This is a genomic window from Streptomyces tateyamensis, assembly GCF_003205575.1.
GTDB classification, from domain to species: domain Bacteria; phylum Actinomycetota; class Actinomycetes; order Streptomycetales; family Streptomycetaceae; genus Kitasatospora; species Kitasatospora tateyamensis.
In genome coordinates this window covers 1-48,024 of record NZ_PYBW01000029.1, presented here as the reverse complement: position 1 = coordinate 48,024, position 48,024 = coordinate 1, and the positions used below count along the sequence as shown (strand labels likewise).

General features: G+C 72.6%; 42 protein-coding genes and 3 pseudogenes. 31 read left to right on the top strand and 14 right to left on the bottom strand.

The features are described 5' to 3' along the window. Positions 1–40 precede the first annotated feature (40 nt). Positions 41–622: a TetR family transcriptional regulator gene (locus tag C7C46_RS09385; RefSeq protein WP_110667710.1), complete on the top strand. Its 582-nt coding sequence runs from the start codon at positions 41–43 to the stop codon at positions 620–622. Between the two features lie 573 nt (positions 623–1,195). Here C7C46_RS09385 and C7C46_RS09380 read toward each other — a convergent pair. The 3 genes from C7C46_RS09380 to C7C46_RS09370 all read right to left on the bottom strand — a co-directional run bounded on the left by C7C46_RS09380 (position 1,196) and on the right by C7C46_RS09370 (position 4,790). Continuing rightward, positions 1,196–1,954, bottom strand: coding sequence for a DUF6928 family protein (locus C7C46_RS09380; protein ID WP_110667708.1), 759 nt, complete (start codon positions 1,952–1,954; stop codon positions 1,196–1,198). A 253-nt stretch (positions 1,955–2,207) separates the two neighbouring features. Next, positions 2,208–3,137 (bottom strand): ADP-ribosylglycohydrolase family protein, encoded by a 930-nt coding sequence (locus C7C46_RS09375; protein WP_110667706.1) that lies wholly within the window; start codon positions 3,135–3,137, stop codon positions 2,208–2,210. An 84-nt stretch (positions 3,138–3,221) separates the two neighbouring features. After that, entirely contained in the window at positions 3,222–4,790 is a 1,569-nt protein-coding gene (locus C7C46_RS09370) for a hypothetical protein (RefSeq protein ID WP_110667705.1), read from the bottom strand. A 275-nt stretch (positions 4,791–5,065) separates the two neighbouring features. Between C7C46_RS09370 and C7C46_RS09365 the strand changes: the two genes are divergently transcribed. The 4 genes from C7C46_RS09365 (at position 5,066) to C7C46_RS09345 (ending at position 7,829) form a co-directional block, all read left to right on the top strand. Then, positions 5,066–5,296 (top strand): hypothetical protein, encoded by a 231-nt coding sequence (locus tag C7C46_RS09365; protein ID WP_110667703.1) that lies wholly within the window; start codon positions 5,066–5,068, stop codon positions 5,294–5,296. Positions 5,297–5,398: 102 nt separating this feature from the next. Further along, complete coding sequence (locus C7C46_RS09360; protein WP_110667701.1) at positions 5,399–6,382, top strand: aldo/keto reductase; 984 nt, start codon at positions 5,399–5,401, stop codon at positions 6,380–6,382. A gap of 272 nt (positions 6,383–6,654) precedes the next feature. Next, positions 6,655–7,098, top strand: coding sequence for a GNAT family N-acetyltransferase (locus C7C46_RS09355; protein WP_110667699.1), 444 nt, complete (start codon positions 6,655–6,657; stop codon positions 7,096–7,098). A 125-nt stretch (positions 7,099–7,223) separates the two neighbouring features. Beyond that, entirely contained in the window at positions 7,224–7,829 is a 606-nt protein-coding gene (locus C7C46_RS09345; RefSeq protein ID WP_220040585.1) for a histidine phosphatase family protein, read from the top strand. A gap of 102 nt (positions 7,830–7,931) precedes the next feature. Here the strand turns inward: C7C46_RS09345 and C7C46_RS36320 are convergent. Next, positions 7,932–8,162: pseudogene (locus C7C46_RS36320) on the bottom strand (transposase); the annotation flags it as partial. A 151-nt stretch (positions 8,163–8,313) separates the two neighbouring features. On the opposite strand from C7C46_RS36320, the gene C7C46_RS09335 reads away from it, so the two are divergent. Both C7C46_RS09335 and C7C46_RS09330 read left to right on the top strand, forming a co-directional pair. Further along, a complete protein-coding gene (locus C7C46_RS09335; RefSeq protein WP_110667693.1) occupies positions 8,314–8,793 on the top strand; it encodes a ricin-type beta-trefoil lectin domain protein in 480 nt (159 codons plus the stop codon). Between the two features lie 168 nt (positions 8,794–8,961). Beyond that, positions 8,962–9,160, top strand: a pseudogene (locus C7C46_RS09330) (DoxX family protein); the annotation flags it as partial. Positions 9,161–9,212: 52 nt separating this feature from the next. Here C7C46_RS09330 and C7C46_RS09325 read toward each other — a convergent pair. The 4 genes and pseudogenes from C7C46_RS09325 to C7C46_RS09310 form a co-directional block, all read right to left on the bottom strand. Further along, positions 9,213–9,995: an NAD-dependent epimerase/dehydratase family protein gene (locus C7C46_RS09325; RefSeq protein ID WP_110667690.1), complete on the bottom strand. Its 783-nt coding sequence runs from the start codon at positions 9,993–9,995 to the stop codon at positions 9,213–9,215. 19 nt (positions 9,996–10,014) lie between these two features. Then, positions 10,015–10,410 (bottom strand): annotated as a pseudogene (locus C7C46_RS09320) (IclR family transcriptional regulator); the annotation flags it as partial. A 79-nt stretch (positions 10,411–10,489) separates the two neighbouring features. Beyond that, entirely contained in the window at positions 10,490–12,016 is a 1,527-nt protein-coding gene (locus C7C46_RS09315) for a condensation domain-containing protein (RefSeq protein WP_181442270.1), read from the bottom strand. Positions 12,017–12,427: 411 nt separating this feature from the next. After that, positions 12,428–13,378 (bottom strand): beta-ketoacyl-[acyl-carrier-protein] synthase family protein, encoded by a 951-nt coding sequence (locus tag C7C46_RS09310; protein WP_110667686.1) that lies wholly within the window; start codon positions 13,376–13,378, stop codon positions 12,428–12,430. Positions 13,379–13,784: 406 nt separating this feature from the next. On the opposite strand from C7C46_RS09310, the gene C7C46_RS34900 reads away from it, so the two are divergent. After that, positions 13,785–14,060, top strand: a complete 276-nt coding sequence (locus C7C46_RS34900; protein ID WP_181442269.1) for an acyl carrier protein — start codon at positions 13,785–13,787, stop codon at positions 14,058–14,060. A gap of 141 nt (positions 14,061–14,201) precedes the next feature. Continuing rightward, the gene (locus tag C7C46_RS09300; RefSeq protein WP_110667684.1) at positions 14,202–15,041 is read left to right on the top strand and encodes a cytochrome P450; all 840 of its coding nucleotides are present in this window, start codon (positions 14,202–14,204) and stop codon (positions 15,039–15,041) included. Positions 15,042–15,115: 74 nt separating this feature from the next. On the opposite strand, the gene C7C46_RS09295 is transcribed toward C7C46_RS09300, so the two are convergent. After that, on the bottom strand, positions 15,116–15,973 hold the full coding sequence (locus C7C46_RS09295) for a UbiA family prenyltransferase (protein WP_110667681.1): 858 nt from the start codon (positions 15,971–15,973) through the stop codon (positions 15,116–15,118). A 97-nt stretch (positions 15,974–16,070) separates the two neighbouring features. Between C7C46_RS09295 and C7C46_RS09290 the strand changes: the two genes are divergently transcribed. From C7C46_RS09290 to C7C46_RS09280, 3 genes are read left to right on the top strand one after another with little or no spacing between them, the layout of a single operon-like run. After that, positions 16,071–17,147 carry a type III polyketide synthase gene (locus C7C46_RS09290; protein ID WP_110667679.1) on the top strand — a complete coding sequence of 359 codons (1,077 nt, stop codon included), beginning with the start codon at positions 16,071–16,073 and terminating at the stop codon, positions 17,145–17,147. A 6-nt stretch (positions 17,148–17,153) separates the two neighbouring features. Continuing rightward, a complete protein-coding gene (locus C7C46_RS09285) occupies positions 17,154–17,669 on the top strand; it encodes an isoprenylcysteine carboxyl methyltransferase family protein (protein ID WP_110667676.1) in 516 nt (171 codons plus the stop codon). Then, positions 17,666–18,679, top strand: a complete 1,014-nt coding sequence (locus tag C7C46_RS09280) for an NAD(P)/FAD-dependent oxidoreductase (RefSeq protein ID WP_110667675.1) — start codon at positions 17,666–17,668, stop codon at positions 18,677–18,679. The genes C7C46_RS09285 and C7C46_RS09280 overlap by 4 nt, the downstream gene beginning before the upstream one ends. Positions 18,680–18,814: 135 nt before the next feature. On the opposite strand, the gene C7C46_RS09275 is transcribed toward C7C46_RS09280, so the two are convergent. Beyond that, positions 18,815–19,270 carry a GNAT family N-acetyltransferase gene (locus C7C46_RS09275; RefSeq protein ID WP_110667673.1) on the bottom strand — a complete coding sequence of 152 codons (456 nt, stop codon included), beginning with the start codon at positions 19,268–19,270 and terminating at the stop codon, positions 18,815–18,817. Positions 19,271–20,427: 1,157 nt separating this feature from the next. On the opposite strand from C7C46_RS09275, the gene C7C46_RS09270 reads away from it, so the two are divergent. The 12 genes from C7C46_RS09270 (at position 20,428) to C7C46_RS09215 (ending at position 37,140) form a co-directional block, all read left to right on the top strand. Beyond that, on the top strand, positions 20,428–21,018 hold the full coding sequence (locus C7C46_RS09270) for a cysteine hydrolase family protein (protein WP_110667671.1): 591 nt from the start codon (positions 20,428–20,430) through the stop codon (positions 21,016–21,018). A gap of 179 nt (positions 21,019–21,197) precedes the next feature. Next, positions 21,198–22,223: a hydrogenase expression/formation protein HypE gene (hypE, locus tag C7C46_RS09265; protein ID WP_110667669.1), complete on the top strand. Its 1,026-nt coding sequence runs from the start codon at positions 21,198–21,200 to the stop codon at positions 22,221–22,223. A gap of 91 nt (positions 22,224–22,314) precedes the next feature. Continuing rightward, the gene (gene hypF, locus C7C46_RS09260; protein ID WP_110667667.1) at positions 22,315–24,687 is read left to right on the top strand and encodes a carbamoyltransferase HypF; all 2,373 of its coding nucleotides are present in this window, start codon (positions 22,315–22,317) and stop codon (positions 24,685–24,687) included. After that, positions 24,684–25,913 carry an ATP-grasp domain-containing protein gene (locus tag C7C46_RS09255; RefSeq protein WP_110667665.1) on the top strand — a complete coding sequence of 410 codons (1,230 nt, stop codon included), beginning with the start codon at positions 24,684–24,686 and terminating at the stop codon, positions 25,911–25,913. Before hypF ends, C7C46_RS09255 begins: the two co-directional genes overlap by 4 nt. 88 nt (positions 25,914–26,001) lie before the next feature. After that, positions 26,002–28,623 carry an ATP-grasp domain-containing protein gene (locus C7C46_RS09250; protein ID WP_110667663.1) on the top strand — a complete coding sequence of 874 codons (2,622 nt, stop codon included), beginning with the start codon at positions 26,002–26,004 and terminating at the stop codon, positions 28,621–28,623. Further along, positions 28,620–29,918 carry an MFS transporter gene (locus tag C7C46_RS34895; protein ID WP_181442268.1) on the top strand — a complete coding sequence of 433 codons (1,299 nt, stop codon included), beginning with the start codon at positions 28,620–28,622 and terminating at the stop codon, positions 29,916–29,918. The genes C7C46_RS09250 and C7C46_RS34895 overlap by 4 nt, the downstream gene beginning before the upstream one ends. Before the next feature lie 94 nt (positions 29,919–30,012). Further along, complete coding sequence (locus C7C46_RS09240; protein ID WP_220040583.1) at positions 30,013–31,533, top strand: pyridoxal phosphate-dependent decarboxylase family protein; 1,521 nt, start codon at positions 30,013–30,015, stop codon at positions 31,531–31,533. A gap of 42 nt (positions 31,534–31,575) precedes the next feature. After that, positions 31,576–32,793: a fatty acid desaturase gene (locus C7C46_RS09235; RefSeq protein ID WP_245984315.1), complete on the top strand. Its 1,218-nt coding sequence runs from the start codon at positions 31,576–31,578 to the stop codon at positions 32,791–32,793. Positions 32,794–32,845: 52 nt separating this feature from the next. Continuing rightward, entirely contained in the window at positions 32,846–33,289 is a 444-nt protein-coding gene (locus tag C7C46_RS09230) for a cobalamin-dependent protein (protein ID WP_110667657.1), read from the top strand. Further along, positions 33,282–34,691: a methylaspartate mutase gene (locus C7C46_RS09225; RefSeq protein WP_110667654.1), complete on the top strand. Its 1,410-nt coding sequence runs from the start codon at positions 33,282–33,284 to the stop codon at positions 34,689–34,691. Before C7C46_RS09230 ends, C7C46_RS09225 begins: the two co-directional genes overlap by 8 nt. Next, positions 34,691–36,079, top strand: coding sequence for an aspartate aminotransferase family protein (locus C7C46_RS09220; protein ID WP_110667652.1), 1,389 nt, complete (start codon positions 34,691–34,693; stop codon positions 36,077–36,079). Before C7C46_RS09225 ends, C7C46_RS09220 begins: the two co-directional genes overlap by 1 nt. A 68-nt stretch (positions 36,080–36,147) precedes the next feature. Then, positions 36,148–37,140, top strand: coding sequence for a quinone oxidoreductase family protein (locus C7C46_RS09215; RefSeq protein ID WP_110667650.1), 993 nt, complete (start codon positions 36,148–36,150; stop codon positions 37,138–37,140). 58 nt (positions 37,141–37,198) lie between these two features. On the opposite strand, the gene C7C46_RS09210 is transcribed toward C7C46_RS09215, so the two are convergent. Together C7C46_RS09210 and C7C46_RS09205 are read right to left on the bottom strand one after the other, a co-directional pair. Then, positions 37,199–38,830: an amidohydrolase gene (locus tag C7C46_RS09210; RefSeq protein ID WP_110667648.1), complete on the bottom strand. Its 1,632-nt coding sequence runs from the start codon at positions 38,828–38,830 to the stop codon at positions 37,199–37,201. 62 nt (positions 38,831–38,892) lie between these two features. Next, a complete protein-coding gene (locus C7C46_RS09205) occupies positions 38,893–39,327 on the bottom strand; it encodes a RidA family protein (protein ID WP_110667645.1) in 435 nt (144 codons plus the stop codon). 115 nt (positions 39,328–39,442) lie between these two features. Between C7C46_RS09205 and C7C46_RS09200 the strand changes: the two genes are divergently transcribed. Genes C7C46_RS09200 through C7C46_RS09175 form a run of 6 tightly spaced genes read left to right on the top strand, consistent with a single transcriptional unit; the run spans position 39,443 to position 46,641 of the window. Then, positions 39,443–40,258: a fumarylacetoacetate hydrolase family protein gene (locus C7C46_RS09200; RefSeq protein WP_110667643.1), complete on the top strand. Its 816-nt coding sequence runs from the start codon at positions 39,443–39,445 to the stop codon at positions 40,256–40,258. 30 nt (positions 40,259–40,288) lie between these two features. After that, on the top strand, positions 40,289–40,774 hold the full coding sequence (locus C7C46_RS09195) for a cupin domain-containing protein (protein WP_110667642.1): 486 nt from the start codon (positions 40,289–40,291) through the stop codon (positions 40,772–40,774). Next, positions 40,774–41,691 (top strand): acyl-CoA thioesterase, encoded by a 918-nt coding sequence (locus tag C7C46_RS09190; protein ID WP_110667641.1) that lies wholly within the window; start codon positions 40,774–40,776, stop codon positions 41,689–41,691. Before C7C46_RS09195 ends, C7C46_RS09190 begins: the two co-directional genes overlap by 1 nt. Beyond that, positions 41,688–43,340, top strand: coding sequence for an AMP-binding protein (locus C7C46_RS09185; protein ID WP_110667640.1), 1,653 nt, complete (start codon positions 41,688–41,690; stop codon positions 43,338–43,340). Before C7C46_RS09190 ends, C7C46_RS09185 begins: the two co-directional genes overlap by 4 nt. Next, positions 43,337–45,712 carry a bifunctional salicylyl-CoA 5-hydroxylase/oxidoreductase gene (locus C7C46_RS09180; RefSeq protein ID WP_110667638.1) on the top strand — a complete coding sequence of 792 codons (2,376 nt, stop codon included), beginning with the start codon at positions 43,337–43,339 and terminating at the stop codon, positions 45,710–45,712. Before C7C46_RS09185 ends, C7C46_RS09180 begins: the two co-directional genes overlap by 4 nt. 47 nt (positions 45,713–45,759) lie before the next feature. Further along, on the top strand, positions 45,760–46,641 hold the full coding sequence (locus C7C46_RS09175; RefSeq protein ID WP_245984314.1) for a PaaX family transcriptional regulator: 882 nt from the start codon (positions 45,760–45,762) through the stop codon (positions 46,639–46,641). A gap of 30 nt (positions 46,642–46,671) precedes the next feature. On the opposite strand, the gene C7C46_RS09170 is transcribed toward C7C46_RS09175, so the two are convergent. Continuing rightward, entirely contained in the window at positions 46,672–46,899 is a 228-nt protein-coding gene (locus C7C46_RS09170; protein ID WP_110667636.1) for a hypothetical protein, read from the bottom strand. A gap of 372 nt (positions 46,900–47,271) precedes the next feature. On the opposite strand from C7C46_RS09170, the gene C7C46_RS09165 reads away from it, so the two are divergent. Then, positions 47,272–47,475, top strand: coding sequence for a cold-shock protein (locus C7C46_RS09165; protein WP_110667634.1), 204 nt, complete (start codon positions 47,272–47,274; stop codon positions 47,473–47,475). 104 nt (positions 47,476–47,579) lie between these two features. Here C7C46_RS09165 and C7C46_RS34890 read toward each other — a convergent pair. After that, positions 47,580–48,024: hypothetical protein (locus tag C7C46_RS34890; protein ID WP_110667632.1), on the bottom strand; the 445-nt coding region annotated here is incomplete at its 5' end.

The window sequence follows — 48,024 nt, the reverse complement described above, 5'->3', positions numbered from 1 at the left end:
TATGGGCAAGCGCCCATACTGGCAATGGAGGAGGAGCCGAATGTCTCCGCGAGGTGTGGCGATCGCCGGAGTGCGGGAGCGGCTTTTCGACGCGGCCGAACGCATCCTGGGCCGCGACGGCCCCGGGGCTCTCACCAGCCGGGCCGTCACCAGTGAGGCCGGCTGCGCGAAGGGCATCCTGCACAGCCACTTCACCGACCTGGACGACTTCGTGGCCCAGTTGGTGCTGCGCCGCTTCCAGCAGCTCGGGGAAGCGGTCGCCGCTCTGCCGGCCCTGGCCGGGGAGGGCGTCGTCGGTGAGCACCTGACTGCCGCCGCCCTGCTGCTGCTCGACTCCCCCGGGCCCGCACTGGCCGCCCTCGCCCTGACCCGCCCCGCGGCCTCGGCGCGGATCCGCGAAGCCTGGGAGCGGGGAGCGCCGAGCTTCGACACCTTCGAGGACTCCCTCGCCGCGTACCTGCGGGCCGAACAGCAGCTCGGGCGGGTGCCCGCCGCGCGCGACTGCGGTGCCCTGGCGCTCGCCGTGGCCGGCACCACTCACCACCTGCTCATGACCGCGTGGCCCGGTGGCCCCGAGCCGCGCGAGCGCATCCGCCAGGTCGTCGCGGCACTCATGGTCTGACCGCCCTGCGGAATGATCGTGGCGGCAGGCCTGAGGGCGGACGGCAGCCCGATGCCGTGACGCAGCCCCTGAGGACGAGGTCACCAAAGCCGAAGGGGCTCGCATGTCCCGCCAGGGCAGAGGCCGTGCGGCCCTTGGCCAGTGACGGCGTCAGGGGCATCTCAAGCGGACGAGGGTGGGAGACGGCTGTGACTGGCGGGCTGACGGGGCGGGTGAGTCCGGCCCGGTTCGTCGCGATGCACAGGGCCTGGCCAGAGCCGATCACGTCGCGTCAGGTGTCAGGCATCCGGGCCGGACAGCAGCGGAGCGAGACAGGCGTCGATGCGGCGCCACGATGAGGCTACGGGGGCGATGACGGGGTTGATGTAGTTCCGAGGCGGATCGATCACGAGCGGATCACCGCAGACCGCCCTGACTGTCGACGCTTCCTGACTACCGACCCCCAGACCGGTCCACGGCCCAACAACGATCCCCTGTGCCTCCACGCATGCCGCTGTCCCGCGAACATCGGGATCGAGGAGCACGCTGAGCGGCTGCGTGCCCGTGCACCTCGGTCACCGTGAAGCTCACGAGCTACAAGACCTCCCGCCTGGTCAACGTGCCGTCGGGGCCGAGCACATAGGTACGCGGCGGACCCATGGCCGCCACGGCTGCCCGGAGCGCGGCCTCCCTCACGGCGGGATCCGGAGCGTTCGGATCCCGGACGAGGAAGCCATGAAGGTCGATGGCTTCGGCGTCGACGTCACTGGGATCCGGGCGGCCCTCCGCAACGAACCCGCAGAGAGCGCGCAGCGCATCTTCGCCCATCACCAGCGGATGGAAGGGCAGCGGGTACGGCTTCTCCTCCACATCCGGCCACGGAATGATCTGGGCCGGGCGCTCCCCCTTCCAGTAGGGCAGCTCGAAGGGAAGCGGCTCGCCGATGTTCTCGACGATCCCGCTGTCCGGGGACAGGCTCAGCGACCGGAGGAGACGTCCGTCCTCCCAGACGGCGAAGGACAGCCAGTCGACCACGCTGTGCATGGCATGCAGAACCAGCCGCCGCCCCGCGCTCGCCGCCACCAGCTCCTCAGGAAGTTGCGAGGGACGATCGACCATCACACGTCGATCGCAGAGCAGCTCCACACCCGGCCAACTTCCCGCATAAGCCCGACCGACCGGAGGGTAGACCGCCTCCCACAGGTTCGAGCCAACAGCCGCTTCGACCGCCCAGCCCGGATACAGGCGTCGCATCATCGCGGCCGTCCGTTCCACGTCCGCGACGCCGACCTGCTTCAACAGGCCCGGCACCTCCCCGTCGGCGTACACGAGCAGACCGGTCTTGGCTCCCAAGGATCCTCCCTACAGCGGAAGCTCACATTGCGCCGCACCGTACTCGCCGACCCTGACAGAGCCTCGCGAGTGAACGACCCACGCCGGGTCTGCTCTGCCTGGCCGGATGCCGGGTCGACGTCCCGTTCGCCATGCTCCGCGACGGGACCTTCTACGAGTCCCGGCCAGCCCCAACGGTCACCTGAAGTTCGGGTCCGCCATCAGCACCACACTGTGGCACTGGGGTCGAGCCTCCGGATTGGAGCACGGCTGTTCAGGCAGTGAGACGGCGCGTGAGGTCGAGCATCTCCGGCAGGCGCAGGACGCGCCCGGCGTGGCCGGGTAGCGGAATGTGGAGGGGCTCGGTCCAGCGGGTGGGGATGGCGTCGAGTCCGTGGATCGCGCCGGCCAGGCCGCCGGTGACGGCAGCGACCGTGTCGGTGTCGCCGCCGAGGTCGACTGCCGCCCGCACCGCCGCCTCGAACGAGGTCGTGGTGCGTACCGCCCAGACGGCGGAGCCCAGGCAGGGCCAGACCGCGCCGTTGAACTCGGTGGCGTCGTCGGGATGCCAGGTGGGCGCGAGGACGGCTTCGTAGCGCTCGCGGTGGTGCGCGTCGACGTGGGTGAGGATCTCCGGGAGGGCGGCCAGCGGGTCGTCGCCGGCCAGGGCGAGGCGGACCAGCTCGTGGAAGATGACGGTGCCTTCCCAGGCCGCGCCATCGCCGTGGGTCAAGGCCGAGATCCGGCGGGCGGCATCCATCGTCGCCTGCCTGCCGTCGCGGGCGAAGTACACCGCCGAGGTCGCGGCCCTCATCAGCGAACCGTTGCCGGCGGCGCGCAGGTTGACCTGGAAGTGGACGGCCGAGGCGAGGTCCCACGGCATGCCGTTGGTCAGGACGTCCTCCGTCTGCACCCCGATGTCCTTGGGCTCGGACGCCGCCCAGCGCTGGAAGCGCGCGAAGATGTCCGGCAGGTCCAACCCGCCGCGCTCCAGCAGCGACTCGGCGACCATGACGGCCATCTGCGTGTCGTCCGTAGCCTCGCCAGCATCCCAGCCACCGCCCCCACACATCTCGCCGCCGGGCGCCGACACAGCGAAGCGGCTCGAGAACGCCCCGGCAGGGCCGAACTCGAACGGGGCTCCCAACGCGTCCCCCACGGCAGAGCCGACCACGGCTCCGGCCGCACGCTGATCGTCAATCATATCGTCAGGCTACCGGGCTCCTTGCTGGCTCTCAGCCGTCCAACTTCCCAGGGCGCCCCGCACCTGGCTCGCCCGAAGGAGCCGTCAGCCACCCGCGCTGTCGCGCTGATCGGCAATGGGCGATAGAGCGCCGTCCAGCATCTGCGTTGTCTCCCGGGCCAGCTGGTGCAGCGCCTCTGTCGGACGGGGCAGCTCGAGCAGCAACGCGGTCCCAGCCGCGAGCGAGGCCCGCGCGACGGCATGCAGGCCGACCGTCGTGGCTTCCTGGGCGATGCGGAAGTGCTCCTCGGTGACGCTCAGGCCGAGACCCAGTGTGCGCCAAGCGAGAGTAGTGGGCTGTGGTTCCGGGAGGTTGAGGTCGAGTGCCAGTTGGTCTGTGGCCGCCGCTGGTTGCGGGCCGTCGAGGACTGCGACGGCCCGCTGTACGGAGCGCCCGGCTGCCTCGACGTCGCCTGCGCGCCGCTGCAGCGAGGCAAGATCGGTCAGGGCCGCACCGCGCCGCGTTGGGTCGTCCTGGAGGGACGCGTACAAGTGTCGGGCGCGAGCGGCTTGGGTGAAGTCCCCGAGCTGCGTGAGTTCGTCGGCAAGGCCTGCGAGCAGGGCGGCATCACGCGGTCCGGCGTCGTCGAGCAGGCGCAGCAGCGCGGCTCTGGCCAACTCGGTCCGCCCCTGACGGCGTGCCAGCTCGGCCCAGGTGAACTCAGGCTCGTCCTCCGGGTCCGCACCGTGGTTGGACTCGTCGAACTCGGCCGCCCACGTGCTCAACTCCGCTGCGATGTCGGGGAAACCGCCGAGGTGGCAGAGGACGTCGTAGCTCGCCGCGCGGAGCGAGTGCAGGAGCTGATGGTCCTGCTGCTGCCCGTGCAGGCCCACGAGCACGGCGGCCAGGCGCAGCTCCTCCGTGGCGCCGTGCTGGGCCTCGTGCTGGAGCAGAACGCGCAGGAACGACAGGTCAGTGTCGCGCCGGTCGTACTGGGCCGCGCGCAGGGCCGTCGCCCGTCGCGCCGCGTCGGCCGCCACCTCGGGCCAGCGGGTTCGATCGGCGCGCAGCAGGGCCAGATCCGCCTGACCGGGCTCGAGGACGGTCTGCCACAGCGGCGGGCGCGGCAGCCGGTCCAGCAGCGTGTACGCGCACCCCTCCTCGGCGTTGAGGAGCAGGAAGTCCGGCTCGGTGCGCAGCAGCGCCCGGTGCAGACGCCGGATCAGCTGAGGTTGCGGGACCTCGCGCAGGCCCAGTGCGGTCAACAGGGCACTGCGGTCGGCGTCGAGATCCGGGCCGTAGTACTCACGGAGGTTCCCCTCGGTCTCAGCCACCGCGGCCGCCAGTGCGGTGTCGTCGACGTCGGGGGCTAGGCCGGTGTAGTCGTGCCAGCCCGGAAGGCCGATAAGCACTTCCAGGGCCTCGTCCACACTGTCGGCGATCAGCCCAGCCTCGCCTTCCGAGCTCGCGTACAAAACCTGCCCACCCGCGCACACGAAGAACGTCCCCCCGGTGTCGTCCCCCGCCACCGCCTCCAGCGCCGCACCGGAGGCCAGGCGGACGGCCTCGCCGTGCTCGGCGCGCGCGAGGTCGACGTCGAACGGGTATGCCGCGCAGTCCGCCAGATCGGGGCGTCGGCGCAGGAGCTGGAGGGCACGGTCGCGGCCTGTCATGGCGGGGACGCTAGCAGCAGGCTCGGCGGCACGCGGCTACAGGAACGGGGGAAGGAAGCCACGAAGCGCGAAATGGACTCGCGTCGACCGACCAGGCTCGGGCAGAAAGCACGCCAGGCCCGCGGCAGCCGACCTCATCCTCGCCACCGTTCCGCACTACCTGGGCGACGACGTGTTCGGCCCGTACGCCTGCGCGCTGCTGACTGACCTGGCCCGGCAGCCGCCCCGCTTTGCCCGCCCTGCGTGAGGTGATTGACCGTCAGGTGCGGTTGCCGATGTACATCGGCGACGAGGACCGCGAGCTGCGCGTCGACGAACAGGTCACCGAAGCCGCCCGCCAGGCCTACGCGCACATCACCGCACCCGCGCCGGGCCCGGTAGTCCTCCAGCACGGCTTCACAAGGATGGCTGACCTGGTCCTTGTCGTAGACCGCAAGCACTGGGTCCTGGCCCGCCGCAGCATCACCGATCCCACGAAGATCGCCTCCTGTCCCCGGCCGGGCTGAGGACGGGCCTTGACTGACCGTCCGAGGCGGCGGCGTGGATCGGACACACGCGAGTGGCGGGCCTGGTCTGCGCCCGGCTGGCTGAGGTGGGACGATCGGGGTATGGAACAGCGCGTACTCGGCCGTACTGGCCGTCCGGTCTCCGTCGTCGGCCTGGGCACCTGGCAGCTCGGTGCCGACTGGGGAGATGTCCGCGAGAGCGACGCCCTCGCCGTCCTTGAGGCCTCGGTGGAGGCCGGGGTCACCTTTTTCGACACAGCCGACGTGTACGGCGACGGCCGGAGCGAGCGGTTGATCGGGCGTTTCCTGAAGGAACGTCCGGACAGCGGCGTGTTCGTCGCCACCAAGTTCGGCCGCCGGGTCGAGCAGCGGCCGGCGAACTACACCCTCGACAACTTCCGCCTCTGGGCCGACCGTTCCCGCGAGAACCTCGGAACGGACCAACTCGATCTGGTGCAGCTGCACTGCCCGCCCACCCCGGTCTACTCCTCCGACGAGGTCTTCGACGCGCTCGACACCCTGGTCGCCGAGGAGCGGATCGGCGCCTACGGAGTCAGCGTGGAGACCTGCTCGGAAGCCCTGACCGCCATCGCGCGTCCAGGTGTGGCGAGCGTGCAGATCATCCTGAACGCGTTCCGGCTGAAGCCGTTGGAGCAGGTGCTGCCCGCGGCACTGCAGGCCGGGGTGGGCATCATCGCCCGGGTCCCGCTCGCCTCCGGCCTGCTCAGCGGCCGGTACACCGCGCAGACGCGGTTCGCGCCCGAGGACCACCGCACCTACAACCGGCAGGGCGAGGCCTTCGACCAGGGCGAGACCTTCTCCGGGGTGGACTACGCCACCGGAGTCGAGGCAGCCGCCGAATTCGGCGGCCTGGCCCCGGAAGGCGCCACCGCGGCTCAGACCGCACTGCGCTGGATCATCCAACAGCCTGGCGTCAGCACGGTGATCCCTGGCGCCCGCAACCCCGCCCAGGCCCGCGACAACGCGCGGGCGGCCGATCTGGCCCCGCTGCCCGCGAGCACACTGGCGGCCGTCAGGGAGCTGTACGACACCCGGCTGCGGGAGCAGGTCCACCCCCGCTGGTGACAGTGCGCGGACCGTCACCAGCGAGGGTGGGGAGCCGGGCATGCGGGCCGGGCCCGAGCGGCGCGACGGAAGTGCGGAGCCCAGTGCTCCGCAGGCAGCGGCCGGCAGAGTCGGTCACGCGCGGCTGGAAGCCGAACCTGAGGCGACCGCTCAGCTCTGGCAGTGGCGGCGGTCTGCCTCTGGCGCTAGATGAGTGATGCCAAGGGATCCCCGGCGCGCGTGACTGGGTTATCCGGTTGACGGCTCGCGGGGTGAGCGGTTCTCCTACTGCGATGACCAAGCTCAGCTTCGCAGAGCCGGTAGGCGATGCCATGCTCGCCGACTGGCAACACGTCCATAACGTGATCATCGCGACCGACACCCTGTCACTTGACGAGGTGCGCGAGCGGGCCGGGCGTAACTGCTTGGAGGTCGCGTACCTCGAAGGCGAGCCGGTGGGCTGCACGACCGTACGCCCGCCGGCCAGCGACAGCCCGTCCACCGCCACCGTGATTGCCCGGGTCCTCCCCGCCCTCCGTCACCAGGGCTTCGGCGAGCAGCTCTACCAGCGCGCACTGGAGCGTGCCCGCGCATTGGGCGCCACCACCATCGAGACCGTCGTCCTGGCCTCCAACGAGGACGGCCTGCGGTTCGCCGAGACCCACGGCTTCGTCGAGATCGACCGCTACGTCCTCCCGGGCGACACCATCGCCTACGTCGACCTGCGCCTCGCCTGACCAGAGCTCGTCGGGTCCGATCAGGCCCGCTGGCGCGCGATCACCGGGGCCCACCTGGTTCCCCTGGTCCGGGCCGGCGCGAAGTTCGAGAACGGCGTCCTGGTCGAGCGAGGGGAACTGGTGGCATGAGCGAACGGGTTCGGGTGTGGTGCCTGCGACACGGCGAGTCGCAGAACGTCACCGACAACATCGCCGGGTCCGTGCCGAGCGCTGCGCTGACCGAGCGAGGCCACGAGCAGGCTGCTCTCGCGGCCCGGACCCTGGTCGGCGAGCGGATCGGCGCGGTCTACTCCAGCACGGCCTTGCGCGCACGGCAGACGGCCCAAATGCTGGCCACCGCTGCCGGCGTCGAGGTCCACGCCCTGCCCGACCTCGTGGAGGTCGGCATCGGCAGGCACGAGGGAAGCAACGACCCAGCCGTCCGACGGCAGACCGCCGACGTGCTCCGCTCCTGGGTGGTCGACAACGACCTGGCGCAGCAGGTCGCGGACGGCGAGACGGGCTTCGCGGTCACAGCACGCATGGGCAGAGTGTTCCAGGTCATCGCCGAGCAGCACCGGGGCGAGACCGTCGCCGTCGTCGGCCACGTCGCCAGCCTCACCGTCGCACTCGGCCAGCTCTGCACCCTCGGAGCCGCCGTCTGGGGAACACCCCTGCCCCACGCTCAGCCCTTCCTCATCGAATGGGACGGCTCCACCTGGCGCTGCCCCTCATGGCCGGAAGCGAACTGACGCACCGCAGCCCAGACACCCCCCATCAACAAGTCTTGACGATTGCTCGGGGCTTTGAGGTCCTAACAAACGGGTTGGACGTGTCGGTAGGTGGTCAGGCAGGTGGAGCCGGTCCCACACGCCGGCCTCGTTCCAGGCCGCAAGGCGCCGCGAGCAGGTCATGCCCGAGCCGAAGCCGAGCTCCTGCGGCAGGTACTCCCACTGGATGCCCGTGTGCAGCACGAACAGGATCCCGCACAGCGCCTGACGGTCCGGCACACGAGGCCGCCCCGGCCTGAGCTTCGGCCCCGACTCGGGCAGAAGCGGCGGCACTGGTGGCGGTTGGATCATCATCTTTGGCTGGCCCGTTGGGGTGAACGAGTCCAGCGGAGATGTTCGTTGACAAACTATTACTGCTACCAATGGCCCTGCGCGCCCCTTCCGTACCGGGAGGGCGCTTCCTGATCGTGCGCGCAGCCGCACGTCTACCGCAAGGACGGGTTCCATGGCAGTCGCGTTCCGTAAGACGCTGGCCGTTGCCGCACTGGCTCTGACCGCTTCCTTCCTGCCGGGCGCAGGGGCGGGGGCCACGGACGCCGGTGCCCGGTCCCTGCGCACGCCGGGCCTGTACTGCCTGGCCAACGCCTGGAGCACTCCGAGCACCTCCACGAAGCCCTGCGACGCCAAGGACCAGGGCCAGCACTGGACCCTCTCGGGCCAGCAGGTCTCCCTCACCAACGCGCGGGCCTATTGCCTGGCCAACACGTGGAACGCCCAGGACATCTCCACCAAGCCCTGCGACGCCAAGGACCAGGGCCAGTACTGGACGGTCACGGGCCAGCAGATCTCCCTCGCCTTCGGCCCTGCGTACTGCCTGGCCAACGCCTGGGGCACCCCGAACATCTCGACCAAGCCGTGCGATGTCAAGGACCCGGGTCAGCACTGGGTGGTCTTCAACGACCAGATCAGCCTCGCCAACGGCTGACCGGACCCCTGGCACTGCCCGCCCCGCCACCAGGCGGCGGCGGGCAGTCGTCCGGACGCTGGTTGAGATTCATCTCAACCAGCCCTTTCATGTCGATCAGCGGTACCATGGCCAACTGCCGCAGGCAGGTCGTGTCCCTGCGGGGCCAGGCCAACCGTACTGTTCCAACTCGGCGCGACCGGCTTGATCCTGCCGCCACTGACCGGGCTCGCCCCCCTCCCTGGCGCCGGCCACGGCCATCGGCTTCGTGCTCCTGCAGACTGGTGCGATCGCCGTCCACCTGACCGGCGAAGACCGCCGGATCACACTCACCGTCGGGCTCACCGCCACCGCGGCCGTGACCGTCTGGCCGGCCACCGGGCTGTGATCGCGCGCACTCCCCGACCGGTGCCGCCATCCACGTGCTGCTCGCCGAGGCATCAAGGCTCGTGCGTGGTGAACGCCCCTCCCAGGTAACGGTATTCAGGATCGGACTCGTCCAGTGGGCCGCAGGCCATGAGTACATCCGCAGCAAACGCCTCCGCGTCGTCCTGCGGGTCGTATCCGAGCTTGCGGGCCGGTGCCAGGTCCCACCAGGCGCGAGAGTTCGCCGAGATTCCGTAGACGACCTCATAGCGCAGGCCCGGCGTGGTCAGGCACGCCCGGAACAGATCCACGGCGTCGGCCGGGCTCAACCAGCTCTCCAACATCCGGACCGTGCGCGGGACTGGGAAGCACGAGCCGATCCGTACTGCGACGACTTCCAGGCCGTACTTGTCGGCGTACAGGCTGCCGATCCCCTCTCCGAAGACTTTGGAAAGCCCGTAGTAGGTGTCGGGACGTTGCCGGGTGTCGACGCCGGCCAGTTCCGTTCGCGGCGTGAACCCCACCGCGTGGTTGGAGCTGGCGTAGACGACTCGCCGGACGCCGCAGCGCCGGGCTGCTTCGAAGACCTGGTAGGTGCCGTCGATATTGGTGGACAGGATGTCGGCGAAGGGGGCCTCGACCGGGATGCCGGCCAGGTGGATGATCGCGTCCACACCGTCGCACGCGGCGTCCAGGGCTTCCGCGTCGCGGATGTCGCCGACGTGCCAGTCCTCGGTAGCGAGGCCCTCGCCAGGCACCCGGTCGAAGCCGCGGATCTGCCAGCCCAGGCCGGGCAGACCCGCCCGCAGATAGCCCCCGACAGCTCCGGCGGCTCCGGTGATCAGAACTCTTGCCATGATGTGCCTTTCGTGAATGTCAGCGGCGGCTGGTGGACGCCTCGAGCCGTTCGCGCGCGGCGAGCAGGGCGTGGACGATTGTGGCCTCGCCAACCTCGGTCAGCCGGGCAATCGGTAGGGAGCAGCTCAGTGCGTCGCGGGCCGGGAACTCGGTGCGGATCGCCACTCCGAAGCAGCGCAGGCCCAGCGTGTTCTCTTCGTGGTCGACGGCATATCCGCGCTCTCGTGTGCGGGCCAGGTCGGCTGTGAGCGCGTCGTAGTCGGTCAGGGTGTGTTCGGTCAGCGCGGTGAGCGGGGCGCCGAGCAGCTTGTGGACCTCGGCTTCGGTCCGTTCGGCCAGGAGCGCCTTGCCCAGGGAGGTGGCGTGCGCGGGTAGACGGCGGCCGATCCGGGATATCGGTCGCAGGTAGTGCCGGCGGCGAGAACATCCCCGGAGACCGGCCTTGACGGCTCTCGCGCGGGTGGTCGGGCCGCACCGGGCGCGCCCGGGCCCCTCACCCGGGCAAGGTCGCCCGGGTGTCGCCCTTTGCGTGGTTGCCGCTGGTGGTGAGGGGTTCACCGGGCTGCGGGATGCGCACTGGACCGGGTCGGGACCGCGACATGTCGTCCGCCACCGCGGTGGCGCGCGCGGCCACGCCTTCCCGCGCCACCGAGACGATGAGTTCCCGCAGCCGCTCGACATACAGCCGCATGTTCTTTGCCGCGACGCCGGTGTCCGGATAGCGGCTGGCGAACTGCAGGCCCTCGTGGAGCCTTGTGATCCACGCGCACACCTGGTCGCCGTACGAGACCCGCAGCAGCGCGTACGCTCTGAGGTCCTGCCAGCGCTCCGCGCCCGGGATGCCGCGCGTGTCGACGAACGACACGATCGAGTACAGGTCCGGAGACGTGGGCCGGAAGTCGGAGCCCAGCAGCTGGAGCACACGAGCGATGGGCATCCTCGACAGCGGCCGACTCTCCCGCAGTTCCGCGCGCACCATCTCCAATGCGCTGTCGAAATCCGGCGCACGCGCCACGGGAATCTCGATCGGCGCACCGCCCACGTACCAGCCCACCGAGTCCGCCCACTGGGAATGCGCCCTGGTGTGGAACGGCACGACGGTGCGGTACACGTGCTGCCCGCTGCCCTCACCGACGATGAGAGCGGTGGCCGCGAGGATGCCGGTCAGGCTCCCGCCGTACGGGCGGCAGTACGCCTCGAAAGCCGCCGCGTCCGAAGCGTCCACGAGCATCTCGCACATGAACTTCTGGGTCGGCAGCGGCCCTTCGGGATCGAGACCGAGGTCGACGGGGAAGTTCGGCAGCTTCCCGTCGCACCGGTTGATGAACTCCCGCCAGCGAGCGACGATCGCGTGCGTGTCGTCGATCTGATCAGCACTCCCGCGCTCGGTCGCGCAGAAATCGACATAACTGGCGGCTGGCGCCCTGTCCAGCGCGCGGCCGTCAAGACCCGCCGCATAGAGTTCGTGGATCTCCGCGGCGATGCGCTGGATCGAGTACGCGTCGACATTGGTGTGGTCGAACGCCATGTAGACACTTGTGCTGTCATCCCTGACGACAGCGGTGAAAATGAAGTTCGGCCAGGCGAGCGCGTCCGCCGCGAGATCGAAGCGGTCCTGCAGGTACCGGGTCAATGTCGCCGCGTCGGGAAAATCGCCGATGTCCTCGCGGTGCAGCACGACCCGATCGGCATCCAGCGTGAAGCGTCGCAACTCGTCGCCGACCCAGCGCAATCCGCTGCGCAACGTCTCGTGTCGAAGCGTCCAGTCCCGCAGCGCGCCTTCGAGGACGCCGAGATCGACCCGTCCCGGCACGTCGAACGCGGTGCCGAGCCAGGTCGGCACGAACAAGCCGCCTTGGCGTACCGCCCGCGCCGTTCGCACGTGCGCCTCCTGCACGTACGCGGGCGGGCGGGCATCGTCCGGCAGACCACTCGCGGCCTCGACGGCCGTCGGATGCAGCGTCCACTCGACGAGACGTCCGGGCCGGATCTCGCAACGCTGGATGTCGGTCACTCGCACGAAGTCTCCGTTCGCATGCCCCCAGGACTCAGACAGGGCGGGGGCGGACAAGTTTGAGCGCCAGGTGGCGGCCGTCGGCTACGCCGGGAGGTACCGCCGCCACACAGGGTGTCGTCGGTCCATGCCCACAGGGCATCGCTCAACGACACAACCAGACCAACGATCCGATGATCTCGGAGAAACGCCGTTGACCAATGTGGGCTAACGGCAGGCGAAAGCCACGGCCTCGCGCTCACCACGATCATGGCGAGCCGCAGCGTCGGCTCCCACGTGACCGTCCAGTGGACCGACGGCGCGGCGCACCACCGTCACCTTGGTCAGCGGACCGGCCGGCTGACCCCCACGCAGCCGCCTCCGCCAGAAAGCCGTGCGGCCACGACTCGTTGGGGTGCTGGCCGGTCAGTGCGACGACTACGGTCCGCCGACCGGAGGGATTGCCACCGTCAGGATGCCGTGCGCGTTGACGTGGCCGATGTCGCGCGGGGTGAGGCCGGCATTGGTGAGTGCGGCTCGCAGGGCCTCCTCCGCGCCGGTGCCCTCGGGATGGGGAGCGACGGGGTGGTAGGCATCGCTGGTACTGGCGTAGCCGCGCAGGCGGGCGCGAACATGGGCGCCCCGGCGGAGCGCGTGGTCGGGATGCTCGAGCACCAGGACGGCAGCGCCCTCGGACAGAACGAACCCGTCTCGGTCCGCGTCGAACGGGCGGGAGGCGCGGTGCGGGGCGTCGGTGCAGCGGGACAGGGCCTGGAGCTGGGTCAAGCAGGTGGCGTTCATCCGGGCGCAGCCGGACTCACTGCCGCCCGCGAGGACGATGTCGCAAGCTCCGGCAGCGATCAGGTCGCGGCCGATGCCAAGAGCGGTGGCGCCCGAGGCGCAGGCGTTGACGATGCTGAAGCTGGGACCTCGGACTCCCAGGTCAATGGCGATCTCCGCAGCGGCCGTGCTGGGAAGGCTGCGCGGCAGCGCCAGCGGAGAGACGAGCGTGGAACGGCCCTGATCGAGGAGGGCGAACTGCCGGGCGTAGGTGTCCAGGCTGTTGCTGCTGACACCGAGAACGACGCCGACGCGACTGGACGGCCAGCTCGTGGGGTCGAGCTTGGCGTCGACGACCGCCAGGCGGGCCGCGCTCAGCGCGAGGTGGCAGAACCGGTCCATTCGGCGTGCCAGCCGCGGTCCGTGAGCAGCAACGGCGTCGAAGTCCTTGACGCGGCAGGCGATGTCGACGGGAAGGCCGGCCAGCTCCGGATCCTTCTGCGCGAGGCTTCGACCGGCGCACATGGTGGCCCAGACCGCATCAAGGTCCTGGCCCGCCGGGGTGATCAGTCCGATGCCGGTGATCGCGGCTTGGGAGAGTTGCGGCACGACAGGTGCCCTCCAAAGGCTGGGGGTAGCAGCGGGAACGCCCGGTGGCGCGCTGTTCCGTCATGGAGCGGCTTCGTACACCGAGCAGGCCGTGTGCCCAATGAGCGACAACCCGGCCGTCGCTCGAAGCGAAGGCCGGCCAGGCCAGTTGACGCACCGCCATGGAAGCACTTCCGTGCACATGACGCCCACGACACGCCAAGCGGCGATCACGATGTCCCCTGTGAAGGCCATACCTCGATCGCCGGACCCGTCAACCGGGATCCACCGTCCCGTCCGACATCCACCAGGAAGAGTGAAGCGAGCGCGTGTCATCCACTCGCGCCCTTCCCGACCGTCAAAGGTACATAGCGGGCGCCTCGGCACACTGACCCGTGAGGCAGCCACCGCTACCGGAGAAGGAAAGATGATCTCAACATCCCAAGAGCCGATCAGCCGGGAACGCCTGGTGGAGATCCTCGCGGAAATCACCACCGTCTCCGCGGCGGACATCGACGACACAGTCACCTTCGAATCCTTGGAGCTGGACTCTCTCGCCCTGGCGGAACTGCTGGTCGCCGTCGAGAACGAGACCGGCGGCCACATCGGCTTCGGGCTGGACTTCACTCCGGCCACCACCATCGTCGAGGCGCACCGCACCCTGAACTCCGCGCTCACCGCAGCCCAGGCTTCGGCCGGCTAGTCCCGTGGAGAGCACGCTCCCTCCCCCTGCACTCGCCAACCGCACGCCTCCAGCCCCGGCCAGTGCCACGCCGGTGGACGTGCCCCTCTGATCAGCCGGCACCTGGACGCACTGCTCGACACGGCTTGCCGAGGTGGGCAGGTGGACGTCGTCACCGACATCGCCCAGCCCCTGGCCATGGGGGTCATCAGCCACCTGCTGGGGATCCCCACCGAGGAGCAGGAGCGGTTCCGGCAGTCCGCCGGCGTGGTCATCAACGGCATGGATCCCAACAGCCTGGTCGATGACCAGCAGCGGCGCCACGCCGCCCAAGCTCGCATCACGCTGGTGCAACTCCTGCGCCTGCACCTGCGCCAAGCCGACGGGAACGGCTCCGCGGTCGCCTCCACGGTGCTGGCCAGGCTGGCGGAACCCGTCTCACCGGACACGGACCCGATCCCTGTCACCGAGGCCATCGCCACCGCGGCCCAGCTCCTGGCCGCCGGATACGAGACCACTGTCGGACTGATCAGCAACGGACTGTACGCCCTCCTGACGCACCCCTCCCAGCTCAACCGCCTCGCCGCCGCCGGCCCCGAGGATCAGGCCATGCACCGGGCCGTGGAGGAAATCCTGCGCTACGAGCCTCCTGTCCAGATGACCGTGCGCATTGCGCTCGCCCCCACCACCGTGGGTGGACGACCGGTGCCCGAAGGCACCGTCACCGTCCTGGCGTTCGGCGCGGCCAACCGCGATCCCGACGTCTACGATCGCCCGCACGACCTGGACGTCACCCGCGACACTCCGCACCTCTCCTTCGGCTTGGGGTCGCACTTCTGCCTGGGCGCACCACTCGCCCGCTTGGAAGCCCGACTCGCGCTCGCCGCCTTGCTCCGCTGCAGGCCCAGCCTTGTGGACGAGTCCGTCACCTATGTCCAGTCAGCCTTCACCCGCAGCTTGCAACACCTGCGGGTGCGCTTGACCGACCCGTCGTCCCAGTAGAGCCGAGCATCAGCACAGACCGGTCCCCAGGGCCAGGCCCTCGCCCGAGTGCGCGCGCCGGAGCTGAGCCGCGTTCAGCGCAGGGTCGTGCCGCGGAGCAGCAGGAGGGCCAGGTCGAGGGCGCTCAGGGCGATGGTGAGCAGGAACGGCAGGCGGCTGTCCGGGTGCCGGGGGCGGGGCAGTGCGGTGGCTGCGGCGAGTACGGTGGCCGCGGCCAGTCCGGTCCAGCCCACCGCGCCCGGTGGTCCGGGCGGGCCGAGGGCGAGGATGGCGGAGGCCGCGAGCAGGGTGAGGGCCGCGAGCCCGCGGCTGCGCGCGCGTCCCAGCCGGTGCGGCAGTCCGCGGATCCCGCAGGCCAGGTCGGCCTCCAGGTCGGGCAGCACGTTCGTGAGGTGGGCGCCGACGCCGAGCAGGGCGCCGGCGGCGAGCAGCCAGGCGGGTGGCCACGGGTGGTCGGGCGGCAGGCCGAGGGTGACGAAGGCGGGCAGCAGCGCGAACGCCAGGGCGTAGGGCGCCCAGGACCAGGGGGTGCTCTTCAGGGCCGCGTTGTAGGCCAGCGCCGCTGCCACCGCGACCAGGTGCGCGCCGCCGGCCGCGGGTCCGCAGGCGAGGGAGAGCGGTACACAGGACAGGCCCGCCGAACAGGCCGCGACGGCGGCGGACGCGGGCGCCAGGGAACCGGTGGCCAGCGGCTTGTCGGGCCGGCCGGCGCGGACGTCCCGGCCGACGTCGATGAGGTCGTTGCTCCAGCCGACACAGAGCTGCCCGCTGAGCACGGCGAGGCCCACCAGCAGGCAGCCGGCCGGTCCGCGTCCGACGGCGGCGGCGAGTGCCGTGGCCAGGCCGGTGACGGCGAGCGCGGGGACGGGGTGCGCGGCCAGCAGCAGGGCGACGGGCGAGCCGGCGCGGCGCGGCACGGCTTCGATGGGCACCGCTCGATGGTAGGAGCCGGGCCGCTGACGGTCCGTCAGCCACGCCGGGGCCGCGGGTGTGCCCGGGATCGCGGCCCCCGGCACCTAGCATGTCGGAATGACCCGGATTGTCGCGGTTCACGGTGTCCTGCCGTCGTATCGGTACCCGCAGGAGCAGATCACGGGGATGGTCGCCGCGTCCTGCCGGCTGCCGCGCGAGGATCTGGCGGTGCTGGAACGCCTGCACTCGGCCAGCACGGTGACGGGGCGTCACCTGGTGCTGCCGCTGGAGCGGTACACGGCGATCGGCGGGTTCGGAGTGCGCAACGACGCGTTCCTGGCCGCAGCGCTGGAGCTCGGGCGGGAGGCCGTCCAGGGCGCTCTCGATCAGGCGGGCCTCGCCGCCCGCGACATCGACCTGGTGGTCTCCACCTCGGTCACCGGCATCGCCGCCCCGTCGTTGGAGGCGCGCCTGGCAGGAGAGCTGGGCCTGCGGCCGGACGTGAAGCGGGTGCCCGTCTTCGGCCTGGGCTGCGTCGCGGGGGCCGCGGGTCTGGCCAGGCTGCACGACTACCTGGTCGGCCACCCCGACGAGGCGGCGCTGCTGCTCTCGGTCGAGCTGTGCTCCCTCACGCTCCAGCGCTCGGACACGTCGATGCAGAATCTGGTCGCCTCCGCGCTCTTCGGCGACGGCGCCGCCGCTGCTGTCGCCGTCGGCTCCCGGTACGGCCGCGCCCCCGACGAGGACCCGGCTTCCGAAGGGCCCCACATCGTCGCGACCCGCAGCCACCTGTTCCCCGGGACGGAGGAGATGCTGGGCTGGACCATCGGGGACACCGGCTTCCACATCATGCTCGGCGCCGACCTGCCCGACCTGGTCCGTGGTCAGCTCGGCGGTGTGGTGACGGAGTTCCTCGCCGACCACGACCTCAAGACCACCGACCTGGCCAGCTGGATCTGCCACCCGGGCGGCCCCAAGGTCCTGGACGCGGTACGCGAGGCCCTGGACCTGCCCGCCCGCGCACTGGAGGCGACCTGGCGCTCGCTGGCCGAGGTGGGCAACCTGTCCTCCGCCTCCGTATTGCACATTCTGCGTGACACCCTCGCCGGGGAGCGCCCGCTGCCCGGCACACCGGGCCTGTTGCTGGCGATGGGGCCCGGATTCTGCGTCGAACTCGTCCTCCTGCGCTGGTGACCGCCGATGACCCCGTACGCATTCCTGATCCTGCTGGTCGCTCTGGAACGCCTCGCGGAGCTGGCCGTCGCCCGGCGCAACGGCCGCTGGAGCCATGCCCGCGGCGCCGTGGAGCACGGCGCCGGCCACTACGGGGCCATGGTCGCCCTGCACACCGCCCTGCTCGCCGGGTGCCTGGTGGAGACCTCGCTGCTGCGGCGGGCGTTCCTGCCCTGGCTCGGCTGGCCCGCACTCGCGGCCGTGCTGCTGGCCCAGGCCCTTCGCTGGTGGTGCATCGGGACGCTCGGGCCCCGGTGGAACACCCGGGTGATCGTGGTGCCCGGCCTGCCCCTGGTGGACCGGGGCCCGTACCGGTGGCTGCGGCACCCGAACTACCTCGCCGTGGTCCTCGAAGGGCTCGCCCTGCCGCTGGTGCACGGCGCCTGGCTCACCGCAGGCCTGTTCACCGCGCTCAACACCCCCCTGCTGGTCACCCGGCTGCGCTGCGAGAACGCCGCCCTGGCCATGGCGGCACCGGGGTGATCGACCTGCTCGTGGTCGGGGGCGGTCCGGCCGGTCTGGCCACGGCGATCCACGCCGCGCGCGCCGGTCTGGAGGCCGTGGTCGCCGAACCGCGCCCGGGGCCGATCGACAAGGCCTGCGGAGAGGGACTGATGCCGCACGGCGCGCAGGCCCTGGCCGGGCTCGGCGTGCCGGTCGCGGGACGGCCGCTGCACGGCATCCGCTACCTCGACCACCGCCACCAGGCCGAAGCCAGGTTCCGCGGCGCACCGGGCCTGGGAGTGCGCCGCACCGACCTGCACGCCGCGCTCGCCGAGCGAGCCCGGCAACTCGGGGTCCGGGTACTGCCGGTGCGGGTCGACGACGTGCGCCAGGACAGCTGGTCGGTGTCCGCGGCGGGGCTGCGGGCCCGGTACCTCGCCGCCGCCGACGGACTGCACTCACCGATCAGACGCGGGCTCGGGCTCGACCGGCCGGCGACCGGGCCACGACGGCACGGGCTGCGCAGGCACTTCGCCGTCACCCCGTGGTCCGACTGCGTCGAGGTCCACTGGTCGCCCACGGCCGAGGCGTACGTCACGCCGCTCGCGCCGGACCTGGTCGGCGTCGCCGTGCTGACCTCGCACCGGGGCTCCTTCGAGCACCATCTCGCCGCCTTCCCCGCCCTGCTGTCCCGGCTGCCTGGCGTCGCGGGCGGGCCGGTCCGTGGAGCGGGCCCGATGCGCCAGCGGGTGCGGACCCGAGTGGCCGGCCGGGTGCTGCTGGTGGGCGACGCGGCCGGCTACGTCGACGCGCTGACCGGCGAAGGCCTCACCCTCGGCCTGGCGGGCGCGGCAGCCCTGGTGGACTGCGTCCGGGCGGACCGGCCCGAGCGCTACGAGCGGATCTGGCGCAGCGTCACCCGCCGCCACCGCACCCTCACCCACGCCCTGCTGTGGACCCGGGGGCAACCCGCGCTCGCACCCTTCGTGGTCCCGACCGCGGCTCACCTGCCGTCGCTCTTCTCCGCCCTGGTCAACCGCCTCTCCTGAGGAGACGACAACCGATCCTGCGCCCGGCCCTGCCGCATCGGGTTCCACTGATCGACACTGCTCCAGGACTCCTCGCGGCCGTCGAACCTCGCGGCAGCGGCTGATCCTGCGCGCTCGGTGGTCAGCGAGTAACCGTCAGAGCCTTCGTGTCATGAATGTGCTGTTCGGGTCCGGCCGGTAGTCCGCGAACGGATCGCAGTGGACGAATCCGAACTTCTCGTACAGCTTCCTGGCGGGCAGGAAGAACTCGGCGGTGCCGGTCTCCAGGCTCAGCCGCGTGAAACCCATCCGCCTGGCCTCGGTGATGATGTGCTCCAGCAGCACGGAGGCGATCCCGGTCCGCGCGCGTGTCGGCATCGTGCGCATCGACTTCAGCTCGGCGTGGCCTGCGTCCAACTGCTTGAGCGCACCGCAGCCCACCAGGGTGTCACCGTCCCGCACCGACCAGAACGTGATCTCGGGCCTACGGAGGGCATCGAGATCGAGCGCGTGCTTGCTCTCCGGCGGCGAGAGGGACCGCATCTGCTGGACGTGGTCGTCCAGAAACCCGGCGATCTCGGGTCCGGAGAGGTCGTCTGTCGCGATCTTCATGCTTGCTCGTCCTTCGTCGGGCCGTTCGGTGCCGGTGATACTGCATCACGTGTTCAGGCGGCATGCAGCCACCGACCTCCCCGAAGGCCTTGCCCCGCCCCCTGTCGGCCACCACCGACCCTGATCAGGTACGCCCGGCGGTACGGTCTCCGTCCGCGCCGGCCGCGGGTGCGGTGGGCCGGGCGCCGACGAGTTTGTGGCGGCCGAATGGGGGGCCGGTGACGGCTGCGCGCAGACCAAGGGGTGCAACTGCATCGGCATACAAATGATTGCCGCCGACCGGGCAGGTGAGGGCGTGAGGGCGACCCGCTGACGGTTCGGACGAACGGCCGGACGGCCATCGGCAATGCCGCCGGGAATGGGGATCCGCTTCCCGTCGGCGGGGTGCTGCGGCAGCGGCTCGGCGCACTGCGGCGCGGGCAGCTCGCCGACCCGGAGGTCGAGGCCTCCCCACCGCCCTCGCGGACAACAGGGCACTGATCATACGTCAACTTTGTTACGCAGAGCTATCATTGGGACTATCACCCTAGCCTCTCCCGGCACTCGGATGCTCGCGTTCCGGTACGTTCCGACCGCACGGGCCGACTCAGTGCTCCGCAGCCGAACCGTCCCGCGTTCGGATTTGCCGTACCGCCGGCGGAGCAGTTCGGCCGGCGGCGCCGGACAGCGCGCCCGGCAGCGTTCCAGGTACCCGGGAATTCCATTCCGACTGCCACCACCTGCCCTTTTCCGGCATGCGGAAAGCGGAATGCGATGCTCTGAATCACCGTGGACGACCCATGGTTGATGGTGCGCCAGGACGCCGAACGCGCCAGGATCCACCGGTTGTTGATCTTGACGGCGTTTGATCAGCTGTGCCAAAGTCGGCGGCGTCGCGTCGGGGGGCGCTTCCGCCAGCCTGCCGGACGCGCATCGGCTCTCTTCTGCACCGCTTCCGCACTCTGAGCAATCGTCACTTTCAGTTATCGGCGTTCCGCTTCACCGCCGGTTCGCCCGCACTCCCACGCTTGTCACCGCGTCACCCCACCCGTGCGCTGCCTCACGCGCTGCCGCCTCCGCCTGCCCTCAGGCGAACGCCGTCGTGCGTGCCGGGAGCCACCGAGGCGTGCCGTGCGCCACCGCGTTCCCAACCACATCGCAAGGAACCCAAGGACCCCATGGGCAAGATCGCCGTTCTCACCAACGACCTGCAGGCCGACGTCGTCCACAAGACTCCCGAGCGGACCGCGGCGATGGCCGAGGCGCAGCCGCGCTTCTCGGCCTTCCTCGACGAGATGCGCCGCCGCGGCCATGGGATCTACCACCTGCAGCTGGTGAACCTGCCCGACGACCCCAACGTCGAGCGCGACTTGGACGGCACGCTGCCGCTGCAGCGCGGCTCGCAGGGCGCGGCCATCCTGGCCGACTTCCTCGCCGACGGGGACGAGACCGTCGAGAAGAACAAGGACAGCGGCTTCTACGAGACCGAGCTGCACGACCGCCTGCAGGCCGCCGGTGTCGACACCGTGCTGGTCACCGGCCTGCAGACGCAGATCTGCGTGCAGACCACCGCCGCCGACGCGTTCTTCCGCGGCTACAACGTCTGGGTGCCCTCGGACTGCGTCGTCTCCGGCAACCCCGCGGACCGCGACCGCTCCCTGGAGTGGCTCGCCGGCTACTGCGCCACCGTGGCCGACTCCAAGGAGATCTTCGACGTCCTCGACGCCGAGGGCGAGCTGCCGCGCAAGGTCGTGAAGATCCTCCCCTGAGGCGCCCCGCGCCACTGCACGAGGCGGACAACTCCGGCGCCGTGGACCGTCTTCGACACCGCACGGCGCCGGGCCGCCTCCCCGTGACGCCTCCCCGGGCCGCCTCCCCATTGCGCCCGCGGGGCGCCCGCCCGGCCGTTGCCGCTCCCAAGATCCAGATCAAGCTGAAGGACCATCAGATGACAAGCCAGGCGACCGACCTCGGCGTAGTCGAGCTCGACCACGGCAGCGGGGCGCAGCTCAGCCACGAGCTGATCTCCCTGATCGTCGAAACGCTCGGCGACGTGTACATCGGTGAGATGGAGGACAGCGCGATGCTGCCCATCTCCTCCGGGCAGATCGCGATGACCACCGACTCGTTCGTGGTGGACCCGCCTTTCTTCGGCAACGGCGACATCGGCAAGATCGCGGTCTGCGGCACCGTCAACGACCTCGCGGTGGTCGGTGCCCGGCCGCTCTACCTCACCCTCGGCATGATCCTGGAGACCGGGCTGCCGATCGCCCGGCTGGTCCAGGTGCTGACCTCGATCCGGGAGACCGCGAGGGAGGCCGGGGTCAAGATCGTCTGCGGTGACACCAAGGTGGTCCGCAAGGGCGAGGCCGACCAGATCTACCTCAACACCGCCGGGGTGGGCGTCTTCGAGCGCACCCCGATGCGGATGCGCGACGTGCGCCCCGGCGACCGGGTGATCCTCAGCGGCCCCATCGGCAACCACACCGTCCACCTGCTCTCGATCCGCGAGGGCCTGGGCTTCGAGCAGCGCGTGCTGAGCGACTGCGCGCCGCTGAACGGCATGCTGGACGAGCTGCTCGCCACCGTCGGCGAGGGCCGGGTGCACTCGGTGCGCGACGTCACCCGCGGCGGCCTGGCGGCCGTGCTGCACGAGTACGCGGCCTCCAGCGGGCACACCATCCGGATCGAGCGGGAGGCGCTGCCGATCCAGTTCGAGACCGCGATGGCCACCGACATGCTGGGCGTCAACGCGATCCATGCCGCCAACGAGGGCTGCGTGTGCCTGTTCGTCGCCCCGCAGGCCGAACAGGAGGTGCTCGCCGCGCTGCGGGCGCACCGCTACGGCACCGGCGCCGTGGTGATCGGCGAGGTCACCGAGGCGGCCGAGCCGCTGGTGCTGATGCGCGGCGCGGACGGCCGGGACGCCGTGGTGGACGAGTTGCAGGGCGCCGAGCTGCCCCGGCTCTGCTGAGCCAGGGAGCAGGACCGCGCAGGCGCGGGTGGGGCCGCCGGGGGCAACAGCCCGCGGACGGGCAACGGACGAGGACGGACGGCAACGGACGATGAAGCAGGGCGAGGCGCCGCTGGGGCGGCTGATCCGGGTCACCGGGGTGGTGCAGGGCGTGGGCTACCGCCCCTTCGTCTACAAGCTCGCGCTCGCCCACGAGCTGTCGGGCTGGGTGCTCAACGACCCTGAGGGCGTGCTCACCGAGGTGTGCGGACCGGCCGACGCCGTGCACCGCTTCACCGCGCAACTGCGCACCCAGGCACCGCCGCAGGCCCGGGTCGACCAGGTCCGGGTGGAGCGGGAGGCGCAGGCGGGGCAGGGCGGGGCGGGCGAGTGGGCGGCGACCGGCTTCGAGATCCGCGAGAGCGCGCACACCGGCCGCAAGGTCACCGTGGTACCCGCCGACGCCCACGTGTGCGCCGACTGCCTGGCCGAACTGCGCGACCCGGCCGACCGGCGGTACCGCTACCCCTTCATCAACTGCACCAACTGCGGCCCGCGGTACTCCATCGTGCGGGCCCTGCCGTACGACCGGGCGACCACCACCATGGCCGCGTTCACCATGTGCGCGCTGTGCGAGGCGGAGTACCGCGACCCGCTGGACCGGCGCTACCACGCGCAGCCCAACGCCTGCCCGCAGTGCGGGCCGCGGCTGCTGCTGAACGGCCCCTCGGGTGAGTCGGCCGAGGGCGGGCAGGCGCTCGCGCTGGCTGCCGAGGCGCTCGCGGCCGGCCGGATCGTGGCGGTCAAGAGCGTCGGGGGCTTCCACCTGGCCGTCAATGCCCGGGACGCCGCGGCGGTGGCGCTGCTGCGCAAGCGCAAGCGGCGCGACTCCAAGCCGTTCGCGGTGCTGGCCCGGGACCTGGCGACGGTCCGGCGGATCGCCGAAGTCCGCTCGGCCGAGGCCGGGTTGCTCGAGTCCACGGCCCGCCCGATCGTGCTGCTGCGCAAGCTGGCCGGCGCGCTGCCCGAGGAGATCGCGCCGCGCAACCCCAACCTCGGCGTGATGCTGCCCTCGGCGCCCCAGCACCACCTCCTGGTGGACCACGAGGGACTGGACATGCTGGTGATGACCAGCGGCAACCTCTCCGGCTACCCGATCGTGCACCGCAACGAGGACGCGCTGGCGCAGCTCTTCGAGGTCGCCGACCTGATCCTGTCCAACGACCGGGACATCGAGGTGCGGGTCGACGACTCGCTGGTGCGCTACTCCGAACACCCCGAACTCGCCGAGCCGGTGGTGGGGTTCCTGCGTCGGGCCCGCGGCTACGCGCCCTACCCGGTCGAGGTGGGCCGCGAGCTGGCGCCGCTGGTCGCCTACGGCGCGGAGCTGAAGACCACCGTCGCACTCAGCGGCGGCAGCCGGGTCTACCTCAGCCAGCACATCGGCGACCTCAAGAACGACGAGACCTTCGAGTCGCACAAGGAGACGGTCCGTCACCTCGCCACGCTGCACAGCCTGACGCCCCGGCACGCCGCGGTCGACCTGCACCCGCAGTTCAGGGCCACCCGGTTCGCGCTCAAGGAGCAGGGCGGCGCGTTCGGCGAGGTGGTCCAGGTCCAGCACCACCACGCGCACATGGCCTCCTGCATGGCCGAGCACCGGCTGGAGGGCACCACCATCGGTGTGGTCTTCGACGGTGCCGGCTACGGCGAGGACGGCACCACGTGGGGCGGGGAGTTTTTGCTCGGCGACTACCGCGCGGTGCGGCGGGTGGCGCACCTGCGCACGGTGCCGCTGCTCGGCGGCGACCGCGCGGTCAAGGAGCCCATCCGCACCGGCTTCGCGCTGGCCCTGGACGCCCTGGGCGGTGCACAGGCGGCGGTGGCCGCCTTCCCGGTGCTGGCCCAGCTGGACGAGCAGCAGCGCCACGTGTTCGCCACCATGGCGCAGCGCGGCATCAACTCCCCGCTCGCCTCCAGCATGGGCCGGCTCTTCGACGGCGTCGCCGCGCTGCTCGCGGTCACCACCCGCGCCGAGTACGAGGCGCAGGGCCCGATCGAGCTGGAGGGCCTGCTGGGCCGCGACCTGACGATGGCCGCGCCCGAGGAGCGGTACCGTTTCGCGGCGAGCGGGCAGCCGGGCGGGACCGAGCTCGACCCGCGCCCGGTGGTCCGGGCGCTGGCTGCGGACCTCGCGGCCGACCTGCCGCCGGCCGAGCTCAGTCGGCGGTTCCACGGCGCGGTGGTCGACCTGGTGGTGACCCAGTGCCTGGCGATCCTGCGGGAGAGTGAGTCGGCGACCCGTCAGGTCGTGCTCTCCGGCGGGGTGTTCCTCAACGAGTTCCTGCTGGTCAACTGCCTGGTCGAGCTGCGCAGGGCGGGCTTCGCGGCGTACTGCCAGCAGCAGGTGCCGACCAACGACGGCGGCATCGCGCTCGGCCAGATCATGGTGGCCGACGCCCGGCTGCGCGAGGGACAGCGGTGAGCGCGGTCCGTGAGCACGTCGTGGTGCTGCACCGCTGGCGCGACGAGTACGCCCGCTACGCCGACTACCTCGACCACCGGGCCCAGCAGGTCAGTTACGTGACCACGGAACTGAGCCGGGCTTCGGCGCCCGAGGCGGCCGCCGCGGTCGCCGTGGTGTCCGCGACCGACCGGCTGGCCGAGGTCCGCGCGGCGATCGCCGGACTCGCCGACCGCCTGGGGCCGGTGCGCCGGCTGGTGGCGCTGAACGAGGGCGACCTGGACACCGCCGCCCGGCTGCGTGAGGAGCTCGACCTGCCGGGCCAGCGCGGCGCGGACCTCGAGCGGTTCCGCGACAAGCTGGCGATGGTGGTCGCCGCCGAGGCGGGCGGGGTGCGGGTGCCCGCCTACGCGGACGCGCCGGACGCCGGCGCCGTGCGGGCCTTCGCCGCCGCGCACGGCTGGCCGGTGGTGGTCAAGCCGCGGCGCGGCACCGCCAGCCGGGGCGTCGCCGTGCTGCACGGCCCGGAGGACCTGTCGGCGGCGGCCGGCCTCGGCCAGGAGCCGTTCCTGGTGGAGAGCTTCGTGCCCGAGCCGGTGCTGCACATCGACGGGCTGTGGACCGGGGAGCGGCTGGGTCCGTGGCGGGCCTCGCGCTACGTCAACAGCTGCCGCGAGTTCGGTGCCGGCGTCTTCCTCGGCTCGGTCGAGCTCGACGATCCCGAACTTCTCTCCGCGGTAGAGGAGTTCACCGCCCAGGTAGGTGCGGCGCTGGGTGCCGGGCAGCCCTGGGTGTTCCACCTGGAGGCGTTCGCCGGCGTCGACGGCAACGGCGCGCCGCGGCTCACCTTCCTGGAAGCCGGCGCCCGGGTCGGGGGCGCGGAGATCCCGTTCGTCTGGCGCGAGGTGCACGGCGTCGACCTGATGGCCGCCGCCGTGGACATCCAGCTCGGCCGCACCCCGACCGCCCCGCGCATCCCGGCGGGGCGCACCGCGGGCTGGCTGCTGCTGCCGCTGCCCGTCCCGCCGCCCTGCACGGTGCTGGAGGCGGCTGCCGCGCCGGCCGGTGGGCTCGGCCCCTACGCCGGCCACCTGCCGCCGCCCGGCACGGCGATCCCCGCGGTGGGCGGCTACGAACACGTGGCCGGCCGGTTCCGGTTCCGCGGCGAGTCCAGCCACGAGGTGGAGGCCGCGATCCTGCGCACCGCCGGCGCGGTCCGGGTGCGCTGCGCGGCGACCACCCCCTAGGCCTCCCGGCGGGATCCGCCGGCCCCGGCACGGCCTGGCGGCACGCGCCGCGGCCTGATGAACGACGAAACGAAAGCGGAGAGCACGGATGGGCGACAGGAACCGACTGATACTGGTGGGCAGCAGGCTGCGGACCTACCGCGAGTACGCGATGGCCTCGCTGGCCGGCGCCTACGACCTCGCGCTCGTCTCCGCCGCCCCGCTGACCTGGGAGCAGGAGTACGTCGGGTCCTACCGCACCGCCGACACCACCGACCCGGTCGCGCTGCGCGCCACCGTCGAGGAACTGCTCGCCGAGTCGGCTGCCGCCGGCCACCCGCGCACCGGGCTCTACACCTGGGACGAGCTGTCGCTGATCGCCACCGCCGAGGTCGCCGAGCAGCTCGGCCTGCCCCACATGTCGGCCGCCGCCGCGCGGGCCTGCCGGGACAAGTTCACCACCCGCACCCTGCTGGACGCCGCCGGGCTGCCCGGCGTGCGCCACCGGCTGGTGCACAGCGCGGCCGAGGCCGAGCAGGCGGCTGCCGAGATCGGCTTCCCGCTGGTGCTCAAGCCGCGCGGCCTGGCCGGCAGCCTGGGCGTCACCGTGGTCCGCGAGGCGCAGCGGTTCGCCGACGCCTACCGGTTGGCCGCCGGCACCGTGATGGGACCGCTGGACGCGGCCGACGGCGTGCTCGTCGAGGAGTTCCTGGCCGGCCCCGAGATCAGCATCGACAGCCTGGTGGTGGCGGGCGAGGCCGAGCCGGTCTTCGTCGCCCGCAAGCGCCTGGGCTTCGATCCGGCCTGCGAGGAGGTCGGCCACCTGGTCGGCCCCTGGCGCCAGGAGCCCTGGGCAGGCCCGGTCGAGGAGCTGGTCAAGGCCGCCCACCGGGCGCTGGGCATCGCGCAGGGCACCACCCACACGGAGCTGCGGCTCACCGCGGACGGGCCGCGGCTGATCGAGCTCAACGGGCGCCTGGGCGGCGACCTGATCCCGCGGGTCGGCGCGCTCGCCACCGGGATCGACCTGCCGCTGGCCGGCGCCGCGCTGGCCTTCGGCGAGCGACCCGCGGCCCCTGCCCCCGACCAGCGCTGGGCGGAGATCCGTTTCCTCTACCCGCCGCACGACGGCACGCTGGCCTCGCTCGACCTGGGCGGCTCCGCCGAGCTGCCCGGCATCGCCGAGGTGGTCGCGCTGGCCGAGCCGGGCGCCGAGCTGCTGCTGCCCCCCAAGGCGCTCACCCCGCGCACCGCCGCCGTGCTGGCGGTCGCCGACGATCCGTCAGGCTGCACCGCCGCGCTGGACGCCGCCGAGGCCGAGATCCGCCCGGTGCTGGCCGGCTCCCCGCTGGACGGGCTCGGCGCGCTGCTGGAGAACCCGGTCACCCGCCGCTACCTGGCCGCCGAGCGCGGCCTGGAGCGGATGACCGTCCCCGGGGTGCGCAACGACTGGATCCGCTACGGCGCCGGCGGCGGTCAGTCGCTCAACCGGCCGGTGCTGCTGGACGCCGCCGACCGCCGCCGGCTGGAGGCCGACCTCAACGGCCTGTTCGAGCTGCTCACCACGATCCCGGAGCGGCTCTTCGCCGGCGACCGGCGCGCCTTCGCCAAGGCGGTCGGCATGACGCCCACCCAGATCGACCTGGTGATGCGCGGCGCCGGCCTGCGGATGCCCGCGATGTCGCGTGCCGACATGTACCGCGAGCCGGCCGGCTTCAAGCTGATGGAGCTCAACACCGGCAGTTCGCTGGGCGGCTGGCAGATGGGCGAGTTCGCCCGCACGGTCCGCGAGAACGAGGTGTTCCGCGAGTTCGCGGCCGCCGAGCGCCTGGTGCACCCCGACCCGATCGGGCGGATCGCCGAGGTGCTGCGCGGCGAGGCCGCCGCGGCCGGTTACGAGCTGCCCGAGCGCCCGGTGCTGGCCCTGACCGAGTGGCCGGACGGCTACGTCAAGACCAAGCCCTGGCTGGACTTCGTGGTCCCGGACTGGCTGCGGAACGGCTTCGACACCGTGGTCTGCCACCTCGGCGAGTTCGAGTACCGCGACGGGGTGCCGCACGTCCATGGCCGCAAGGTCGACGTGGTCTACCGGATCTTCCTGCCCGGCGAGATGGCCGACGAGCAGCGCAGCCGCGACCTGGTCGACCCCCTGCTGGACGCCGTCGAGCGCGGCGAGACCTTCCTGTTCGCCGGCCTGGACTGCGAGCTGTACGGCAACAAGGGCAGCCTGGCGATGCTCAGCGACGAGCGGAACCGGGCGGCCTTCGGCACCGGCGAGCAGGAACTGGTGGACCGGATCCTGCCGTGGACCCGGTTCCTGCGCGAGGAGCGGGTCGAGCGGGCCGGCGAGCGCATCGACCTGCTGCCGTTCGCCCTGGCCAACAAGGACCGCCTCGCCCTCAAGCCGACCCTGCTGTACGGCGGGGTGGGTGTGGTCCCCGGCTGGTCGGTCGGTCAGGCCGAGTGGGAGGCCCACCTGCGCGGCGCGGTGGACGGGCCCTACGTGGTGCAGGAGCGGGTACTGCCGGTCGCCGAGCGGTTCGTGCGCGAGGACGGGCAGGGCTTCGAGCAGATGGTCGTCGCCTACGGCGTGCTGATGGTCGGCTCGGCCTACGCCGGGATGCTGGTACGCGGCACCCCGGACGCGCAGGTCGGCATCGTCAGCATGTCCAACGGTGCGCAGATCGGCTGCTGCTTCCACGTCGAGGACCCCGCCGGGAGCCCGGCGTGAAGCGGCCCTCCCCCGGCGGGCTGTGGCAGGACCGCGACTTCCTGCGGCTCTGGGCGGGAGAGAGCGTCTCGCAGCTCGGCGCCCAGGTCACCCAGCTGGCGCTGCCGCTGGCCGCGGTGTACCAGCTGCACGCCAACTCCACCCAGCTCGGCCTGCTGAACGCCGCCAGCTACGCGCCGTTCCTGGGCCTGACCCTGTTCATCGGGGTCTGGGCCGACCGGCGGCGCCGCAGGCCGCTGATGATCGGTGCCAACCTGGGGCGCGCGCTGCTGGTGGGCACCGTCCCGCTGTGCGCGGCGATGGGCGCGCTGACCGTCTGGTACCTGTACCTGGCCGCGCTCGCCATCGGCGTGCTGACCGTGGTCTTCGACGTCTCCTACCAGTCCTACCTGCCCTCGCTGATCAACACCGAGCAGCTGGTGGAGGGCAACAGCAAACTCTCCGTCAGCAACTCGGTCGCGCAGATCGGCGGCCCCGGCCTGGCCGGCCTGCTGATCGGCTGGCTCACCGCGCCGCTCGCCCTGCTGGTCAACTGCGCCTCCTACCTGGTCTCGGTGGGCACGCTCAGCACGATCCGGCGCCGCGAGCCGGCCCCGGAGCAGCCCGCCGAGCGCGTCTCCACCGTCCGCAGCATCGCCGAGGGCCTGAAGGTGGTGCTCGGCAACGCCTCGATCCGGGCGATCGCCCTGCAGGCCGGCACCTACAACCTGTGCTGGATGTCGCTGCAGACCGTCTTCGTGCTGTACGCGTCCCGGCTCGGCATGAGGCCGGGCACCATCGGCCTGGTGCTGGGCGTGGGCGCGGTCGGCTCGCTGCTGGGTGCGGTCGGCGCCGCGCGGCTCAAGGAGCGCCTCGGTCTGGGCCGGGCGGTGCTCGCCGAGCTGCTGCTCTGCTGCTGCGCGCCGCTGCTGATCCCGCTCGCCCCGGGTCGGGGCGCGCTCTCCTACGCGCTGTACGTCACCGCCTTCGGCCTGTGCGGGCTGGGCTCGACCATGGCGACCATCCACGCGGTGAGCCTGCGTCAGGTGATCACCCCGCCGCAGCTGCTGGGCCGGGTCAACGCCGGCTGCCGGTTCATCGCCTGGGGACCGCTGCCGCTGGGCGCGCTGATCGGCGGCCGGCTCGGCGACACGCTGGGGCTGCGCCCCACGCTCTGGATCACCGCGGGGACCTTCCTGTTCGCCCTGCTCTGGGTGGCCCTGTCGCCGGTGGTGCGGCTGCGGGACTTCCCGACCGACCTGCCCCACCAGCGCGATGCCGCCGAGACCGGCACCGCCGTGCCCACGCCGTCCTGACGCCCCGCCGGTCAGCCCTGCCGGACCGTCAGCCCCCGCTGCCGGCCGCCCCGCGCGGCCGGCACCCGTACCCCACCCACGAGGAGAACCGCACGTGAGCAGCACCGCGCCCGGTCAGCTCTACCAGCCCGCCGGCACCGCCGAGGGCCTGGAGAGCGTGCGCAGCCTGGTCAACACCGCCCTGGACATCCTGCAGGAGGCCGCCGCCGCCCGCACCGGCCCGGTCGCCCCCGGTGGCCCGGCGGCGGCTCGAGCCGCGGCCGAGGCGGCGCTCACCGCCCCGCTGCTGCCCGAGCGGGCGAGCGAGCCCGCCCAGGTGCTGGCCGAGCTGGTGCGGCCCTACGCCCAGTGGTCGGTGGACATCACCCACCCGGCCGCGGTGGCCCGGATGCAGCCGCCGCCCACCGACGTGGCCGCCGCCGCCGAGCTGGTCGGCGCCGTCCTCAACCAGTCGCTGCACGCCTGGGAGAGCGGCCCGTTCGCGCTGGAGCTGGACCGCTGGGTGATCGCCCAGCTCGCCGAGCTGGTCGGCTACGACCCCGCCGAGGCGGGCGGCACCCTCACCTCCGGCGGCAGCGTCTCCAACCTGATGGCCATGACCATGGCCCGCGACACCGTGCTCGCCGCGAAGACCGGCCGGCTCGCCTTCCAGGAGGGCCTGCTGAACCTGGGCGTGCAGCCCGTGGTGCTGGCCCCGCAGGGCGTGCACTTCTCGATCGAGCGCGCGGTGCGCCTGCTCGGCATCGGTGAGGCGAACATCCGCACCGTCCCGATCGACGAGCACGGCCGGATGATCCCGAAGGAGGCCGAGCGGATCCTGGCCGGACTGCCCGCGCACGAGGTGCCCGTCGCGCTGGTCGCCGTCGCCGGCTCCACCGACCTGGGCATCGTCGACCCGCTGCCGGAACTGGCCGCGATCGCCCGTGCGCACGGCCTGTGGCTGCACGCCGATGCCGCCTACGGGGCCGGCGCGCTCTTCTCCCCGCGGCTGCGCCCGATGCTGGACGGCCTGGCCGAGGCCGACTCGGTCACCATGGACCTGCACAAGTTCGGCTGGACCCCGGCCTCCTCCGCGGCCCTGCTGGTGCGCCGCGCCGAGACCATGAACTCCTTCGGCCTGCAGCCCACCACCTGCCTGAGCGCCGACGACGACACCTGCGCCGGCTACATCGGCTCGCAGAACACCTCGCTGCAGACCACCCGGCGGGCCGACGCGCTGAAGATCGCCGTTTCCATGCGCACCCTGGGCCGCGACGCGGTGGCGCAGATGGTCGACACCTGCCATGACCTGGCCCGGCACGCGGCCGCCCGGATCGCCGCCGAGCCCCGGCTCGAACTGGGCACCGAACCCCCGCTCACCGCCGTGCTCTTCCGCTACCTGCCCGGCCACGGCCTGGACGCCGACGCCTTCAACGGCAAGCTGCGCCGCCGGGTGATGGAGGACGGCCGGGCCCTGCTCGCCCGCACCCACATCACGCAGCCCGACGGCAGCAGCCGGGTCTTCCTCAAGCTGATGCTGCTCAACCCGCAGACCGCCCCGGAGCAGCTGGACCGGCTCGTCGACGACCTGCTCGCGCTCGCCGCGGAGCAGGAGGCCGCGGCCGTAGCGGTCTGACCGCCGCCCCACCGCACAACCACGCCCGGGAAGAGAGATTCGGTGAGATCCGAGGTGCACCGCCCGTCCGCGCCGGCCGCTGGCCGGCAGGCGGACGACCCCGTCCGCGCGTCGATGGGCCGCCTGCCGCGGCTGTTCGACCGGCCGCTGACGCTGCTGACCGGCCGCCCGCTCGACGGCCGGCACCGGACGGCGTACACCCCGACCCGGCACCTGCTCAACGCCCTGGCGTCCATGACCGCCGGCCTGGCCGCCGGGGCGCTGGCCCTGGCGGCCGGCGGCTGGTGGCTGCTGCTGGTCCCGGCCGGCTGGGCGATGACCCTGCACAGCGCCCGGAACCTGCGGATGATGGTCTACCACCAGTGCGCCCACCTCAACATGTGGGGCCACAAGCGGCACGACGTGCTGCTCGGCCGGGCCATCGCGGCGCTGCTGATGATCCAGGACTTCGGCCGCTACAGCGCCGAGCACGTCGCGGACCACCACGCGCTGCACCACATGACGCTGCGCGACCCCACCGTGCAGGCGTTCCTGGTCAGCCTCGGCCTGCGCCCCGGCATGAGCCGTCGTCAGATGTGGCGCCGCATGCTCGGCCGGACCGTCTCACCGCTCTTCCACGCCCGCTTCCTGACGGCCCGGATCCGCTCCTACTTCCACGCCGCCGCTCCGGCCTGGCGCGCCGGCACCCTGGTGGCGCTGGCCGCCGTCGCGGCGCTGGCGACCTGGCTGCACCTGTGGCTCTTCGTGCTGGTCGCCTGGGTGGTCCCGATGAGCGTGCTGTACCAGGTGAGCAACACCTTCCGACTGTGCGTCAAGCACACCTTCCCCGCGCCCGACGCGCCGGTGCGGCGCGGGCGGGACTACTTCGCGGGCCTGACCAACGCGATCTTCCTCGGCGAGGCCGCCCCGCCGCCGGGCCTGCCCGCCGGGCATCGGCTGCTCGCCTGGGCCCGCTGGTGGACCCGGATGCTGCTGGTGCACTTCCCGGCCCGCTACCTGGTGCTCACCGGCGACACCGTGGTGCACGACTTCCACCACCGGGCCCCGATGAGCCGCGACTGGGCCAACTACCTCTACGCCCGCGAGGACGACCACCGGCTCGGCCACCCGGGCTGGCCGCCCTACCGCCACGTCTGGGGCCTGGTAGCCGCGATCGACCTGGTCTTCGACTCGCTGCGGGCCGCCGACCCCGCCGAGTACGACCCGGACCGGCTGGCCGCGGTCAACCACCGCGAGCTGTTCTCGGCCTTCGAGGACTGACACCCCCGCCCCTCCCCCGCTCCCCCAGTCCCCCGCCGAAAGGGCTCCCCCTATGAACACGCCGGCCGGGCCGGCCGACCGCCTGGTCATCCTGGGCGTGGCCGAGAGCGACGCGCACGCCGTCGCCAACCAGCTGATCACCATGCAACTGCAGTCGCACGGCTTCACCGTGCTCAACCTCGGCGTGTGCACCCCGCTGTCCGACTTCGCCGACGCCCACGACCGCCACCCGCACGCCGAGGCGGTGCTGATCGGATCCCTCAACGGCCACGCCCACCAGGACCTGCGCACCCTGCCCGAGCTGCGTGCCGCCGGCCGGCTGCGCTGCCCGGTGATCGTCGGCGGCAATCTGTCGGTCGGCAGCCGCAAGGCCGGCACCGACCGGCAGCGGCTGCTCGACCTGGGCGTGGACCACCTGCTGGCGGACGCGGGCGGCCTGGTCCTGCTGCTCGACATGCTGCACGCCGCCCGGGCGGCCGAGCTGCAGCATGGCTGAACTGCACGGCCTGCAGCTCGACGACCGGATCGCCGCCGAACTGCCCGACTGGGAGGCGATCGTGGCGCACCTGCGCACCCGCCGCCCGGTGGCCGAGGTGCTGCGCCAGGCCGCCGCCGGCGGCCGTCCGCTGGTGCAGCCGCGCTGCGGCGTCGGCGGCCACCGGGAGATGGTCGAGCTGCTGCGCGCCCTGGAGCCGGCCGGACCGGGCGTGCTCTCGGTCACCATCGACTCGCACACCCGGCTGCGGCACTTCGACACCGCCGCCGAACTGCTCGCCCGCAACCCCGCCGACCTGAACGGCTACCCGCTGGTCGCGCACGGCTGGCAGCGCGGACGGGAGCTGGCCGCCGCCGTCGACGTCCCGCTGGAGGTGCGGCACGGCTCGCCCGACGGACGCGAGCTGTTCGCCGTCGCCCTGGCCGCCGGCCTGACCTCCTACGAGGGCGGCGGCATCGGCTACAACTTGCCGTACTCCAAGAACGTGCCGCTCGGCCACTCGCTGCGCGCCTGGCAGCAGGTCGACGCGGTGTGCGGAGTGCTCGCCGCCGAGGGCGTGCTGATCGACCGGGAGCTGTTCGGCACACTCACCGCGGTGCTGGTCCCGCCCTCGGTCAGCCTCGCCGTCACCGTGCTGGAGGCGGTGGCCGCGGCCCGCGAGGGCGTGCGCTGCCTGTCCATCGCCTACCCGCAGGGCGGCGAGATCCACCAGGACGTGGCCGCGCTGCGCGCGGTGCGCACCCTGGCCGCGCGCTACCTCGACCCGGGCATCGAAGTCCACCCGGTGCTGCACGAGTTCATGGGCGTCTTCCCGCGGACCCGCTCCTACGCCGACCTGCTGATCCTGCACGGCGGCCTGCTCGCCCGGCTCGGCGGCGCCACCAAGGTGATCAGCAAGACCCACCAGGAGGCGTACGGCATCCCCGACGCCGAGGCGAACGCCGACGGCATCCGCACTGCCGCGCTGGGCGCCTGCGAGCTGCTCGACTTCGTCCGGATCGACGAGGACCGGGTCTCCGAGGAGCAGCACTGGATCGAGCGCGAGGTCGCCGAACTGGTCGACCCGGTGCTGAACGAGCCCGCGCTGCTGCCCGCGATCGAGGCCGCCTTCGCCGCCGGGCGCCTGGACATCCCGTTCAGCGCCAGCGTCCACGCCCACTCGCGCGTCGTCCCGCGGCGCGACGCCTGCGGCGCCATCCGCTACGCCGGCGTCGGTGCGCTGCCGTTCTCCGCCGCCGTACTGCGCCGGCACGCCGACCTGCTCGCCCCGGCACCCGGCGCCCGCGAGCGCTCCCCCTTCGAGGCGGCCACCGCCGACATCCGCTACTTCCTCGACAACGAGGACCGGTTCCACTCCAGCACGCCGCACCGCACGCGGTCCGAGCCCCCGCAGAGGTTCTGATGACTACTCAGCCGTCCGCCCCCCAGCTGCCCGCCCCCGACCCGGCCGAGGGCCGGCGGGTCTTCGCCGAGGACCGCGCGCACCTCTTCCACTCCTGGGCCGCCCAGGGCGCGGTCAACCCGATCCCGGTGGCGGGCGCCGCCGGCCGGCACTTCTGGGACTACGAGGGCAAGCGCTACCTCGACTTCTCCTCGCAGTTCATCAACCTCAACATCGGCCACGCGCACCCCAAGGTGGTCGCGGCGATCAAGGAGCAGGCCGACCGGATCTGCATGATCGCCTCCACCTTCGCCAACGACAAGCGCGGCGAGGCGGCCAGGCTGATCACCGAGCTGGCCCCCGGCGACCTGAACCACGTCTTCTTCACCAACGGCGGCGCCGACGCCAACGAGCACGCCGTGCGGATGGCCCGGATGCACACCGGCCGCCCCAAGGTGCTCTCCACCTACCGCTCCTACCACGGCGGCACCGCCACCGCGATCAGCCTCACCGGCGACCCGCGCCGCTGGGCCAACGAGCGCTCCGGCAGCGCGACCGGCAACATCGCGCACTTCTTCGGCCCCTACCTGTACCGCTCGCACTTCCACGCCACGACCGAGGCCGAGGAGAGCGCCCGGGCGCTCGCCCACCTCGCCGAGGTGATCGAGTTCGAGGGCCCCGCGACGATCGCCGCGATCCTGCTGGAGACCGTCGTCGGCACCGCCGGCATCCTGGTCCCGCCACCCGGCTACCTGGCGGGCGTGCGGGCGCTGTGCGACACGTACGGCATCGTCTTCATCGCCGACGAGGTGATGTCCGGCTTCGGACGGGCCGGCGAGTGGTTCGCCGTCGACCACTGGGGCGTCACCCCCGACCTGATCACCTTCGCGAAGGGCGTCAACTCCGGCTACGTCCCGCTCGGCGGCGTGATCGTCTCGGACGCGATCCACGAGACCTTCCGGGAGGTCGTCTACCCCGGCGGCCTCACCTACTCGGGCCACCCGCTGGCCTGCGCCGCCGCCGTCGCCACCATCACGGCGATGAAGGAGGAGGGCATCGTGGAGAACGCCGCCCGGATCGGCGAGGACGTGCTCGGCCCCGGCCTGCGCGAGCTGGCCGAGCGGCACCCGAGCATCGGCGAGGTGCGCGGGCTCGGCGTCTTCTGGGCCGTCGAGCTGGTCCGCAACCGGGAGACCCGCGAGATGCTGGTGCCCTACGCCGCCGGGGCCGGCCAGACCGGGCCGGTGGACGAGGTGGTCGCCGGGTGCAAGGAGCGCGGCATGTGGCCGGTGTACAACTTCAACCGGATCCACCTGGTCCCGCCGTGCACCATCACGGACGACGAGGCCCGCCAGGGCCTGGAGATCCTCGACGCGGCGCTGGACGCGGCGGACAAGTACGTCGACTGACGGCACGTCAGCCGGCAGGCCCGCGTTCATCTTCATTCGACAGTCCGACGATCCGACGAGAGGTCGACATGCGAGCAGTCATCGCCGAGCGGTTCGGCGGCCCCGAGGTCCTGGCGCTGGCCGAGCGGGCGGACCCGCGGCCCGGGCCCGGCGAGCTGGTGGTGCGGCTCGCGGCCGCCGGGGTCAACTACAAGGACGTCTACGAGCGCGAGGGCCGCGGGCCGCTGCCGGCCCCGCTGGTGGTCGGCTGCGAGGGCGCCGGCACCGTGCTGGCCACCGGCCCGGGGGTGAGCGCCATCGCGCCCGGCGACCGGGTCGCCTGGTGGGCGGCCCCCGGCAGCTACGCCGAGCAGGTCGTGGTGCCCGCACGGGCCGCCGTCCCGCTGCCCGCGGACATCACCGAGGAGGCCGCAGCCGCGGTCCTGCTGCAGGGTCTGACCGCGCACTACCTGACCACCAGCACCTACCGGGCCGCGGCCGGCGAGTGCGCCCTGGTCCCCGCGGCCGCCGGCGGCCTGGGGCAGCAGCTGGCCCGGGTCCTCGCACGCCGCGGGGTGCACGTGATCGGCACGGTCTCCACCGAGGCCAAGGCCGCCGTCGCCACCGCCGCAGGCGTGCGCGACGTCCTGGTGGTCCCGCCCGGCGGCTTCGGTGACGGCGAGCAGGTCGCCGCCCGGGTCCGCGAGCTGACCGGCGGGCGCGGCGTCGACGTGGTCTACGACGGCGTCGGCCGCGACACCTTCCGCACCGGGCTGGCCGCGCTGCGCCGGCGCGGCACCTTCGTGCTGGTCGGCGCCGCCTCCGGCCCGGTTCCCCCGTTCGACCCGCAGCTGCTCGCCGCGGCCGGCTCGCTCTTCCTGACCCGCCCCACGCTGGTCGACCACGCCACCGAGCCGGCCGAACTCGCCGAGCGCGCCGGCGAGGTGTTCGCCTGGCTGCGGGACGGCACGCTGTCGGCCGAGCCCGGTGGACGCTATCCGCTGGCCCGGGCTGCCGCCGCCCACGCCGACCTGGAGGGACGCCGCACCACGGGCAAGCTGCTGTTGGTGCCGTCAGCCTGACCCGGCCTGAAGGACTGCGTCGGGAAGTCCGCCGGCCCGGCGGCGGCGACCGGGTCCGTCAGGCGGGCCGGTGGACCAGGCGCCCGCCCAGCAGGGTGTGGCTGGGAAGCAGCCCGTCGAGGCGCTGCTCGGGCACGGTCGTCGGGTCCTCGGGCCAGATCGTGAGGTCGGCGAGCCGGCCGGGGGCGAGCTGCCCGCGCAGCCGGCTCTCCCCGTTCAACCGGGCGGCGGCGGTGGTGTGCAGGGCGATCGCCGCCGCCCGGTCGACGGCCTGTTCCGGGCCGAGCACGCCGTCGACCGTGGCCCTGGTGGTCAGGCCGTACAGCGAGTGCGTGGCGCCGAACGCGCCGACGGGGTAGTCCGAGCCGGCCGAGACCTCCGCGCCCGCCTCCAGCCACCCCCGGACGGGGAAGAGCGCGGCCACCCGTTCCCTGCCCCAGTACTGCGCCTGGACGGCGGCCACGTCGTGCAGCAGCGGCTGCTGGACGGTCACCGGCACGCCCAGCCGGACGGCTCGCCGGCGCTGCTGCGGGTCGGCGAGGCCGCCGTGCTCCATCACCAGGGTGCCGGGCGGCAGACCGGGGACGCGCTGCTGCACGCGCTCGAACAGGTCGAGCAGGGACCGCACGCCGCGGTCCCCGTAGGCGTGCACCCCGACCCGCCGGCCGCGCCGCACCACCCGCTCCACCGCGGCCTCCAACTCCGCCGGGTCCCAGGCGAACTGCCCGGTGTAACCGGGCGTCGGGCAGTGCGCGGGGCAGTAGGGGGCGTCCAGCGCGGCGGACTCGATCCCGCCGTCCAGCCAGAACTTCACTCCCCACACCCGCAGCCAGTCGTCCTCGGCGCCCTCCCACGCCGCCATCTCGTCCAGCAACCGGTCGACCTGACGGAGCGTGCTGAAGCCGAGGGTGCCGAGCAGCACCCGCACCCGGCAGCCGAGTTCGCCGCGGTCCCGGAGCTGCTGGAGGGCGGCCAGGTCGGCGGGCGAGCAGTTGGCGTCGCGCACGGTGCCGATCCCGGTGGCCGCGAAGGCGTGCGAGGCCAGCCGCAGGCCCTCCAGCCTGGTCGCCGGATCGGGCACGGGCAGCTGCGGCCGGATCAGCGCCAGGCCGCCCTGCAGGTGGCCGACGGGGCGGCCGGCCGCGTCGCGTACGATCCGGCCGCCCACCGGGTCGGGGGTGTCGGCGTCGATCCCGCAGCGGCGCAGCGCAAGGCTGTTGAGCGCCTGGTTGTGCACCCCGCGCAGCACCAGCACCGGGTGCCGCTCGGTGGCCCGGTCGAGCTCGGCCGCGGTGGGGAAGCGGCGCTCGGCGAGGTTGAGTTCCTGCCAGTGCCCGGCGGTGCGAATCCACTCCCCCGGCGGGGTCCGCTCGGCCCGGGCCCGGACCAGCGCCACCAGCTCCGCGATGGAGCGGGCGCTGTCCACGGCCACGTCATGGGCGCTGTCGGCGGCCGCGATCAGGTGGGTGTGGGTGTCGTCGAAGGCCGGCAGCACGCTCGCTGCGGGCAGGTCCAGCAGCGTGGTGGCCGGACCGGCCAGGCCGTCGAGCCCGTGCGCCGACTCCGCGAGGGCGAGCACCCGCTCGCCGCGCACCGCGAGCGAGCGCTGCGGCGGCAGCCCGGGAACCAGGGTGTGGATGCGGCCCGCGCGCAGCAGCAGGTCCGCGAACGGCGGGGTGGACCAGGACACGGCGGCCTCCGACGGCTCGACGGCGAACGTGCTTGGTGGACAGTCCGATTGTGGTGGTGCCGTCAACCGGTGGCGGGCCGCACCAGCCGCTCGTCCGGGACGACCGCGACGCCGAGGATCTCGATCATGGCCTCGGGCTGCCACAGCCCGGTGGTGCCGATGCCGGCCATCGCGGGGTAGACCGGGCCGGCCAGCTCCCGCCAGACCTGCCCGATCTCCTTGCCGTGCGCCTGGTAGTCGGCGATGTCGGTCAGGTACAGCGTCACGCTCACCAGGTCCTGCGGCCGGCCGCCCACCGCGGCCAGGGTGGTGAGCACGTTGGCGAAGGCCTGCCGGAACTGCTCGACGATCCCGCCCGGCACGATCCGCATCCGCTCGTCGAGGGCGGTCTGCCCGCCCAGGTACAGCGTGTTGCCGCTGAGCGTCCCGTGCGAGTAGCCGCTGGGCTTCGGCAGCGACGGGGGGTTGACCGGAACCGGCGTCAGATCGGCCGCCATGGCGAGCTCCTGTCGGGACGGCAGCTGGGGCGCCGTCACCGTAGCATCTATTGACAGTTTTATGACGGTCGTAGAAATAATGAAATATCAGCAGTGCGAGGGAGGAGCCACCGTCATGCAGCTCGCGACCGTCGCCCATCCGGCCGGCACCAGCGCCGCCGTGCTCGACGGGCAGACCTGGCGGGCGCTGCCGGCCCCCGACCTGTCGGCGTACCTGGCGGCCGGCCCGCCGGCCTCGGCGCTCGCCGCGGCCGGTCCCGCGCTCCCCGGCGCCGTCCCGGTGCTCCCGCTGCCCGCGCCCCGCAAGGTGATCTGCTGCGGCCTGAACTACGCCGAGCACATCCGCGAGACCGGGCGCGAACTGCCCACCCACCCCACGCTGTTCACCAAGTTCGCCGACAGCCTCGCCGGCCCCGAGGCCGACCTGGTGCTGCCGCCGGGCCTGCAGGTCGACTGGGAGGCCGAGCTCGCCGTCGTGGTGGGCGCCACCCTGCGCCGGGCCGACCGGTCGACCGCGCTGGCCGGCATCGCCGGCTACACCGTGGCGAACGACATCTCGGTGCGCGACTGGCAGTACCGCACCCTGGAGTGGTTCCAGGGCAAGGCCTGGGACGCCGCCACCCCGGTCGGACCGGTGGTCGTGACGCCGGAGGAGGTCGACCCCGCTGCCGGCCTCGAGGTGATCTGCCGGGTCAACGGCGAGCAGGTCCAGCGCGACAACACCCGCACGCTGGTCTTCGACCCGGCCGACCTGCTCGCCTACATCTCGACCTTCACCGTGCTGCGCCCGGGCGACCTGGTGCTGACCGGCACGCCCGGCGGCATCGGAGCGGCCCGGCAGCCGCCGCGCTTCCTCGCCGACGGCGACCTCGTCGAGACCGAGATCCCCGGCATCGGCCGGCTGTGCAACACCGTGCGGTTCACCAACTGACGATCCCTCTCCTCCACCAAGGGAGCTCCGATGGACCCAACGCCCGGCGACCACCTCCTCGACGGCGACCACCCGATCCGCACCACGGCGAGCGGCCTGGTGGTACCGGTGGTGACCCGGGCCGGCACCGAGCCCGGGGACACCGGCCAGTCCGCCGGCGCCACCCGGATCTCGGGCGTCAGCATCCAGCACACCCCGGCCACCCGGCTCTGGTTCGGCAAGGTCCGCAACGAGGGCGGCTACCGCTCGGTGCCGCACCACCACGGCGAGGCCGAGACCGGCGGCTACGTGCTGGCCGGGCGGGGCCGGATCTACTTCGGCCACGGGTTCGCGGACTACGTCGACCTGGCGGAGGGCGACTGGGTCTTCGTCCCGCCCTTCATGCCGCACGTCGAGTGCAACCTGGACCGCGACCGGCCGCTGACCTGGCTGACCACCCGTACACCGGAGAACATCGTGGTCAACCTGCCCGAGGTCGCGGACGCGGAGCTGCGCGACTGGCTGGAGCGCCCCTGATGGCCGACACCACCTCCGAGGCCTTCACCGCCGCGGTCACCCTGCGCCCCGCGCCGGCCGACCGGTTCGACCTCGCGTTCACCGCCGTCACCCAGCCCTGCCCGTGGCCGAAGGCCTACGGCGGCGACCTGGTCGCCCAGGCGGCCGCGGCCGCGATGCGCTCGGTCGAGGACGGCAAGGCGCTGCACTCCATGCACTCCTACTTCATGCGCCCGGCCGAGATCGGCGCCGAGGTGCACTACGAGGTGGAACTGCTGCGCGACGGCCGCGGCTACGCGACCCGGCAGGTGCGCGGCTACCAGCAGGGCAGGGCGCTCTACGTCTGCCTGGCCAACTTCGCGGCCGGCGAGCCCGGCGCCAGCTACCGGGCCGACCCACCGGAGGTGCCCGGGCCGGAGGAGCTGCCCAGCTCCGCCGAGTACCTCGCGGACCGCAGCGGCGGGACGATGACCGCGGGCTCGAAGGCATACTGGTCCACCGGGCGCAGCTTCGACCTGCGGCACGTGCCGGGCCCGGTCTACCTCCGTGTCGAGGGCGCGCGGGTTCCCCACCAGGCGCTCTGGGTCAAGCCGTTCGACGCGCTGCGCCCGGTCGAGGGGCTCACCGACGCGCAGCGGGACACCGCGGCCCTGGCCTACGTCTGCGACTACACGATCCTCGAGCCGGTGCTGCGGGTGCTCGGCCTGCACTGGGCGCAGGAGGGCCTGGTCACCGCCAGCCTCGACCACGCGATGTGGTTCCACCGCCCGCCGCGCCCGGGCGTGGCGGACGGCTGGCTGCTCTACGCCCAGCAGGCCGGCGCCGCCGAGGCCGGGCGCGGCCTGGGCTCCGGCCGCTTCTTCGCCCCCGACGGCACCCACCTGGCCACGGTCGTGCAGGAAGGGATGATCCGGTCGGCTGGGGCAGGCCGGCCATGACCCTGCCGCCCTCGGGCCACACCGACACCTTTGCCCGCGACCACCTGCCCCCGCCCGGGCAGTGGCCGGTGCTGGAGTTCACCACCGAGCTGCTCCAGTACCCCGAACGCCTGAACGCCGCCGTCGAGCTGATCGACCGTCCGGCGGCGGCCTTCGGTGCGCAGCGGCCCGCGCTGCGCACTCCGGAGGGCGAGGTCTGGACGTACGGGGAGCTGCGGCAGCGGGCCGACCAGGTCGCCCAAGTACTCACCGAGGAGCTCGGCCTGCAACCCGGCAACCGGGTGCTGCTGCGCTCCCCCAACAACCCGTGGGCCGTGGCCGCCTGGCTGGGCGTGCTGAAGGCCGGCGGCATCGCGGTCAGCACCATGGCCGCGCTGCGGGCCCGCGAGCTGGCGCCGATCGTGGCCAAGACCAGGCCGGCCGCGGCCCTGGTCGACCACCGCTACCTCGACGAGGTGTTCGCCGTGCGGGACACCGTGGCACCGGAGTTGTCCGTGCTGGCGCACGGCGGCGCCGCGGCCGGGGACCTGAGCCGGCTGGCCGCGGCGAAGTCCGGGCGGTTCACGGCCGTGGACACCGCCGCGGCCGACGTCGCGCTGTTCGGGCCGACCTCGGGCACCACCGGCATCCCGAAGATCACCGTGCACTTCCACCGCGACCTGCTGTCGATCGACAACACCTTCGGCCGGAGCACGCTGCGGCTGCTCCCCGACGACCTGGTCGCCTGCACCGCGCCGTTCGCCTTCACCTTCGGCCTCGGCATGCTGGTCGTCTTCACCCTGCGGGCCGGCGCCTGCGCCTTCCTCACCGAGACCGCCACCCCGGTGCAACTGGCCCGGCTGGTCGCCGACCACGGAGTGACGGTGCTGGCCACCGCACCCACCGCCTACCAGCAGATCGTCAAGTCCGGGGCGGTGCAGCAGCTCTCGGGCCTGCGCCGGGCGGTCAGCGCGGGCGAGCACCTGCCCCGCGCACTGTGGGAGCGGCTGCGCGCGGAGCTCGGCCTGGAGGTCATCGACGGGATCGGCGCCACCGAGCTGCTGCACATCTTCATCTCGGCCACCGGCACGGACATCCGCCCGGGCGCGACGGGGCGGCCGGTCCCCGGCTACCGCGCCACCGTGCTGGGCCCGGACGGCACCGAGGCCGCACCCGGCGTCGCCGGCCGCCTCGGCGTGATCGGCCCGGTCGGCTGCCGCTACCTGGACGACGAGCGGCAGGCGGCCTACGTGGTGAACGGTTGGAACGTCACCGGCGACACCTTCGTGCGCGACGAGGACGGCTACTTCTGGTACCAGGCACGCGAGGACGGCATGATCGTCTCCTCCGGCTACAACATCGCCGGCCCCGAGGTCGAGGCCGCGCTGGCCACCCATCCGGACGTGCTGGAGACGGCGGTGGTCGCCGCCCCCGACCCCGAACGCGGCTCGGTGGTCTGCGCCTTCGTGGTGCTGCGCGAGGGCCTGGTGGGCGACGCGGCCAAGGCCGCCGAACTCCAGGACCACGTCAAGCAGTCGATCGCCCCCTACAAGTACCCGCGCCAGGTGCGCTTCACCGACGCGCTGCCGCGCAACGCCAGCGGCAAGCTCCAGCACTTCAGGCTGCGCCGGCTGGTGGCCGGCCGGCCGGCCGAGGAGGACCAGGCATGAGGATCGCCATCGCCGGCGGCGGCCCGGGGGGCCTGTACCTGGCCGCCCTGCTGAAGCAGCTGGACCCGGCGCACCAGGTCACCGTCTGGGAGCGCAACGCGCCAAACGACACCTTCGGCTTCGGCGTCGTCTTCTCCGAGGAGACCCTGAGCGGCATCGACAACGCCGACCAGGTCGTGCACGCGGCGATGGAGCGCCGCTTCGCCCGCTGGAGCGACATCGACATCGACTTCGACGGCCACCGGTTCACCGTAGGCGGGCAGGGCTTCGCCGCGATGGGCCGCAAGGAGCTGCTCGGGATCCTGCAACGGCGGGCCGCCGAGCTGGGTGTCACCGTCCACTACCGCACCCCGGCGCCCGACGCGGACGAGCTGCGGGCCGGCCACGACCTGGTGGTGGCCGCCGACGGCGTGGGCTCCGCGATCCGCACCAAGTACGCCGACGTCTTCGCCCCCTCGCTGGACCGGCGGCGCAACCGGTACATCTGGCTCGGCACCGACCTGGTCTTCGAGGCGTTCCAGTTCTTCGTCAAGCAGACGCCGTGGGGCACCATGCAGATCCACGGCTACCCCTACTCCGCGGCCGGTTCGACCTTCATCGTCGAGATGCACGAGGAGGTCTGGCGCCGGGCCGGCTTCGACCGCACCGAGGACCAGGACCTCCCCCCGGGCGTCTCGGACGAGTACGCCGCCGACCGGATCCGCGAGCTGTTCGCCGACGAGCTGCGCGGCCACCGGGTCCTGACCAACAACTCGCAGTGGCTGGCCTTCACCACCGTGCGCAACGAGCGGTGGCACGACGGCAACGTGGTGCTGCTCGGCGACGCCGCCCACACCGCCCACTTCTCGATCGGCTCGGGCACCAAGCTGGCCATGGAGGACGCCCTCGCGCTGGCCGCCTGCCTGCACGAGCACCCTACGGTGAACCAGGCGCTGACGGCCTACCAGGTCGAGCGCCGGCCGGTGGTCGAGTCGACCCAGCGGGCCGCGCAGGCCTCGCTGGAGTGGTTCGAGAACATCGGCCGGTACGCGGGCCAGGCCCCGGCCCAGTTCGCGTTCAACCTGCTGACCCGGTCCCGGCGGATCACCTTCGAGAACCTGCGCGAGCGCGACGCCGGGTTCGCCGACCTGATGGAACGTGAGTTCGCCCGCCAGGAGCAGGCCGCCGAGGTCGCCCCGGCGATGTTCCAGCCGGTGCGGATCGGTCCGCTCGAACTGCCCAACCGCGTCGTGGTCTCCCCCATGGACATGTACTCCGCGGTGGACGGGGTCCCCGGGGACTTCCACCTGGTGCACCTCGGCGCCAAGGCGCTCGGCGGCGCGGGCCTGGTGATGACCGAGATGGTCTGCGTCTCGCCCGAGGGCCGGATCACCCCGGGCTGCGCGGGGCTGTGGACCGAGGAGCAGGGCGCCGCCTGGCGCCGGGTCACCGAGTTCGTGCACCAGCGCAGCGGCGCCCGGATCGGCCTGCAGCTGGGCCACTCCGGCCGCAAGGGATCGACCAGGCTGATGTGGGAGGGCATCGACCAGCCGCTGGCGGAGGGCAACTGGGAGGTGATCGGCCCGTCCCCGATCCCCTACGGCGCCGGCTGCCACCTCCCGCGCGAGGCCACCCGCGCGGACCTGGACCAGGTGGTCGCCGACTTCACCGCCGCCGCCGAGCGCGGGGTCCGGGCCGGCTTCGACCTGATCGAGGTGCACGCCGCCCACGGCTACCTGCTCTCCTCCTTCCTCTCCCCGGTGGCCAACCACCGCACCGACGAGTACGGCGGCTCGCTGGCCGCCCGCCTGCGGTTCCCGCTGGAGGTCTTCGACGCCGTGCGCGCCACCGTGCCGGCCGCGATCCCGGTCACCGTCCGCATCTCGGCCAGCGACTGGGTGCCGGACGGCACCACCGAGGACGAGGCCGTGGCGATCGCCCGCGCCTTCGTCGAGCACGGCGCGGCCGCGATCGACGTCTCCTCGGGGCAGGTCACCAAGGACGAGAAGCCGGCCTACGGACGCTCGTACCAGACCCCGTTCGCCGACCGGATCCGCCACGAGGTGGCCGCGCCCGCCGGCGTCAAGGTGATCGCGGTCGGCGCCATCTCCTCCTACGACGACGTCAACTCGATCCTGCTGGCCGGCCGGGCCGACCTCTGCGCGCTGGGCCGCACCCACCTCTACAACCCGCAGTGGACCCTGCAGGCGGCCGCCGAACAGGAGTACCGCGGCGCGGGGGCCCGCTGGCCGCTCCCCTGGGAGGCCGGCCGGCGCCGACCGCCGACCTCGCGCACCGACCGGATCCCGCCGCGGCTGGACCTGCTGCGCGCGGGCACCGCCGACCGGGTGCACCTGCGCTGGCAGCCCGGATCTGACGAGGGCTCGGGGTGACCGGGCCGATGAGATCATGAACGGCCGGGTCGGCGATACTGAACGGGATGAGCGAGACGAACAGCGCCCGGCCCCCGGCGGCGGCCCGCCGGTCCCGCACCCTGCTGGTGAGCTTCCTGGGCGCCGTCGTGCGCCCGATGGGCGACTGGATGCCGATCGCCGGCACGGTCGAGCTGCTGGCCCAGGCGGGCCTGGACGCGGCCGGCGTGCGCACCGCGGTCTTCCGGCTCAAGAAGCGCGGCTGGCTGGACTCGCAGACCCGCTCCGGCCAGCGCGGCTACGCGCTGACCCCGGCCGCCCTGGAGGCGCTCGCGGCCGGTGACGAGGTGATCTGGCACGCCCGGCAGCCCGCCGACCTCGGCGACGGCTGGTGCCTGGTCAACTTCTCGATACCGGAGTCCGCCCGCGCGGTGCGCCACCGGCTGACCGCGCACCTGGCCGCACTGGGCTTCGGCAACACCGGCTCGGCCGTGTGGATCGCCCCGGCCCGGATGCTCCCGGCCGCTCGGCGCGCCATCGCCGAACTCGACCTCACCGAGCAGTGCGCCGTCTTCGTCGGCGACTACCGCGGCGGGCAGCAGCTCACCGCGATGGTCCGCAACGGCTGGGACCTCGCCGAGATCGACCGGCGCTACCGGGACTTCATCGCGGACCACCAGGCCGTACTGGACGGCTTCGCAGCCGGCCCCACGCCCGACGGACAGCACGCGTTCGTCCAGTACCTCTCAGTGATCGACCACTGGCGCAAACTGCCGTTCCGCGACCCCGGCCTCCCCATGGAGGTGCTGACCGAGGACTGGAGCGGCCCGGCCGCCGTCCACCTGTTCGAACGCCTCGCCGCGGCCCTGGCCGACCCCGCCCTGAGCCACGCCGCCCGCCACTGGCCCGGTGGGGCCCCCGGGCAGCGTTCGGCGCCCGATGCCAGCTGAACGGTGTCGGCGGGCGTCGGGCGCCGCGGGTCAGAGCTTGAACATCGCGGTGTACGGGTGACTGATGCGCTCCTGTCGTGATCCGAAGTCGACGAGGACAGCGGTGTTGCCGTCGCCTTCGACACTGATGACCCGGCCGAGGCCGTAACCGTCGTGGGTGACCCGGTCACCCACGGCGAAGTGCTTGGGCGGGGCCTCCCGACGAGGCTTGAAGGGGCTGGTGGGCAGGGGACGGGGACCTGCTGCTGATTTCGACATTACTGCCAGTATGCGCCGCGAGCCCCGCCTTGGGCACCTCCTGGGCGCGGCGGAAATCGGTCGACTTCGGCCGGCGCCGACCGCTCAGCCAACTTCCCTGCCGGGCTGCGAAGTTGACAACCCACCCGGATCGGGCGGACACTCCCGCGCCGGGCCGCGCGAAATCTACCGGCCCGGATCCCCCCACTGCGGGCCGCGGCCTGCTACAGTCAACTTCGTTGCAGTTGTGTAGTTCCCATTGAACTTTGTGTGCGCCTGCGAATGAACTGCAGGCGCATTTTTGTTTCCCGGGTCCTCTCCGGGTGGGCACTCCATGCGGCGACTGATGCCCGCGCTGTGCGTGCTTCGGACAGCCCTTTGAAGGAGTTTTTTATGGCTAATGGCACTGTGAAGTGGTTCAACTCGGAGAAGGGCTTCGGCTTCATCGAGCAGGAGGGTGGCGGCCCGGACGTCTTCGCCCACTACTCGAACATCGTCGCCAACGGCTTCCGCGAGCTGCTCGAGGGCCAGAAGGTCGAGTTCGATGTCACCCAGGGCCAGAAGGGCCCGCAGGCTGAGAACATTCGCCCGCTGTAGTTCTTCTGCCCCGGCGCCCGCCGAGGACTGAGAGAGGCCCGTACCGCGTTACATGCCGGTACGGGCCTCTCTGTGTGCCCGAAGGGGGGCAAGGCCCGCCGGCTTCAGCGGCCGGCCCCGACCCGCCCCCACCGGGCGCGCGGCGGGCGGACCAGCAGCCGGTCCACGTGGTGGCGTTCCAGACCGGCTTCCGGGTCGATCGGCAACAGCAGCCGGTCCCGCCGCAGCAGCGAGTTGCGCACCAGCCGGAACGGCATCACGTCATCCACCCAGGCGAACGGCCGACCGCCCGCGTACCGCAGCAGCGGGGCCCACTTCGCGCCCGAGAGCAGCTCCATCAGCCGGACCCTCGGGTCCTCCGGCTGCGGCCGGTACCCGGCGAACCGCACCACCGGCAGCGGCGGCAGGCCCAGCAGCGGGGCCAGGTGGGTGTTCGCGTCCTGCTCCCAGGTGGTGGCCCAGCACAGCTCGTACACCTGCCCCAGCTCCGCCAGCCACTGCCCGTGCACCGGTGACAGCAGCACCCGGAAGCCCAGCACCTCGTGCGCC

Bases quoted from the DNA above. Each gene is read 5' to 3' on its own strand.
- C7C46_RS09385 (WP_110667710.1), top strand. From the start codon at position 41: ATGTCTCCGCGAGGTGTGGCGATCGCCGGAGTGCGGGAGCGGCTTTTC.
- C7C46_RS09375 (WP_110667706.1), bottom strand. From the start codon at position 3,137: ATGATTGACGATCAGCGTGCGGCCGGAGCCGTGGTCGGCTCTGCCGTG.
- C7C46_RS09370 (WP_110667705.1), bottom strand. From the start codon at position 4,790: ATGACAGGCCGCGACCGTGCCCTCCAGCTCCTGCGCCGACGCCCCGAT.
- C7C46_RS09365 (WP_110667703.1), top strand. From the start codon at position 5,066: ATGTACATCGGCGACGAGGACCGCGAGCTGCGCGTCGACGAACAGGTC.
- C7C46_RS09360 (WP_110667701.1), top strand. From the start codon at position 5,399: ATGGAACAGCGCGTACTCGGCCGTACTGGCCGTCCGGTCTCCGTCGTC.
- C7C46_RS09355 (WP_110667699.1), top strand. From the start codon at position 6,655: ATGACCAAGCTCAGCTTCGCAGAGCCGGTAGGCGATGCCATGCTCGCC.
- C7C46_RS09345 (WP_220040585.1), top strand. From the start codon at position 7,224: ATGAGCGAACGGGTTCGGGTGTGGTGCCTGCGACACGGCGAGTCGCAG.
- C7C46_RS09335 (WP_110667693.1), top strand. From the start codon at position 8,314: ATGGCAGTCGCGTTCCGTAAGACGCTGGCCGTTGCCGCACTGGCTCTG.
- C7C46_RS09325 (WP_110667690.1), bottom strand. From the start codon at position 9,995: ATGGCAAGAGTTCTGATCACCGGAGCCGCCGGAGCTGTCGGGGGCTAT.
- C7C46_RS34900 (WP_181442269.1), top strand. From the start codon at position 13,785: ATGATCTCAACATCCCAAGAGCCGATCAGCCGGGAACGCCTGGTGGAG.
- C7C46_RS09290 (WP_110667679.1), top strand. From the start codon at position 16,071: ATGACCCGGATTGTCGCGGTTCACGGTGTCCTGCCGTCGTATCGGTAC.
- C7C46_RS09285 (WP_110667676.1), top strand. From the start codon at position 17,154: ATGACCCCGTACGCATTCCTGATCCTGCTGGTCGCTCTGGAACGCCTC.
- C7C46_RS09275 (WP_110667673.1), bottom strand. From the start codon at position 19,270: ATGAAGATCGCGACAGACGACCTCTCCGGACCCGAGATCGCCGGGTTT.
- C7C46_RS09270 (WP_110667671.1), top strand. From the start codon at position 20,428: ATGGGCAAGATCGCCGTTCTCACCAACGACCTGCAGGCCGACGTCGTC.
- hypE (WP_110667669.1), top strand. From the start codon at position 21,198: ATGACAAGCCAGGCGACCGACCTCGGCGTAGTCGAGCTCGACCACGGC.
- hypF (WP_110667667.1), top strand. From the start codon at position 22,315: ATGAAGCAGGGCGAGGCGCCGCTGGGGCGGCTGATCCGGGTCACCGGG.
- C7C46_RS09250 (WP_110667663.1), top strand. From the start codon at position 26,002: ATGGGCGACAGGAACCGACTGATACTGGTGGGCAGCAGGCTGCGGACC.
- C7C46_RS09230 (WP_110667657.1), top strand. From the start codon at position 32,846: ATGAACACGCCGGCCGGGCCGGCCGACCGCCTGGTCATCCTGGGCGTG.
- C7C46_RS09225 (WP_110667654.1), top strand. From the start codon at position 33,282: ATGGCTGAACTGCACGGCCTGCAGCTCGACGACCGGATCGCCGCCGAA.
- C7C46_RS09220 (WP_110667652.1), top strand. From the start codon at position 34,691: ATGACTACTCAGCCGTCCGCCCCCCAGCTGCCCGCCCCCGACCCGGCC.
- C7C46_RS09215 (WP_110667650.1), top strand. From the start codon at position 36,148: ATGCGAGCAGTCATCGCCGAGCGGTTCGGCGGCCCCGAGGTCCTGGCG.
- C7C46_RS09205 (WP_110667645.1), bottom strand. From the start codon at position 39,327: ATGGCGGCCGATCTGACGCCGGTTCCGGTCAACCCCCCGTCGCTGCCG.
- C7C46_RS09200 (WP_110667643.1), top strand. From the start codon at position 39,443: ATGCAGCTCGCGACCGTCGCCCATCCGGCCGGCACCAGCGCCGCCGTG.
- C7C46_RS09195 (WP_110667642.1), top strand. From the start codon at position 40,289: ATGGACCCAACGCCCGGCGACCACCTCCTCGACGGCGACCACCCGATC.
- C7C46_RS09190 (WP_110667641.1), top strand. From the start codon at position 40,774: ATGGCCGACACCACCTCCGAGGCCTTCACCGCCGCGGTCACCCTGCGC.
- C7C46_RS09185 (WP_110667640.1), top strand. From the start codon at position 41,688: ATGACCCTGCCGCCCTCGGGCCACACCGACACCTTTGCCCGCGACCAC.
- C7C46_RS09180 (WP_110667638.1), top strand. From the start codon at position 43,337: ATGAGGATCGCCATCGCCGGCGGCGGCCCGGGGGGCCTGTACCTGGCC.
- C7C46_RS09175 (WP_245984314.1), top strand. From the start codon at position 45,760: ATGAGCGAGACGAACAGCGCCCGGCCCCCGGCGGCGGCCCGCCGGTCC.
- C7C46_RS09170 (WP_110667636.1), bottom strand. From the start codon at position 46,899: ATGTCGAAATCAGCAGCAGGTCCCCGTCCCCTGCCCACCAGCCCCTTC.
- C7C46_RS09165 (WP_110667634.1), top strand. From the start codon at position 47,272: ATGGCTAATGGCACTGTGAAGTGGTTCAACTCGGAGAAGGGCTTCGGC.